Source organism: Desulfovibrio oxyclinae DSM 11498, from assembly GCF_000375485.1.
In the GTDB taxonomy this organism is placed as follows: Bacteria; Desulfobacterota; Desulfovibrionia; order Desulfovibrionales; family Desulfovibrionaceae; genus Pseudodesulfovibrio; species Pseudodesulfovibrio oxyclinae.
Genome location: NZ_AQXE01000016.1, coordinates 1 through 57,671 on the forward strand (window position 1 = coordinate 1; position 57,671 = coordinate 57,671).

At 58.4% G+C, this 57,671-nt stretch carries 50 protein-coding genes and 1 riboswitch (1 of these 51 running past the window's edge); of the genes, 29 read left to right on the forward strand and 21 right to left on the reverse strand.

Going from position 1 to position 57,671, the window contains the following annotated elements; genetic code table 11:
• The first annotated feature begins 60 nt into the window (after positions 1 to 60).
• On the forward strand, positions 61 to 141 hold the full coding sequence (locus B149_RS18885) for an SHOCT domain-containing protein (RefSeq protein ID WP_281109921.1): 81 nt from the start codon (positions 61 to 63) through the stop codon (positions 139 to 141).
• Between the two features lie 27 nt (positions 142 to 168).
• Here B149_RS18885 and B149_RS0114645 read toward each other — a convergent pair whose 3' ends face one another.
• Complete coding sequence (locus tag B149_RS0114645; RefSeq protein ID WP_015413927.1) at positions 169 to 795, reverse strand: recombinase family protein; 627 nt, start codon at positions 793 to 795, stop codon at positions 169 to 171.
• Positions 796 to 931: 136 nt separating this feature from the next.
• On the opposite strand from B149_RS0114645, the gene B149_RS0114650 reads away from it, so the two are divergent.
• On the forward strand, positions 932 to 3,856 hold the full coding sequence (locus B149_RS0114650; protein ID WP_026167645.1) for a Tn3 family transposase: 2,925 nt from the start codon (positions 932 to 934) through the stop codon (positions 3,854 to 3,856).
• 179 nt (positions 3,857 to 4,035) lie between these two features.
• Here B149_RS0114650 and B149_RS19005 read toward each other — a convergent pair whose 3' ends face one another.
• The 5 genes from B149_RS19005 to B149_RS0114675 form a co-directional block, all read right to left on the reverse strand.
• Positions 4,036 to 4,395, reverse strand: a complete 360-nt coding sequence (locus tag B149_RS19005; protein WP_018125920.1) for a DndE family protein — start codon at positions 4,393 to 4,395, stop codon at positions 4,036 to 4,038.
• A 9-nt stretch (positions 4,396 to 4,404) separates the two neighbouring features.
• Positions 4,405 to 6,351, reverse strand: coding sequence for a DNA sulfur modification protein DndD (gene dndD / locus B149_RS0114660; protein ID WP_018125921.1), 1,947 nt, complete (start codon positions 6,349 to 6,351; stop codon positions 4,405 to 4,407).
• On the reverse strand, positions 6,348 to 7,757 hold the full coding sequence (gene dndC, locus B149_RS17465; RefSeq protein ID WP_018125922.1) for a DNA phosphorothioation system sulfurtransferase DndC: 1,410 nt from the start codon (positions 7,755 to 7,757) through the stop codon (positions 6,348 to 6,350). The genes dndD and dndC overlap by 4 nt, the downstream gene beginning before the upstream one ends.
• Position 7,758: 1 nt before the next feature.
• Entirely contained in the window at positions 7,759 to 8,859 is a 1,101-nt protein-coding gene (dndB, locus tag B149_RS0114670) for a DNA sulfur modification protein DndB (protein ID WP_083909252.1), read from the reverse strand.
• Positions 8,860 to 9,578: 719 nt separating this feature from the next.
• Positions 9,579 to 10,265, reverse strand: a complete 687-nt coding sequence (locus B149_RS0114675; protein ID WP_018125924.1) for a response regulator — start codon at positions 10,263 to 10,265, stop codon at positions 9,579 to 9,581.
• Positions 10,266 to 10,494: 229 nt separating this feature from the next.
• Between B149_RS0114675 and B149_RS0114680 the strand changes: the two genes are divergently transcribed.
• Positions 10,495 to 10,701, forward strand: coding sequence for a hypothetical protein (locus tag B149_RS0114680; protein ID WP_018125925.1), 207 nt, complete (start codon positions 10,495 to 10,497; stop codon positions 10,699 to 10,701).
• A 151-nt stretch (positions 10,702 to 10,852) separates the two neighbouring features.
• Here B149_RS0114680 and B149_RS17470 read toward each other — a convergent pair whose 3' ends face one another.
• A complete protein-coding gene (locus tag B149_RS17470; RefSeq protein WP_018125926.1) occupies positions 10,853 to 11,758 on the reverse strand; it encodes a DMT family transporter in 906 nt (301 codons plus the stop codon).
• A 200-nt stretch (positions 11,759 to 11,958) separates the two neighbouring features.
• Between B149_RS17470 and B149_RS0114690 the strand changes: the two genes are divergently transcribed.
• Both B149_RS0114690 and B149_RS0114695 read left to right on the forward strand, forming a co-directional pair.
• Positions 11,959 to 14,103 carry a methyl-accepting chemotaxis protein gene (locus tag B149_RS0114690; protein WP_040373002.1) on the forward strand — a complete coding sequence of 715 codons (2,145 nt, stop codon included), beginning with the start codon at positions 11,959 to 11,961 and terminating at the stop codon, positions 14,101 to 14,103.
• A 115-nt stretch (positions 14,104 to 14,218) separates the two neighbouring features.
• Positions 14,219 to 14,293: riboswitch (cyclic di-GMP riboswitch) on the forward strand.
• 71 nt (positions 14,294 to 14,364) lie between these two features.
• Positions 14,365 to 15,375, forward strand: coding sequence for an HD-GYP domain-containing protein (locus tag B149_RS0114695; protein WP_018125928.1), 1,011 nt, complete (start codon positions 14,365 to 14,367; stop codon positions 15,373 to 15,375).
• Between the two features lie 32 nt (positions 15,376 to 15,407).
• Here B149_RS0114695 and B149_RS17475 read toward each other — a convergent pair whose 3' ends face one another.
• From B149_RS17475 to B149_RS0114710, 3 genes are all read right to left on the reverse strand, one after another.
• Positions 15,408 to 17,399, reverse strand: coding sequence for a methyl-accepting chemotaxis protein (locus B149_RS17475; RefSeq protein WP_018125929.1), 1,992 nt, complete (start codon positions 17,397 to 17,399; stop codon positions 15,408 to 15,410).
• A 64-nt stretch (positions 17,400 to 17,463) separates the two neighbouring features.
• A complete protein-coding gene (locus B149_RS17480) occupies positions 17,464 to 18,216 on the reverse strand; it encodes a M48 family metallopeptidase (protein ID WP_018125930.1) in 753 nt (250 codons plus the stop codon).
• Position 18,217: 1 nt separating this feature from the next.
• Complete coding sequence (locus B149_RS0114710; protein WP_018125931.1) at positions 18,218 to 18,646, reverse strand: 2-thiouracil desulfurase family protein; 429 nt, start codon at positions 18,644 to 18,646, stop codon at positions 18,218 to 18,220.
• 119 nt (positions 18,647 to 18,765) lie between these two features.
• On the opposite strand from B149_RS0114710, the gene B149_RS0114715 reads away from it, so the two are divergent.
• The 13 genes from B149_RS0114715 to B149_RS0114775 all read left to right on the forward strand — a co-directional run bounded on the left by B149_RS0114715 (position 18,766) and on the right by B149_RS0114775 (position 31,443).
• Complete coding sequence (locus B149_RS0114715; protein ID WP_018125932.1) at positions 18,766 to 19,920, forward strand: MFS transporter; 1,155 nt, start codon at positions 18,766 to 18,768, stop codon at positions 19,918 to 19,920.
• A 71-nt stretch (positions 19,921 to 19,991) separates the two neighbouring features.
• Positions 19,992 to 20,516, forward strand: a complete 525-nt coding sequence (locus B149_RS17485; RefSeq protein WP_018125933.1) for a chemotaxis protein CheD — start codon at positions 19,992 to 19,994, stop codon at positions 20,514 to 20,516.
• Positions 20,517 to 20,544: 28 nt separating this feature from the next.
• A complete protein-coding gene (gene budA, locus B149_RS0114725; RefSeq protein ID WP_018125934.1) occupies positions 20,545 to 21,309 on the forward strand; it encodes an acetolactate decarboxylase in 765 nt (254 codons plus the stop codon).
• Positions 21,306 to 21,641 (forward strand): Hpt domain-containing protein, encoded by a 336-nt coding sequence (locus tag B149_RS17490; protein ID WP_018125935.1) that lies wholly within the window; start codon positions 21,306 to 21,308, stop codon positions 21,639 to 21,641. The genes budA and B149_RS17490 overlap by 4 nt, the downstream gene beginning before the upstream one ends.
• A complete protein-coding gene (locus tag B149_RS0114735; protein ID WP_018125936.1) occupies positions 21,638 to 22,594 on the forward strand; it encodes a glycosyltransferase family protein in 957 nt (318 codons plus the stop codon). Before B149_RS17490 ends, B149_RS0114735 begins: the two co-directional genes overlap by 4 nt.
• A 56-nt stretch (positions 22,595 to 22,650) precedes the next feature.
• Positions 22,651 to 23,331 (forward strand): AMIN domain-containing protein, encoded by a 681-nt coding sequence (locus B149_RS0114740; protein WP_018125937.1) that lies wholly within the window; start codon positions 22,651 to 22,653, stop codon positions 23,329 to 23,331.
• 137 nt (positions 23,332 to 23,468) lie between these two features.
• Entirely contained in the window at positions 23,469 to 24,227 is a 759-nt protein-coding gene (gene pstB / locus B149_RS0114745) for a phosphate ABC transporter ATP-binding protein PstB (RefSeq protein ID WP_018125938.1), read from the forward strand.
• Between the two features lie 21 nt (positions 24,228 to 24,248).
• The gene (gene phoU, locus B149_RS0114750) at positions 24,249 to 24,914 is read left to right on the forward strand and encodes a phosphate signaling complex protein PhoU (RefSeq protein ID WP_018125939.1); all 666 of its coding nucleotides are present in this window, start codon (positions 24,249 to 24,251) and stop codon (positions 24,912 to 24,914) included.
• Positions 24,915 to 25,245: 331 nt separating this feature from the next.
• Positions 25,246 to 26,985 (forward strand): 30S ribosomal protein S1, encoded by a 1,740-nt coding sequence (locus B149_RS0114755; RefSeq protein ID WP_018125940.1) that lies wholly within the window; start codon positions 25,246 to 25,248, stop codon positions 26,983 to 26,985.
• Between the two features lie 6 nt (positions 26,986 to 26,991).
• Positions 26,992 to 27,864, forward strand: a complete 873-nt coding sequence (sppA, locus tag B149_RS0114760) for a signal peptide peptidase SppA (protein ID WP_018125941.1) — start codon at positions 26,992 to 26,994, stop codon at positions 27,862 to 27,864.
• Positions 27,865 to 27,945: 81 nt separating this feature from the next.
• Positions 27,946 to 28,695, forward strand: a complete 750-nt coding sequence (locus tag B149_RS0114765; protein WP_018125942.1) for an MBL fold metallo-hydrolase — start codon at positions 27,946 to 27,948, stop codon at positions 28,693 to 28,695.
• A gap of 20 nt (positions 28,696 to 28,715) precedes the next feature.
• Positions 28,716 to 30,053: a tetratricopeptide repeat protein gene (locus B149_RS0114770; RefSeq protein ID WP_018125943.1), complete on the forward strand. Its 1,338-nt coding sequence runs from the start codon at positions 28,716 to 28,718 to the stop codon at positions 30,051 to 30,053.
• 43 nt (positions 30,054 to 30,096) lie between these two features.
• Positions 30,097 to 31,443: a tetratricopeptide repeat protein gene (locus tag B149_RS0114775; protein WP_018125944.1), complete on the forward strand. Its 1,347-nt coding sequence runs from the start codon at positions 30,097 to 30,099 to the stop codon at positions 31,441 to 31,443.
• Between the two features lie 23 nt (positions 31,444 to 31,466).
• On the opposite strand, the gene phrB is transcribed toward B149_RS0114775, so the two are convergent.
• Positions 31,467 to 32,819 carry a deoxyribodipyrimidine photo-lyase gene (gene phrB / locus B149_RS0114780; protein ID WP_026167649.1) on the reverse strand — a complete coding sequence of 451 codons (1,353 nt, stop codon included), beginning with the start codon at positions 32,817 to 32,819 and terminating at the stop codon, positions 31,467 to 31,469.
• 72 nt (positions 32,820 to 32,891) lie between these two features.
• On the opposite strand from phrB, the gene ahbB reads away from it, so the two are divergent.
• The 4 genes from ahbB to B149_RS0114800 all read left to right on the forward strand — a co-directional run bounded on the left by ahbB (position 32,892) and on the right by B149_RS0114800 (position 37,744).
• The gene (gene ahbB, locus B149_RS0114785; protein ID WP_040373022.1) at positions 32,892 to 33,380 is read left to right on the forward strand and encodes a siroheme decarboxylase subunit beta; all 489 of its coding nucleotides are present in this window, start codon (positions 32,892 to 32,894) and stop codon (positions 33,378 to 33,380) included.
• Positions 33,380 to 34,642: a glutamate-1-semialdehyde 2,1-aminomutase gene (hemL, locus tag B149_RS0114790; RefSeq protein ID WP_018125947.1), complete on the forward strand. Its 1,263-nt coding sequence runs from the start codon at positions 33,380 to 33,382 to the stop codon at positions 34,640 to 34,642. The genes ahbB and hemL overlap by 1 nt, the downstream gene beginning before the upstream one ends.
• Positions 34,643 to 34,763: 121 nt before the next feature.
• Positions 34,764 to 36,038, forward strand: coding sequence for a serine--tRNA ligase (gene serS / locus B149_RS0114795; protein ID WP_018125948.1), 1,275 nt, complete (start codon positions 34,764 to 34,766; stop codon positions 36,036 to 36,038).
• Between the two features lie 944 nt (positions 36,039 to 36,982).
• Positions 36,983 to 37,744, forward strand: coding sequence for a transporter substrate-binding domain-containing protein (locus B149_RS0114800; protein WP_018125949.1), 762 nt, complete (start codon positions 36,983 to 36,985; stop codon positions 37,742 to 37,744).
• A 77-nt stretch (positions 37,745 to 37,821) separates the two neighbouring features.
• Here B149_RS0114800 and B149_RS0114805 read toward each other — a convergent pair whose 3' ends face one another.
• From B149_RS0114805 to B149_RS0114830, 6 genes are all read right to left on the reverse strand, one after another.
• On the reverse strand, positions 37,822 to 39,822 hold the full coding sequence (locus tag B149_RS0114805; RefSeq protein WP_018125950.1) for a DUF6785 family protein: 2,001 nt from the start codon (positions 39,820 to 39,822) through the stop codon (positions 37,822 to 37,824).
• Positions 39,819 to 44,687, reverse strand: a complete 4,869-nt coding sequence (locus B149_RS0114810) for an FtsX-like permease family protein (RefSeq protein ID WP_018125951.1) — start codon at positions 44,685 to 44,687, stop codon at positions 39,819 to 39,821. Before B149_RS0114810 ends, B149_RS0114805 begins: the two co-directional genes overlap by 4 nt.
• A 3-nt stretch (positions 44,688 to 44,690) precedes the next feature.
• Positions 44,691 to 45,440 (reverse strand): ABC transporter ATP-binding protein, encoded by a 750-nt coding sequence (locus tag B149_RS0114815; protein ID WP_018125952.1) that lies wholly within the window; start codon positions 45,438 to 45,440, stop codon positions 44,691 to 44,693.
• Between the two features lie 9 nt (positions 45,441 to 45,449).
• Complete coding sequence (locus B149_RS0114820; RefSeq protein WP_018125953.1) at positions 45,450 to 46,139, reverse strand: ABC transporter permease; 690 nt, start codon at positions 46,137 to 46,139, stop codon at positions 45,450 to 45,452.
• Between the two features lie 461 nt (positions 46,140 to 46,600).
• Entirely contained in the window at positions 46,601 to 47,425 is an 825-nt protein-coding gene (locus B149_RS0114825) for a TatD family hydrolase (RefSeq protein ID WP_018125954.1), read from the reverse strand.
• Positions 47,426 to 47,472: 47 nt separating this feature from the next.
• A complete protein-coding gene (locus B149_RS0114830) occupies positions 47,473 to 48,453 on the reverse strand; it encodes a glycosyltransferase family protein (RefSeq protein ID WP_018125955.1) in 981 nt (326 codons plus the stop codon).
• 184 nt (positions 48,454 to 48,637) lie between these two features.
• On the opposite strand from B149_RS0114830, the gene B149_RS17495 reads away from it, so the two are divergent.
• The 5 genes from B149_RS17495 (at position 48,638) to leuS (ending at position 54,354) form a co-directional block, all read left to right on the forward strand.
• The gene (locus B149_RS17495) at positions 48,638 to 49,363 is read left to right on the forward strand and encodes a hypothetical protein (protein WP_018125956.1); all 726 of its coding nucleotides are present in this window, start codon (positions 48,638 to 48,640) and stop codon (positions 49,361 to 49,363) included.
• A 310-nt stretch (positions 49,364 to 49,673) separates the two neighbouring features.
• Positions 49,674 to 50,888, forward strand: a complete 1,215-nt coding sequence (locus B149_RS0114840; protein ID WP_018125957.1) for a bifunctional 3,4-dihydroxy-2-butanone-4-phosphate synthase/GTP cyclohydrolase II — start codon at positions 49,674 to 49,676, stop codon at positions 50,886 to 50,888.
• Between the two features lie 30 nt (positions 50,889 to 50,918).
• Positions 50,919 to 51,386 carry a 6,7-dimethyl-8-ribityllumazine synthase gene (ribH, locus tag B149_RS0114845; RefSeq protein WP_018125958.1) on the forward strand — a complete coding sequence of 156 codons (468 nt, stop codon included), beginning with the start codon at positions 50,919 to 50,921 and terminating at the stop codon, positions 51,384 to 51,386.
• Positions 51,387 to 51,392: 6 nt separating this feature from the next.
• Positions 51,393 to 51,839 carry a transcription antitermination factor NusB gene (gene nusB, locus B149_RS0114850; protein ID WP_018125959.1) on the forward strand — a complete coding sequence of 149 codons (447 nt, stop codon included), beginning with the start codon at positions 51,393 to 51,395 and terminating at the stop codon, positions 51,837 to 51,839.
• Between the two features lie 13 nt (positions 51,840 to 51,852).
• Positions 51,853 to 54,354 (forward strand): leucine--tRNA ligase, encoded by a 2,502-nt coding sequence (leuS, locus tag B149_RS0114855; RefSeq protein ID WP_018125960.1) that lies wholly within the window; start codon positions 51,853 to 51,855, stop codon positions 54,352 to 54,354.
• 75 nt (positions 54,355 to 54,429) lie between these two features.
• Here leuS and B149_RS0114860 read toward each other — a convergent pair whose 3' ends face one another.
• The 3 genes from B149_RS0114860 to B149_RS0114870 are packed head-to-tail and all read right to left on the reverse strand — an operon-like array spanning position 54,430 to position 55,927.
• A complete protein-coding gene (locus B149_RS0114860; RefSeq protein WP_018125961.1) occupies positions 54,430 to 54,717 on the reverse strand; it encodes a helix-hairpin-helix domain-containing protein in 288 nt (95 codons plus the stop codon).
• Between the two features lie 10 nt (positions 54,718 to 54,727).
• Positions 54,728 to 55,657 carry a hydroxymethylbilane synthase gene (gene hemC / locus B149_RS0114865; RefSeq protein ID WP_018125962.1) on the reverse strand — a complete coding sequence of 310 codons (930 nt, stop codon included), beginning with the start codon at positions 55,655 to 55,657 and terminating at the stop codon, positions 54,728 to 54,730.
• Between the two features lie 21 nt (positions 55,658 to 55,678).
• The gene (locus B149_RS0114870; protein WP_018125963.1) at positions 55,679 to 55,927 is read right to left on the reverse strand and encodes an FmdB family zinc ribbon protein; all 249 of its coding nucleotides are present in this window, start codon (positions 55,925 to 55,927) and stop codon (positions 55,679 to 55,681) included.
• Between the two features lie 194 nt (positions 55,928 to 56,121).
• Here B149_RS0114870 and B149_RS17500 point away from each other — a divergent pair, with 194 nt between their 5' ends.
• Both B149_RS17500 and B149_RS0114880 read left to right on the forward strand, forming a co-directional pair.
• Complete coding sequence (locus B149_RS17500; RefSeq protein ID WP_018125964.1) at positions 56,122 to 57,003, forward strand: tetratricopeptide repeat protein; 882 nt, start codon at positions 56,122 to 56,124, stop codon at positions 57,001 to 57,003.
• 2 nt (positions 57,004 to 57,005) lie between these two features.
• Entirely contained in the window at positions 57,006 to 57,590 is a 585-nt protein-coding gene (locus B149_RS0114880; protein WP_018125965.1) for a hypothetical protein, read from the forward strand.
• Here the strand turns inward: B149_RS0114880 and B149_RS0114885 are convergent.
• Positions 57,575 to 57,671 carry the 3' portion of a YheT family hydrolase gene (locus tag B149_RS0114885; RefSeq protein ID WP_040373028.1) on the reverse strand. 899 nt of this gene lie beyond the right edge of the window, so 97 of the gene's 996 nt are visible here — the last part of the coding sequence; its start codon lies off the right edge, out of view; it ends in the stop codon at positions 57,575 to 57,577. The two genes, B149_RS0114880 and B149_RS0114885, sit on opposite strands and share 16 nt — an antisense overlap.

The window sequence follows — 57,671 nt, forward strand, 5'->3', positions numbered from 1 at the left end:
CTCTTTCAAGCCTTCACCTCCCGACAAGGTGGACGACCGGACAGAGATGACTCCCTGAACATCATCAAGGAAAAATTCGCAAAGGGAGAACTCACTGCGGATGAATACCAACGAATGAAGGAAGTGCTGACAAGACAATAAGATATCGCAATAAATGAAGTTGACGACTTATGCATGTGGGGCATGTGGATTTAAAACCTGTATGCCATGCCCCCTTAACGCACCACTTGGACTTACATACCTATAAAGGGTGACCCGTGTTACCCCAAGCTCTTTACAGAGATTCCTCACGCTAGTTGTCTTGTTTTTCATTGCAGCTTGCGCCATTTGTACTTGGGTCTTGTTTAGAGCGAATCGCCGTCCTCCCTTGCGACCGCGAGCGCGGGCGGCTTCAAGCCCTGCCATGGTTCGCTCTCTGATCAATTCACGCTCGAACTCGGCAAGGGCTGCGAAGATGCCAAAAATCAGCTTGCCACTTGCAGAGGTTGTGTCGATATCTGCCCCACGCCCTGTGAGGACTTTAAAGCCAATATCCTTCTCAGCAAGTTCTTGCACCACGCATACAAGGTGCTTGAGATCTCGCCCTAGGCGATCAAGCTTCCAAATCAACAGAATGTCTCCTTGGCGTAGAGCTTTTAGGCAAGCGTCCAAACCTGGACGTTTGCCTTTCTTGCCGGAAGCCATGTCTTCATAAATGCGCTTAGCAGGAACTCCTGCCTTCAGCAAAGCATCTCGTTGGAGATCTAAATTTTGTGAGCCATCAGCTTTTGACACTCGTGCGTAACCAATTTTCATAGGCTGTTCACAAACCCTCGTTTGAGTTACATGTCCAATATAGTTCAGGTAGGTACGATATCCTGTACCTTATTCCGTATCACAAACTATGTTAACAATACGTTATTGATTCTAGAAAAGATACAAGTGGGTTCAAATGCCTCGCAGAACAGTCCTTTCCTCTTCCCAGAGAACCGTTTTTGAAGTCTTACCAAGCGTTCCGGATTTACTCACACGGTACTACGTTTTGGACGAAGACGAACTTGCACTTATTTCCAAATGTAGACGGCCACGCAATCGGCTCGGATTTGCTTTACAACTCTGTCTCATCAAATTCCCTGGAAGGGCCTTACGACCCGATGATGAAATTCCCGATTCCTTGGTCGAATTCATTGCAGAGCAAATAGGAGAAGAGTCGGAAGTCTTCTGTGGCTACGCGGACAGAGACCAGACGCGCAGAGAGCATTTTAAGACCTTGATAGAGTTTTTCCGGCTTTCAAGATTTGGAGATAGTCACTATCAAGAGATGGTGCGCTGGCTGACGCCAATTGCTGTAGACAATCCAAAGAGTACTTTCCTTGTAGGTGCAACCCTAAATGAATTGAGACGTCGCAAAATTCTGCATCCTGCTTTGACAGTTGTGGAACGCCTCGTTGCCCAGGTGAAGATCCAAGCAGATCGCAGAGTCTACAATGAAGTGACCGGCCTGTTGTCCGACAGGCACCAGGCTGATCTTAAATTTTGGCTTAATCCACGAGGCGAGAAATCACAGAGTAGACTTTCATGGATTCGTCAACCTGCTGGCCGTCCTTCTCCTATAAATGTGATTTTGATAATGGAAAAGTTGGCCGCTATCCGGTTGCTTGGTCTTCCTTCCGAGGTCTTGGACGCAGTACCGACAATTCGCCGCAAGCAACTTGCCCAAGAAGGTAATCGAATTGCTGTGCATAATCTGCGAATGTTGAATGAACAAAGACGGTATACGATCATGACCGTATGCTTGCTTGAAATTCAACGCTCCTTAATGGATGAGGTCGTCAACATGCATGACCGCATCATTGGCTCCCTAATGCGGCGTAGCCAACGAAAACAGGCTACTCAGCTACAAGATGATGCAAAGAACATCAAAACAACCGTCAACGTTTTCTCAAAGCTTGGCCAAGCCTTAATCAAAGCGCGTGAGGAGCATTTAGACCCTTGGGAGCTAATCGAGGCTGAACTGTCCTGGGATGATTTTCNTGCAACGGTTGAAGCTGCTGAAAACCTGTCTCAACCTCAGCGGTTCGATTATCTCCATTATGTTGACACGAGTTTCAATCAGATTCGGCGGTATGCTCCAACCATGTTGGAGCATTTTGACTTCCGTGCAAGCTCTGGTGGACGGGATGTTCTTACAGCTATTGATATCATCCGTGACATGAACAAAACGGGCAAACGCAAATTGCCCGACCAAGTTCCTACTTCATTTATCCCAAAACGCTGGCAACCATTTATTTTCGAAACTGATGGCCTGAACCGTAGGTACTATGAACTGTGCGCTTTAAGCGAACTCCGTAACCGACTCCGTTCTGGCGATGTATGGGTACCAGGCAGCCGTCAATTCGAAGATTTCAACGAATACCTCATGGGCCCTTCCGCTTTTCGTCAGCTTCAGGAGTCTCGTGAAATACCTGTAGCGGTCGAAACGGATTGCACAAGATACATCTCAGAGCGGAAAGAACTCCTTGAAAGTCAGTTGGAAGAATTCCAAAGGCTTCTCAGAAGCAATGATTTGGATACGGTTTGTCTCAAGAATGGTAGGCTTTCAATGCAACCATATAGGGGTAACTCTGTTCCCGATGAAGCCAAGCAATTCAGCCGGCGCGTATATGCAGAGCTTCCTCGCATTAAAATTACCGATCTCCTCATTGAAGTAGATCAATGGACAGGTTTCACCGAACAATTCACTCATTTGAGAACTGGCCAACCATCTCAAGACAAGGAATCTCTTTTGTCAGTGATTCTCTCAGATGGGATTAATCTTGGACTGACAAGGATGGCAGAGGCTAGTTCCGGGGCCTCGTATAAACAGTTGTCTTGGGTTTCGGATTGGTATGTCAGAAGCGAATGCTATTCCAGAGGGTTGGCTGAGATAACCAATTACCACCACATAATTCCACTTGCAGGACAGTGGGGCGATGGCTCCACCTCGTCTTCAGACGGGCAGCACTTTCCTCTTGGCAGTGTTGGTCGAGGCCTCGGAGATGTAAATGCCCGATATGGGCGAGATCCCGGTGTGATTTTCTACACCCACATCTCGGATCAATACACCCCATTTCACAGCCAGCTCATCAACGCAACAGCACGCGATGCAACCTATGTCCTGGACGGCTTGCTTTACCATGAAAGCAATCTCAATATTGAAGAACACTACACTGACACCGCAGGTTTTACGGACCATGTGTTTGCTCTTTGCCATTTGCTCGGATTTCGTTTTGCTCCCCGAATTCGCAACATAGGTGACGTAAAACTATACACCTTTGGCAGCGCAAAACGCTGGGCTGACCTGGAGCCGTTGATAGGATCAAAGATCAAGCAAAAGGACATTGAGAACCAATGGGAAGAGATATTGAGGCTGGCAAGCTCAATTCGATTGGGAACCGTTACGGCATCCCTCATAATTCGTAAGTTGGCCTCCTATCCACGGCAAAACAAATTGGCTTTGGCCATACGCGAGCTTGGGCGTTTGGAAAGGACTCTTTTCCTATTGGATTGGGTCAAAAAGCCAGAACTCCGTTCTCGTGTTCAAGCCGGTCTGAACAAAGGGGAGTCCAGAAACGCACTTGCTCGTGCAGTGTTTTTCAATCGACTCGGAGAAGTCCGAGATCGTTCTTTTGAAAGCCAGTGCTATAGGACTTCTGGTCTAAACCTTGTCGTAGCTACGATAATCCTCTGGAACACGGTCTATCTGGAAAAGGCCGTGAAAAAAGTACGAGAGGAAATGGATGTTCCGGAGGAGTTTCAGAGCTACCTTTCTCCGCTTGGATGGGAGCACATCAATCTCACAGGAGATTATATCTGGAATCTTGGCCAAACGCCTTAACGTGCAACTTTGTCCGCTCTATGGAGTGCCCCCGTGTACCTTGATTTCTTCACGACGAAATCCTCCTACTGTCTGATAGTCGATTTCGCCGGAAAACTCACATTCCCGGTGGACCTATTTCGCGGGAGCAGGTCACCCATACGGTACAAGTTTAAGCAGCATGCTTTAACTTGATGATTTTAAGTGTTGTCCACCAGAACTCCTAAATCCCCAAGCCCCTTGACCTTGGCAAACAATATATCCACACCGCGATACAGGTGTGCTTTAAAGCAAGTGAACGGGTCTGGATATTGGGGGGTCTTTGAAAATCGTTGTATGACCAATGCACTAATGATCTGGTCCAAATCACCTAGGAGCACATGTCTGTGAAGCTCCATGCCGTCACAGGCTTGATCTTCATAGATTGGGTCAGATATCTCCTTTAAAGATAAAAGAACACCGTACCTCATCAACACGTTCGGATTGAGTCCGGTCTTGCCTTTTAAGTTCGTCAGTCTATTAGTTGTTTGCTTCGGGAGTCTGATTCGTGAAAATTTCATAGCTACTGCCTAGGCTTCGCTGAGCGCTTTGTCTGTTTCAATCCGAACTATTTCCGTACAACCATACTTTTGGTCGTGTTGAAGAGCGTAGACATCTGACACTTTGTGTCTAATATCCGCCAGCAACTCCGAGTCTATCTCTTCATCAGTTGAAAGCAGTATCAGTTGCTCAATTGCAGGGTAATAGTTTTGGACAAGACTTCGACGATGATGGCTATCAAGGCGAGCCAAGGGTGTGTCGATAATTGTTGGTATATTACCGCTTGCAACCGAAGCTAAAGCCCACTGTATTGCGGTGGCCAATATCTGCTGTTCTCCTGCGGAGAGTCGCTTCAAGTCAATACTTGATCCAGCAGGCCCGAAAAGTTCAACCGAAAAGTCGTTCGAAATATTCACATCATGAATAAGCAGATCCTTCCTAAATAGCCTTCTGATATTGTGCAAAATCAGTCGCTGGAGGCTTTTCAACCTACGTTCAAAAAAATCATCTTTTATTCTAGCCAACACCCGTGGGAACTGCTTTGCAAGTTCCTCTGATTTGCTTTCAGAGCTTCCCTTTTCAAGCTGTTTAGCCAACTGCAGTAATTTGTTGTCGATTGCGTTTATCTCACCTTCTACACGCTTTTTTTTCTGAACAACCTCTTCAAGCTGAGCTTCTTGAACCGAAAGCTTGGTGTTTAGTTTTCGCATTTCCGACAACGTGTCAGATAGTGCGTACTTATCGGGCACCTTTTCAAGTGCAGAATCAATAGCTGACAACTCTTTCTGAGCATTATTTATTGAGGAGAATACGCCCAGAGCTTGAGGTCGAATAACATCTTGAACCATTCCAATTGCCGAGAGGACCTCATCAGTCTGAGTGGCTGATATATTATGAATTGGTTTTGATGTTGGTTCCTCAGGCACTTCAAGAGCATTTAGTGCGATTTGTCGAATCCTGTCAGGCACCCCTTCTTCTGCTAATGCGCTATCGACCAGCAAGGCACGCTCTTTTGCGAATTCCTGAACAATCTGCGTCGCCTCACCCTTTCTTTCCAATACCAACTGTTCAGCTAATTCGTCTAACTCATCCGACAACACACAAAGAGGCAGATAGCTCTGAGACAACTCTTTGATTTTGGCGCTATCTTCTTCCAACTGTTTTTCAAGTTGAGTTTTACGAGCCTGCAAGGCACCGTGTGAAGATGCTAAATTGCCTCCCATTTCATAAAAAGCCGTCTCTGTATCCCCAAGCTTTTTTTTTCCCTTTTTTATTGCCTCATTCAATTCGGCGAACCTGAGATGGAGCGCCTCTCCTTCTTTATGAAATGCGGCCTTCTCATTTTTCAAAGACTGTTGGGCTTTAAGAATTGCCTGATAATCTTTTTTGTGTTTTAGGCTATCGCTCTGATACTTACTTACTGCTTCTTCTAATCCACTTACCGCACTCAGTCCGATCAGTTTTTTTACAGCGCTGCTGATTTCCCCAGAACGCAATGACTCTCCAAGATTATTAATCTTTTCACCATCAAAGAAGAACAATTCCATCATGCCCAACGGGATGATACTAAAAATGAACTCTTGAAAAAACTTGGGGGTCACTTCCTGATACTGTTCGTTATTCTTCAGGATTATCAAAGTCTCTTTGATCTTTCCGTCATTCCTCTGCCAGCTTCTCTTAACCGTAAAATCCTCGATGCCAGAAAGAGTGCGCTGCCGAAAATCCAACTCGATAGAAGCGGAGGATTCACCACTTCTAATAAAACCATCAATGTAATCTAAGTATTTATTCTTGTTGTTATTGAACAAGAATTGGCCATATAAGCCGACTTTCATTGCTTGAAGAAGACTTGTCTTACCCGCCCCATTGTCCCCACTGATGATTGAAACAGATCGTTGTGGGGTGTGTTCAAAACTGAGAACGTGCTCGCCTTTGAAAGATGTAATATTCGTAATTAAAATTTTATTAAGTATCATGCGAGATCCCGATAGATTTCAAACTCAGTGCGCCATTCTTTCTTGAAGGACTTTGCCACTTTATTCTTGAGTCGAACTTTGGACCGAAGGCCTTGGTGGTATTGAGCTGTGGTTAATAGTTCCATTGCCAACTCTGCTGGGAAGCTCTCCTCTTCGCAAATCTGCTGAACAGCAACCTTGTCTTCTTGGGTGAGAAAGCCGATCTCATCAATGCCGTTGTCGATCGTTTTTCCATTCACCTCTTCATAAATAGCGTAGACGCTGCTCTCCCAATCATTTTTTTCTTCTTTCCACAAACGCTGGATTTCATGGAGCTCTCTTTCTTCGATTAGATATATGTATTCTGAATCTGGATACGGATTATTCTCATTCAGACGCCTTTCGGTCTGCAGAAGAGATCGCAAGAAATCTTTTCTGAAATCCATTGTGTATGGGCCACGTGCAAGCTCTTTGATTCCCTCTTCTTCCAACTTGCCTCGAATGAAGAGTGACTGGCCGTTACGTTTAACATGCTCCCTAAACTGCTTTTTATTATCTGGAATCTGCGTGAAGAGTAGGGTCTCTCTGAGGTCCTGAAGCGGAGCAAGCCATTCTTCTCCGTGTTTAATTAGAGAGGACAGGGCTTTCTCTTTTTTTACCACTGTACAACACCAACAACCAAAACGACTTTTGCCACAACTCGGAGCTTTGATGTCTAAAATGAGTGGGCACTCTCCATCGCTCGCATTTTTGTACATGTAGACGAGCTCTTTGTTGTCCGCACCCCAGGGGGAGGGATGGTCAAGTAAGTACTCCCAGATTTCTTCTGTTTCCCAATCCTCAATCAAAGTATAGACATGGGCTGTTGGAATTTCTGGGTGGGGATTGTACATCTTCCCTGAGATTTTATGGCTTTCAATCCGTTTTTTCCTGGCAGCACTTTCGCTTTTACGAGACCCAAGCAGTAGTATTGCACCTGATGACTCAAAAGCCTGGGAACGAATAAACTCTGACGTGGGATCAATCTTGAGCCGGTCAGTGCACCATCTAAAGTTGTTTGTAGGAGCAGGATAGCCTTTCCCTAACAGGTTAACCCAAAAGGTATCACTGACAGCTGGAAACACCTTGATCGGGTTGAAGGGAAGACTCTGCTTGGCCGCTGCCTCTAACATCTTACTGATGTTTAAGTCTATGTGGTTTATGACTTTAGGAATTTCAACCAAAGTGTCTGACGACAAAATGTATACTGGCTTGAACAGCTCATCAGCACATAGTTCTGACAATGCGCTCCACACCAGTTGAACAAGTACGGTAGAATCCTTTCCGCCGCTATATCCAAGTATCCAGGGCCAACTATCCGCTTTATATCGCTCTTGGATTTCGGCGTAGATGTCTGCCAGAGGGCGACCTGCGTAGATATTATCCATGTTATCCTAACTGCATTTGTTTGCGATTGAACTCTTCTTCGGCAGCATTTTCTTTATCATTCAGCTCAACGCCTAACTGCGCTTTCAGTACGTTAGTAGTAAGGATGAAGCTGATGTTTGATTTTGTGATCTTACCATTGTGCAACGCTCGTCCTTCCCAAAGACGATTGTTCCGTTTCCAATTCGCATTTCCTATGACGGAAATGGCGTCATCTAGCCTCTTACCAGCACTAAAAGCAGAGTTTGTAACGGCCGCGGCCGCATTCAAGAAAAGATTGTGCCCGCTCAGATATTCTTGTCTCAAAGCACTTGAAGCCAATTCCCCTTTTAGGAATTGCTTCCACTCATCTAGGTTGTTGCCGAGCTTTTCCCAAAATTCGCATGCATATTGGGTGCTTTCAACAACATCATCAAGATCTTTCCCCAATAGTATTTTTGTCGCGTTGTAGATGCCGTTCAATGTGAACAGATTTACCGATCGATTGGAAATCGTCGTTTTTTCAAACTCAGTGTAATTTTTAAAGAAAGAAACGCTCACAGCAACCGACCTAACTATCTCTGCGTAAGGATCGCGGGTGTCATAAAGTATGCTCAGAGACTGAGCTGGCTTGAGCGTGTAGCGGTTCAAGTCAGTAAAAATCTGCTGGCTCATTTTTAGCCCTGGATCATTGAAAAAAATTATCGGCAGGAGTTCATATTCGTTGCTTCGCTGCTCCTTTAAAGACTCAATGATCGCAGAAATCCTATGTTGGCCATCATTGATAAGATACCTTGCACGATCCCTGATCAGCAGTGATCCAACATTAGGTGACCCCTCTGCCTTTTCGAAGGTCACATCGCCATCAATCGATACAGTGACAGCAGAAAAAACATAACTATCAGTGTTTGATAGAAGGTATTGTTTAATTGATTTAACACGTGTTTTGTTTAGAACTCGTTGAGCTCTCTCCACTGGAGGGATGTCATAGTTGTCTATCTCATTAAAGATTTCAGGCAAAAGGTAAAATGGACAATTGGCAAGGTAATACTCTCGTCCAGCCTGAACCCCTTTCACCGCAGCGAAACGACGTTCGTACAAGTCTCTTGGATGATTGGAAGACACAAAAACCTCACTTCATTGGAATTTGTAAAAACTGCGGTGGAAGTTGTTTTTTTCACTTCCACTTTAAGTACATTAAGCCCTCAAAACCGTCAAGAAACACGGGCGGAATAAGAGCGCTGAAATCATTTTTTTAAGTAGGATACCTGCATCCAATTGCACATCAAAACACCGAGTCTGGGTTCTACTTAAGCAATGACCCAGGCATATTGGCCTCCTTTCCATTTAAATACTTTATTACACACGGGAGTGGATCATTTTCACTTCATTTAAAAACTTTATTACTTACCTCATGCCGGAGATCGTCGGTTATCAAGGGTTGCTGCCCATAAAATTTAAAAACTTTATTACTCACCCACATAGCTTTTACTCCCGTACATTACACAATAGGGCCCGCCGGAGGATAAGCCTCCGGCGGGCCTTTCAGGCAGACCAAAGGGGCGGGCCCCCTTTGGAATCCCTGGGTTGTCAGCGGGGTTGCAGCTGCCGGGTTCATGCGGCCGCATATCTCGCGTCCCAGCTGCAACCCCGCTGACGGGGATTTGGATTCTGTGCGTCTTGGCTGACGAGTTTCTGTAGCAGAATTCAGTCAAGCGGGACTTGCCCTGCTCACATATTCCGCCGCAGAATTCCTAACAAGGCATCTTTTCCCGACAACCAAGTACCGAGCAATGCCTTCATCAGAATGGCCCGCCGGAGGCGGCCTTAAAAAAAGCTTCGGATCAGGCTTTGAATCGGTACCCTACGCCTCTTACGGTTTCTACCCAATCTGCGTAGGGGCCGAGTTTTTGGCGCAGCCGTCGCACGTGAGTATCGACGGTTCTGGAGTAACCTTCGAAGTGGGTATCCCAGACGGTGTCGAGCAGATGGTCGCGGGTTTGCACTTTGCCTTTTCCGAGGACAAGTTCGGTAAGCAGTTTGAACTCTGTGGCGGTCAGCGGTGTGGGTTCGTCGTCCACTTTGAGTTCGTGTGCTTCAAAGTCGATGTGGAGGCCGTCTCGTTCCCATGTGTTGGGAGCCTGCTTCACCGGCTCGTTGCTTCTGCGCAGGATGGCCTTGATGCGCAGGATGAGTTCCCGCGGGGAGAACGGTTTGACGACGTAATCGTCTGCGCCGAGTTCCAGACCGACGATACGGTCGATTTCTTCGCCTTTTGCGGTGAGCATCACTACGGGGATGTGCGAAAGCGCCGAGTCCTGCTTGACTCTTCTGCATACTTCGAGACCGTCGAGGCCGGGAAGCATGAGGTCGAGCAGGATCATGTCGGGCAGGAAGGTGGCGGCCCGTTCAAGGCCGGCGGCGCCGTCTGATTCTGCTGCCACTTCGAATCCGGCCTGTGCGAGATTGTATTTGAGCAGCTCCCGCGTGTCCTTGTGGTCCTCTACGACGAGGATCTTCTTGTCTGCCACGGTGGACTCCTTTGGTTTGCGTGCGTTGTCTCACTAATACAGGTATGTCACCGCTTCGTGACGAGACATTGACGATCGAATGGCAGCGGCCGAATTTCGGTCATTATCGCGCCCTCTTCCGCATACTGCCATGGGCAAGGGAAATATTCCAGCTTTCGAGCGTAAAGTGTTTCGGAAAGCGACCGATTAATCATGCAGCATTGCATGAACCTTTCAAGGCGGACCGCTTATGTATTATCATGGATTCGATCGAAAATTCCCTTCGGGGCAGAAATACTGGAGCATGTACGACGACCAGCTCATCGGCATGCTGTTTTCCAAGATCGTCAACAAGACGCTGACCGTTTCGGAGCAGGAGGAGGACATGGTGGACGACATGGTCAACAACCTGTTCGACCTCTGCTTCTACATCAACAAGGACTTCCATGAGTGCTGATGCGCTCGGTTGTTGCCATCGCAAATCCATATTGCGAAGAGGCGGTTCGGAGGCGGTCTCCGAGCCGCCTTTTCGTGTCCGCCGTGGCAGCAGCTCAGGTCAATAATGGACCGTTGGATTCGAGACGCATACCTTTTCGGATCAGCTCCCGTCATTTCGGTGGTGGGAGCTTGCCGGGACGGATTGTCGGGATCGGCTTTGCCTCGCTTCTGGCAAGGGCCACCGAGCCGCCGATTATCAGCAGCGATCCGGCCAGCGTCATGGGGCCGGGGATCGCTCCGAAGACGGCCCAACCGAGGAGCGCGGCCATCACGATTTCCAGATAGCCGATGGCGGAGACCGGCCCGGCCTTGTCCTTCTGGTAGCCCTGCGTCATGAGGTGCTGCCCCATGTTGGTGAACAGGCCCACGCCAGCCAGCAGGAGCCACTGTGTCCCGTCGGGCAAGGCCCAGTTCCAGCCGTCGAGCAACGGCGCGCCGAAGAGAATCACCATGGGCGGATAGATGATGACGGAGAGCGGATGCTCGTGCTGGGCGAGCCGGCGCACGGAAATGATGGCGAAGCTGGAGAGCAGCGCGCCGAGGATGGCCACGGAAACGGCGAGCGGCGGCAGCGGCATGGGCGTGCCGAACAGGAACGACGGCTGCGTCACGAGAACGATCCCGCTCAAACTGACCAGCACTGAAAGCACGCCGCGGGCGGTCATGCGCTCGCCAAGCACCGGCACGGCCAGCAGGGCCACGAAAACCGGATGCAGGAAGAGCAGCACGGTGGCGTCTGCCAAGGGTAGATGGATGAACGAGTAGAAATTGCAGCCCATGGCGGCAAAGCCGAGAACGCCGCGCAGAAGCAGCAGCCCCTTTCGGTTGCCGAGAATCGGCGCCCCGGTGCCGCGGATCAGGGCCACACTGTAGACGATGCCGACCACCGCACGCGCAAAAAGCACCTGAAGCGGCGGAAGTCCCTGACCGGCGAGTTTGACCAGCATCGACCCGACGGCAAAGAAGACGGTCCCTGCAAGCATGCAGCGAACGCCGGATGCGTTGAAGAATGGCATGACGTGGACACCGTAGAAAGAAGAAGCCATTGTTGCAATAAAATTGGGCACTTTTTCAGGCACTTTCAGAGTATGGAAATTTATGCTATTTCATTCTCCGAATGGGCCCCTCGCGATGCAGGACAAGGCTGCGCGAGAGGCCTTTTGGCATATAGCATCAGTCTTAATTCGGGAGGACGACCTTGTTTAAGAATATGAGTATGCGGAGCAAGATACTTGTTCCTATCTGTACTGCGGTGGTGATCGTATTCATCGCCACCATGACCATTACCGGCATGCGCATGAGCAAACTGCTCAAACGCGATGCCGAAAAGCTGGCCACGGCGGTCTCCAAGGACTACGGCAGCGAGATCGGGGCATCCGTGGAGAAGGGCATGGAGAGCGCGCGTACCATCGCGTCGTTCATGGGCGGCGCCAAAGAAGTTCGCGGGGTTTTCGGGCGGAAGAAGGCCATAGCCATGCTGCGCTCCGTGCTTGAGGAAAGCCCGCACCTCGACGGCATCTGGACCGTGTGGAAGGAAGACGGGTTCGACGGCGTTGACGGTGCATTCGGCAGCACCGAAATGCACGACGAAACCGGCCGCTTCATTCCGCGCTGGTACCGCAACGCCAAGGGCGAGATCGTCGGCGAAGCGATGAAGAACTACACGGCCGAGGGTGAAAAAGGATATTTCTACAGCAAGCCCTTCAAGACCAAGAAGCCCTACGTGGGCTCGCCCGTTACCGTAAAATGGGGCGGCGAAAAGGTCATGAAGGTCACCGCCAGTGTTCCCGTCATGGTCAAGGACGAGGTCTACGGCGTGGCCGGGGCGGACATCATCCTCAACCGGATGCAGGATATCGTCAAAGACATTTCCCTGTTCGGCTCCGGGTACGGGTTCGTCATCAGCGACGAGGGCAAACTCATCGCCCACCCCAAGAAAGACATCATCGGCACAGACGTATTGAACTATTTTGACGGACAGGACGCCGAACAGCTCGCAAAAGCCGTGGAAAACGGCACGCCGCTGGAACTGCGGTCCAAGTCCGAGGTGACCAAAAAGGAAACCTACTACGTCTTCGTGCCCTTCGAACTCGCCGGAACCGGCGTAAAGTGGCTCTTCGGCGTCAACGTGCCCATGGACAGCGTCATGGCCGAATCGCGGGAGCTCATGCTCATCAACGCTGGCATGGGCGCCGTGGCTCTGGTGGTCATCGGCCTCATCATCTTCTTCGTTGCCGGAACCATCGTCCGCCCCCTCAAACGGATTGTCGGTGCCGCCGAGGAAGTTGCCGCAGGCAATCTGGACACCAAGGTGGACATCCATCAGAAAGACGAGATCGGCGTGCTGGCCGACGTGCTGCGCAAGATGGTCTCCAATCTGGTGGAGATGATCGACACCGCTGAACAGAAATCCGCCGAAGCGGAAGAACAGACCAAGGCTGCCCGCGTGGCCACCGAAGAAGCCGAAGAAGCGCGCCAACAGGCGGAGATCGCCAAGAAGCAGGGTGCGCTTCAGGCTGCCGAGGCCCTTGAGGGCATTGTGCGCCGCATCACCGCATCCTCCGAGGAACTCACCGGTCAGGTGCGACAGGCCAGCAGCGGCGCCGAATCCCAGAGCTCCATGGCTTCCGAAGCGGCCACCGCCATGGAACAGATGAACGCCTCCGTCCTCGAAGTCGCGCGCAACGCCTCCCTTGCCGCGGAGAGTGCCGACGGCGCGAGCGGTCAGGCCCGCAACGGCTCCGAAGTGGTCTCCACGCTGGTGCAGGCCATCGGCGAAGTGAGCAGCCGCTCTCAGGAAATGAAGGAGCAGCTCTCCGGACTCGGCAAGAAGGCCGAAGGCATCGGCGAGATCATGAACGTCATCACCGACATCGCCGACCAGACCAACCTGCTGGCGCTGAACGCGGCCATCGAGGCGGCCCGGGCAGGCGAGGCCGGACGCGGATTCGCCGTTGTCGCGGATGAGGTCCGCAAGCTGGCGGAAAAGACCATGAACGCCACCAAGGACGTGGAGGATTCGGTCGGCCAGATCCAGCAGGGCACGCGCGACAGCATCGAGAGCATGGACATCGCCGCGGACGCGGTCACCCGCAGCACCTCCCTCGCGGGCGACGCGGGCAACTCCCTTGAAGAGATCGTGACCATCGTGCGCGAAACCGCCGACCAGGTTCGCAACATCGCAACGGCGTCCGAAGAGCAGTCTTCGGCAAGCGAGCAGATCAGCCGCTCCGTGGACGAGGTCAACCGCATCTCCGACCAGACCGCCGAAGCCATGCAGCACTCCAGCGACGCCATCGGCGAACTGGCGAACATGGCCACCGAACTCAATGACCTCATCACGAGGCTCAAGAACGAATAACGGTCTTTGACGACCTTTTGCACGGGGGCTTGCGTCGATCGACGCAAGCCCCCGTTTTCTTGAATCGTGGATAGACTTTACAAATCAGGCCCATCGTTATAGAGAATTTTTTCGCGTCAGAAAATGCCAAACCCGCCGCGAGGCGGGGACGGAAAGCCACGGGTCTCAAGCAGACGGCCGGGTTGCCGGGACGCCTTTCGGTCCGACTCGGACCTCTTCATCTCCGGCACAGGTCCGTCTGGCGCCCTTCAGGGAACAGCCATGAGCGGAAGCAGGGACACATCCATACAGGACGGCAGGCCATCCTTTCCAAACGGAAAGGGGCTGGTGCCCATCTCTGCGCACGTGCTTTCCCCCTCCACGGTGGGCGCTTTTTCCGTCTACCTCGTTCAGGACGACAAGCCGGTGCTCTACGCCACCAAAGGCGAAAGCTTCACGCCGCGCCACCGCCAGCGCCTTGCCGAACTTGACGTCAACCAGCTCTACATCGTCCCGTCCGAGCGCAAGGCATACGTAAATTTCGTCAGGGACAACCTGACCACCCTGCTCGACGACGAGAGCATCCCCTGCAGCGAACGGGCGCGCTTTTTCTGCGAAGCCACCACCGCACTGGCCCGGGACGCTTTTGACCGCTCCCTGCCCAACCCCGGCGGCGTGGTCCGCTTTCGCAGAATCCAGACGCTCATCCGCGACGGCTCCAACTTCTTCACCGGCCCGGAAGGCGTACGAGAGATTTTCCGGCTGGTATCGGAAAACGAGGACCTGTACGCTCACGGCGTGGGGTGCATGGTGCTTTCGGCAAGCCTGCTGTCGCGATTCGCCCCGGACGACAGGGAACTGCTCACCGCCTGCTCCATGGGAGCGCTCATGCACGACGTGGGAAAGCTGGAACTGCCGGAGCACATCCTGAACGCCGCCCCGGACGCGCTGGAGCACCACGACATGGAACAGCTGCATTCCCATCCGGCCCTCGGGGTGAGCGTCTGCTCCATTCTTCCCCTGCCGCAGGAGAGCCTGCACTGCATCCTCTTCCATCACGAGTTGGAAGACGGCTCGGGATACCCCACGCGCGCCAGCGGGGACATGATCCCTTTCTATGCCCGCATCGTCTCGCTGTGCAATTTTTATGAGGGTTTGATTCGCGAGCGGCCGTGGCGCAGGGCGCTGTCCCCGCGTGAAGCACTGTGCCGAATCCGCGATCATGGCGGGAAGTTCGACCGGACGATGGTCGAGCTGCTTGAAGGAGTGGTCACTCGCTCCGGCATGGTTTGAAGGCGGCGCCCCTCGGGGCGCCGCCACTTTTTTCAGAACCGCTCGAATTCGCCTTCATCCACGGAAGGAAGCGCCGTACGCGCGGGTTTCCCCATTCCACGAGCCGAACGGCTACGCCCTTCGATTCGGAAGAAGGACATGGTCTGCTCAAGAGACGCCGCCAGATCGGCCAGCTGTTTTGCCGATGCGGCCACATCTTCGGCATTGGCGGCGTTGGTCTGCAACAGGGTATCCATCTGGGTGATGGCTCCGGCTATCTCCCGGGAGCCTATGCTCTGCTCTTCGCTCGACTCGGTTATCTCGCTCACGAGCTTGGCGGTCTGCTGCACTTCCGGCACGATGTCCTGAATGATGCGCCCCGCCTTTTCCGCCACACCGAGGCTCTCCGAAGACTTGGTGGCGATCTCCGCCGCGGCCTGCCCACTGCGTTCCGCCAGTTTGCGAACCTCTCCGGCCACCACCGCAAACCCTTTGCCGTGTTCTCCGGCCCGCGCTGCCTCGATGGCCGCGTTCAGTGCCAGCAGGTTGGTCTGTCTGGCTATTTCTTCGATGATGGAAATGCGTTCGGCAATGTCCTTCATGGCCGCCACGGTTTCGGCCACCGCCTCTCCGCCTTCCAGTGCGGATTCGGCCGTCTTCTCGGCAATCTCGCGTGTCCGCCGGGCATTTTCGGTATTTGCGGCAATGCCCGCAGAGACCTCTTCCACCGATGACGACACTTCTTCCATGGTACTCGCCTGCTGCTCCACGCTGTCGGAAAGACTGGATGAAGACTCATTCAGCACCCGGCTGCCTTCGGCTACGGACTGGCCGCTCTCAAGCACGCGGGAAACGATCTCGCGCAACTTGCTGATCATGGCTGTCAGTGCGCCGGCAAGATCGCCCACTTCGTCATTGTGCGGGTAGCTGATGCTTGCGCCGAGGTCGCCTTTCGCCAGTTGCCCGGCAAAGTCCGCGCTCTCGGCCAGCGGACGGGATATCACCCTTTTGAGGCCGTAGTAAGCCCCGAGGAAGGACATGATCACGAAGACCGCCACCAAGACGCCGATGATCCAGTTCAGGTCGGCGATCAGGGCCAGCGGTCCGGAGATGTCCATGCCGATGACGATAACGCCCACCTGACGCCCCTTGTAGTCCCGCACGGGGAAGGCAGTGAGCGCCTTGTTGCCCACCAGCTTGACGCTTCGTCCGTCGGTGCCGCTCTGCACGAACTCCGAGGACACCAGATCGCGCGTGGTCTGATCGTCCTTTCCGGAGGTGAGCACGAACCTGCCGTCCAGCAGCGGGTACTTGGCAGCGTCCTGAAGCCTGGTGGTGACGGGAAGCAGGTCGGCGTTCATGTATACGAGCATGGACGAGGATTCGTCGCTTGCCAGCGGCTTGAGGGCGTCGGAAAACCCTACCAGCACCTCGCATGATCCGAGCGTTTCCCCCTCCTCGCCCTTCACCGGGACAAGGCCGCGAATGGAAAAACCGCCGCGCCCGGGCTCGATGCCTTTCACGGGACTGCCGGAAGCATTGACGTCCAGCACGGTCTTGCGAAACGAGGAAATATCGTCAGAGATATCGACCCATTGCCCGTTGCGCTTGGCCTGCTTGCCACGCCAGAGACGCACGAGGCTTCGGCCGTTCGGAAGATGGAAGTGCAGCCGGAACTTGGAGCCGGTCACCGACTGGTATCCTTCGAGGTTCGGTTGCATCACGCTACGGATTCGTTCGCGTGCGGCCTGCGCCTGTTGAGAGCGCGGATCATCCATATCGCCCGAGCGCGCCGTGCGGAAGGCGTCGCGAATGGCGGGATCGGCGCTGAACAGAGCCGCCATGGCCTGTGCGCCGTCCTCGGCGGACGATATGGCCTGCTCGACCTGACTCGTCTTGGAATCCACGAGCATCTCGACGAACGAGTGCTCAAGTTTACCGAAGTTGGAAGAGATGATGTACCAGCCCACGCCGACCAGAATGATCGCCAGCACCGTGAACGGGATCATCATTTTGGCCAGAACGGGAACTCTTCTGGATTGCATTGGGGCCCCCTTGGAACAACTGTATTGTTTTCCGGATAGGCCTCGTGGGGAAATCCCGTATACCTTAGAGTCGTTTTATTGAAAAGAATCCATTTGGGACTTTTGCCGACGGGGAATCGTTCATCCAGCCCGGCACGAATCCCATGCCGTGGCTCAAGTGGGACTCCAGCTCGCGGTAGCCCGGCTGAAACCGCTCCACCAGTCGCCAGTAGGATTTGGAATGGTTGGGATGCCTCAGGTGGCAGAGTTCATGGATCATCAGGTGCCGCAACAACTCCGGGGACAGGAACAGGGCCTTGCAGTTGAGGCTGATGCGCCCGCGCGATGAACAGCTGCCCCAGCGTCGGCTCTGGCTGCGGATGGTCACGGAGTCGAAGGTAAGACCAAGCTCATCGGCCACGTTGCGCAACATGGGTGGCAGATGCTCCCGCGCCGTTCGCCTGACAAAATCCCTGAGACGTTCGAACATCGCGTCTTCGGCCCCTGTAGGACCGGAAAGCATGATCGAAGCGGCGTTTCCGCGCAGACGGACCACTCCTGCGCGCTCCACGCGGCGGACCTCGAACCCCAGCCCAACGCCCGGGAAATCCACTCGCGACGGCAGCTCATGCGCTTCAGGCCACGGCGGACGTCCCTGCTCCACCATGGAGCGGGCGGTGTATTCGATCCACGCACGCTTCTCGCGCAACACATCTGACACCATGGACTCCGGTGCCTCCGGCGGCAACACCAACTGAAGACCGGTGCCGGGAAGCAGCTTGACGATAACCCGCTTGGCACGGGGATTCCTGCGAACGTAATACGGAAGCGAGGCCATCTCAGTCCCGGTCCTCCGCCGCCACGGGCTCGATCCCTGCCCGGCGCAAAGCCCTTGCGAGGAACCCGTCACCGGGAATCAACCGCCTTTGAAAGGTACCGTCATAGATCATCCCGCAGCCGCAGGAAGGGGACCTCGGCTGCAACAGGGCGGTTCGGCATCCGGCACAGACGGCCAGCTTCACGGCCTCCCGTGCCCCGCGCCGGAAATGCTCGGTGAAGTCGGTGCCGCTCTCGTCCACCACCCTGTCGTCCCGAATCTCCACGGGATTGCGCGGCGTGGGCAAACCGCCAAGCTGCTCGGGACACACGGGAATCGCCCGTCCCTGCTCCACCAGCCGCACTGCGTCCGGATGCTCGTTGTCGCCGCCGTCGTAACGGCACTTCACACCCGCAAGACAGGCGCTGACCAATATCATATCATCGCGCATGAGAACTCCTTGCCCGGCCGTTTTCGGGGCTGCATAACCGGCCATGGACGGGCGGCGGAAGCTTACCCTTGATCAATGAGGGAATAAAGGCATATGTTCGGCACCCCCGAGGAGACCCCATGATTTCGGATCGCAGCAAACGAATGTACATATTTCTGCTGGTGCTGACGCTTGGCGCGCACGCAGCGTTTCAAGGCTGGCGGACGCTTCTGAACAACTTCGCCGTGGAAGTCGGCGGGCTTGGCGGTTTCGACATGGGCATCGTCCAGTCGCTTCGGGAAGTGCCCGGGTTCCTCGCGCTGCTGGCCGTTTACGTGCTGCTGATTGTTCGCGAACACCGGCTCGCCGCGCTCTCCGTCGGGGTGCTGGGCATCGGCGTGGCCATGACCGGTTTCATGCCCTCCACTGGAGGCATCATCTTTGCAACCCTCGTCATGAGTTTCGGCTTTCATTATTACGAAACCATGAACCAGTCCCTGACGCTGCAATACTTCGGACATACCGAAGCCCCGCTGGTGCTCGGCAAACTGCGTAGCTTCGCGGCCCTGACCAACATCCTTGTGGGCGGCATCATCTTCGCCGCGGCATCCTTTACCGAATACACCACCATGTTCGTCTGCGCCGGAGCCGTGGCCGTGCTCACCGGCATCTGGGCCTTCATGCAGGACCCGACTCATAAGGAAATAGCCCCGCAGCAAAAAAAGCTGTTTTTGCGCAAGCGCTACTGGCTCTTTTACGCGCTGACGTTCCTTTCAGGGGGACGCAGACAGATATTCGTGGCCTTTGCCGTGTTCCTGCTGGTGGAGAAGTTCGGCTATTCCGTGCAGGAAGTGACGATCCTGTTCGTGCTCAACAACGTCATCAACTGGTACGTGAACCCCATCATCGGCCGTGCGGTGAACCGCTTCGGCGAGCGCAAGGTGCTCAGCCTCGAATACGGCGCGCTCGTGCTGGTGTTCACGGCCTACGCGCTGACCGACAGCCCGCTGGTGGCCGGGGCCCTTTACGTGCTGGACAACATCTTCTTCAACTTCGCCATCGCGGTGCGCACCTTCTACCAAAAGATCGCCGACCCCGGCGACATCGCCTCCGGCATGGCCATGGGGTTCACCATCAACCATATCGCGGCGGTGTTCATCCCGGCCATGGGCGGTCTGGCCTGGCTGGCGGATTACAGGGCGGTCTTCGCGGCTGCCGCGGTGATGGCCGCCGTGTCCCTCGTTCTGGTCCAGAAGATAGACTCGCAAGTGGCCAAAAATGCGCACAGCGGTTGACTTGCGCTGGACGCCGTGCTTGATTTGAAGAACCCGTATCCGAATTTTTTCATGATTTCCGGGCGAGCGTGATGCAGAAAAAAGAAGAATTCCCCAGTGTCTTTCTCCAGACTGGCGACTGCTACCTCGCCGTTCAGCCCACCATGGTCACCACGGTGCTCGGATCCTGCGTGGCCGTGACCATGACGCATCCGGGCAAGGGGATAGGCGCCATCTGCCACGCCTTTCTGCCCGACTCGCTCGAAGGGCAGCGGCGGGGGGAACGTGATCCGCAGATATGCCGGTACGTGGACACCGCCATTTCCAACATGCTCCAGGGCATGAACAAGCTGCGCGTTCCCATTTCCGAGTTGCAGGTCAAGCTCTTCGGCGGCGCTTCCGGACTGGCGGTGCGGCATACCGAGCACAGCACCTACAACGTGGGACAGCGCAATGTGGATGCCGCCAAAAAAATGCTCTCCGACTGGGGCCTGCGCGTGGAAACCATGGACGTGGGCGGCAACCGGGGACGCAAGATCCACTACCTGACCCATTCGGGCGAAGTCTGGATGAAACGGCTCGCCGACCAGCCCCCGGCGCAACCCTCCGGCCGATAGCCGGCCCCGCACCAAGGAGATTCCTGTCATGAAGAAAATAGCAACGCTCGCGGCGCTTCTGATACTCATCGCGACATCCGCCCGCGCTGGCGGCATATATCAATACTCCACCATCGACGCCCTGCTCGCCGGCAGGTACGACGGCGACCTGAGCATGGAACAGTTGCTGAAACGCGGCGGGTTCGGCCTCGGCACCCTCAACGGCCTCGACGGCGAACTGGTGGTGCTCGACGGCAAAGCCTACCACGTACAAGCAGGCGGCGAGGTCGTCACGGCGGAGCCGTCCGACCGGACCCCGTTCGCCACGGTCACGACTTTCGAAGAAGACTCCATCGCCTCCCTCGACGCCGTAAGCGACCTCGACTCGCTCAACAAGGCCATGCTCGACCGGCTGGTCTCCGAAAATTTCTTTCACGCCGTGCGTATCGAAGGCCGTTTCGAGATGATCAAGACACGCGCGATACCTGCCCAGACCAAGCCCTACAGGCCGCTCGTCGAAGCCATGAAGGATCAGGTCATCGTGAAATTCACCGGCCTCGAAGGCACCCTCGTGGGCCTGTGGACGCCCGGCTTCATGAAAGGTGTCAATGTGCCGGGATTCCACTGGCACTTCATCTCAGACGACGGAACGCGCGGCGGGCACGTGCTCGACGTTTCCTTCGACAAGCTGGTGGCCCGCATCGACGTGGAGCGGGAGTTCTCCATGACGCTGCCGGAATTCCTCGGCGGCGTGGACCTGAGCCCCGATCGCAGCGAAGCGCTGCACAAGGTGGAAAAGGATCCTGCCGAATGAGCGGCGACGAAGAGCGAACCCCCATCCGGGTCCGCGTTGACCCCATGCTGGAACCGATCATGGACCGGTACCTCGAAATCCGGCGGCGCGAGCAGACGGACCTTGCGAACGCACTTGCGGCCGAAGATATGCCCCTGCTGGCCGAGATAGCACACCGCATCAAGGGCTCCGCCGCTGCCTACGGATTAAAGGAACTGGACCGTAAGGCCCGCGAACTGGAACAGGCCGCCGTGGCACAGGAAGTAAAGACTTGCGCCGAAATCATCGCCTTTCTCGATGACTACATGGACCGTCTTGAAGTGACCTTCGGCCACAAGCGGAGCAGCACATGAACATCCTCATGCTCGCCATCAACGACCCCGCAGGCACCGGCATCCAGTTCTGCCGGGCCGTGAACCGCCACACTGCACATACCTGCCGCATAGCCACGCTGGAAACCCGGTATACCCATTCGTGGGAAAAGGACCTGCACGTTCCTGATCTGGATGAAAACGGTCTCGCCGAGTTGGAAAGGCTCTTTCAGACCAGCGACATTCTGCATTTCCACATGACGGCGGACGAGTTCACCCGCTTCGGTCCCTTTCTGCCCGCCGACCACCTCGCGGGCAAGGCTATCGTGCATCATCATCACGGGCACCATGACTTTCGCTCCGCGCCGGAGACCTTTCGCGAAAAATACGCGCGGCTCGGACGCCGGAATCTGCTGGTAAGCACGCCGGACCTGCTGCGCCTGCTGCCCGAAGCCCGCTGGCAGCCCAACCTCGTGCCGCTGGATGACCCCGGCTTCACTCCTTCCGGTATCGACCCGCGTGAGGGACCGCTCAGGGTGGCGCACTCGCCGACCCGCAAGGACCTCAAGAACACGGACGACCTGCTGGCAGCCGTTGGCGAGCTTTCGGAACGAGGCATCGAAATCGAACTTGATCTCATCGACGACGTGCCCAACCGCGAATGTCTGGAGCGCAAACGCCGCTGCCATGTACTTTTCGACCATATGCAGGGCTACTACGGGGTAAGCAGTCTCGAAGGTCTGTCGCAGGGGCTTGCCGTCATCGCGGGACTTGATGAATGGAACATGGAACGCATTCACGAATTCACTGGCGCCCCCGAGCTGCCGTGGGTCATCGCAAGGGATCGCGACTCGCTTCGCGATGCGCTGACCGTTCTGGATGCGGACCGGGAGCTGTGCCAACAGACAGGCCTGCGTTCGAGGGCGTTCATGGAGCGCTTCTGGAGCGACGCGCGCGTGGCCGGGCATCTAGCGGAGTTCTGGGAAAACACCTGAGCCGGTTTGCCAACCGCGCCTCCTTGAGATAAGAACGGATACTGGAGACATACCCTATGGGCAACATCGGTCGCATACTCGCTTTCGTCATCACCGCCGCAGCCGCCGCGGGCGTCATCCTCGTGGGTTCGGAAAATCCCGGCGGAGCCGACAAACTGGCCGCGTCGGAAATCCGCCGAGCCGTGGATCCGAACGTGGTCGTCGTGGAAGACCCAGTCGCCCCCCGGGACTCGCAGAACGCATCCGCAGCAAAGGCAGGCGAAACGCCAACCGGGATGGAGCCGGCCCGGTCCGGAAAGGATGCTGCTGAGCGAACAGGAAATGACGACACCGACTCCGTAGCGGAAAAGCCCACGGTAAAAGAAGACGGTGCCGCGGAAGATGCCGGGAAGGCCGCAGGCGAAGCAGCCCAAGTGCCCAGAGAAATAACGGACTTCTCGCTGGTCCCCGAGGACGGCGGCTTCACGCTCAACGTGGTCGGGGCTTCGCCTTCCGATCCGGTGAAATGGTTCACGCTGCAGGCGCCCAAGCGGTTCGTGATCGACATCCCGGGCAGCTGGGACATTCGGGGTGAAAACGTCTTTCGCATCGATTCGGCGCCGGTGCGGCACGTGGTTGCCGGGGTACACTCCGACAAGGTGCGTTTCGTCATCCATTACAGGGAAGATGCCGTCCTGCCCGACGGGCCGCCGGTTGCCGACGGGCATAAAGGACTGCTCAGCCTGACGGTTCGCTGAGCGTCCGGGGGAAAAGCACCCTCGTCCGTCGCTCAAATGTAACAAACGGGTCATTGCCGTGTAACCGGGGAAGAGTAGCCGTACTGAGTTCCGGGACCTGCCGGAAAACAGACAACGAATCCGAACGGAGTGGCATTATGGGCAACGTGAAGGTGACTTCCACGAATCTGGATTTCTATTATTCCGACTTCAAGGCGTTGGAAGATATCACCATGGACTTTGAAGAGAACCGGGTCACGGCTCTCATCGGTCCCTCCGGCTGCGGCAAGAGTACCTTCCTGCGGTGCATCAACCGCATGAACGACCTCATCCCGGGCACCCGCGTCGAAGGCAAGATAACGCTCGACGGGGAAGACATCTACGCCCCGGGACTCGACGTGGTATCCCTGCGCAGACGCATCGGCATGGTCTTTCAGAAGCCAAACCCCTTTCCCAAGACCATTGCCGAAAACGTGGCCTACGGGCTGCGGGTCAACGGCATCAAGGACCGCGTCTTCATCGACGAACGCGTGGAGGAAAGCCTCAAAGGCGCCGCGCTGTGGGATGAAGTCAAGGATCGCCTGAACACCTCGGCGCTGGGGCTTTCCGGCGGACAGCAGCAGCGGCTTTGCATCGCGCGGGCTCTGGCCGTCGAACCCGAGGTGCTGCTGATGGACGAGCCGGCCTCCGCGCTCGACCCCATCGCCACGCAGAAGATCGAAGACCTGATCCACGAGCTGAAGAAGAACTTCACCATCATCATCGTGACGCACAGCATGCAGCAGGCCGCCCGCGTGTCGGACCGCACCGCCTTCTTCTACATGGGCAGGCTCATCGAGGTAGACAGCACCAAGCAGATGTTCACGAAACCAAAGAACAAGCAGACCGAAGACTACATCACCGGCCGGTTCGGTTAAGTCGTACAGCGGGAGAGCATTATGGAACAAAGAGCGCATTTCACCCAAAAGCTCGAAGAACTCAAACTCATGGTTCTTCGCATGGCCGCACTTGCGGAATCCGCAGTGCACAAGGCAACCAAGGCGTATCTTGAAGGCGACGCCGACCTTGCCGAGGAAGTCATCAAGGGCGACACCGCCATCAACGACCTTGAGGACGAAATCGACAAGTTCAACCTTGAACTGCTCGCGCTGGACCAACCCATGGCCGTGGACCTGCGGACCATCGTGGGCACCATGCGCATCACCGTGAACCTCGAACGGCTCGGAGACGAGGCCGTAAACCTCTCGCACCGCGCCATGTTCCTGAGTTCGCGCCCGCCGCTTCCCTTCAACACCAAGATGGAAAAGCTGGCCGATACCGCCAAGGGCATGCTCGCCGACTCGCTCAAGGCCTTCGTGGACAACGACGTACGCCTCGCCGAGCAGGTCTGCCGCACCGATGACAAGGCCGACGAACTCACCGTGCAACTGCTCAAGGAATTCATCAACGACATGGTCACCGAGTCGCGCATCGTAGAGCGCGGAGTGCACGCCATCATCGGCGCAAGGCACCTTGAACGCGTCGGCGACCTCGCCACCAACATCGCCGAGACCGTCGGCTTCATCGTGGAAGGCGACAGCATGAAGCACAATTGTCGCGGCTAACCCCGTACAATACGTGAAACCTTTTCTGGCCGGAGGCGCTCCATAGGAGCGGCTCCGGCCTCGTCTTACCCGGCATGGAAAACCCAACCGAAAATAGACTGCCAAAAGCTGTTTACAGGTGGTGCGATTTCCGTTAAGGGTGGTAGCTCTCATAAGCTTTTTTCAATGAGAAAGGCTTGTGAAACACACGGCATAACGGCCGTGGACTGGCTCCCGGAGCCAATCCAACAGAAACGGACCCGGCACCTCGGACCGGACGTCACGACTGGAGGAAGTCCCTGCCAAAAAATATATATGCGAAATTCGTCCGAGGCTGTTGTTGGAGGTAACAATGGAAAAGAACAATGAAATCGAATCCCCTGAAATGGAAATGAACTTTGAGGCCGCCCTCGAAGATTATCTCAATTCCGACTTTGGGGAACTTGACGAAGGCACCATCGTAAACGGTGAAGTCGTCAAGGTGGACAAAAACCACGTGCTCGTGGACGTGAACTTCAAGTCCGAGGGACAGATCCCCACAGCAGAGTTCACTGACGCCGAAGGCAACCTGACCGTCGAAGTCGGCGACAAGGTTGACGTATTCGTGGTTCACAAAGACGAAGGTGAAGGCTCCATCAACCTGTCCCGCGAGCGGGCCAAGCGGATGCAGCTTTTCGATAAACTGGAAGAACTCCAGGAGCAGGATGGCGTGGTCCCCGGCCGCATCATCCGTCGCATCAAGGGCGGTTACACTGTGGATCTCGGTGGCGTCGAGGCATTCCTGCCCGGCTCCCACGTGGACCTGCGCCCCGTTCCCGACATGGACGCCCTCGTCGATCAGAGCTTTGACTTCAAGATTCTCAAGATCAACCGTCGTCGCAGCAACGTCATCGTCTCCCGCCGCGTCCTGCTTGAAGAGCAGCGCGCCGAACAGCGTGAAAAGCTGCTCGAAACCCTCGAAGAGGGTCAGGTTGTGGAAGGCAAGGTCAAGAACATCACCGAATACGGTGTGTTCATCGACCTCGGCGGCCTCGACGGCCTGCTGCACATCACGGACATGTCCTGGAAGCGCATCAAGCATCCCAAGGAAATGGTCCAGCTGGGCGACGATCTCGAACTGAAGATCCTCAACTTCGACAAGGAAGGCCAGAAGGTCTCCCTCGGCCTCAAGCAGCTCGTTCCCGATCCGTGGGAAAACATCGCCGAGAAGTACCCCGAAGAAAGCAAGCACGTCGGTACGGTCACCAACCTGGCCGATTACGGCGCGTTCGTGGAACTCGAATCCGGCGTGGAAGGCCTCGTGCACATCTCCGAGATGAGCTGGACCCGCAAGCTGCGTCACCCCTCCCAGATGGTGAAGGTTGGCGACGAAGTGAACGTCATCGTTCTCGGCGTGGACCAGGACAAGAAGCGCATCTCTCTCGGCATGAAGCAGGTCAACCCGAACCCGTGGGACGTGGTGGCCGAGAAGTACCCCGAAGGTACCGTCCTCGAAGGCTCCATCAAGAACATCACCGAGTTCGGCGTGTTCATCGGCATCGAGGAAGGCATCGACGGCCTCATCCACGTTTCCGACATCTCCTGGACCAAGAAGATCCGCCACCCGTCGGAAGTCTACAAGACCGGTGACGTGGTGCAGGCCAAGGTCCTCACCGTCGACAAGGAAAACGAGAAGTTCACCCTCGGCGTCAAGCAGCTGGCCGAAGACCCCTGGACTCAGGTCCCGGGCAAGTACCCTGTCGGACAGCTGGTGAACGGTACCGTCACCAACATCACCGACTTCGGTCTGTTCGTGGAAGTCGAGGAAGGCATCGAAGGTCTGGTGCACGTCTCCGAGATCTCCCGCAAGAAGGTCAAGAGCCCGTCCGAGATCTACAAGGAAGGCGACACCATCGAGGCGAAGGTCATCCACGTCTCCGCTGATGAACGCCGCCTGGGCCTGTCCATCAAGCAGACCACCGAAGAAGAGCCCGCTCCCGCGCGCAAGCCCGCCAGCAAGACCTACGGCGGAACCACCGATTCCGGTGCTCCGACCCTGGGCGACCTGCTGCGCGAAAAGCTTGAAGAAGTCGCCGGAGAGGCTGACGAGTAAGACTGAATGGAAAAACGCCTGCGTTTCTCGCAGCGGCACCCCTTCCTTTTCGGGGTGATCCTGATCATAATGGCCGTGGCCCTCGTTACGGGGGCCATGGCCCTTTTCCGTAGTGCGGAATCCGGCGCTTTCGCCGGTGAACGCCTCGGGGAACTCCGCGTGGACGGCGTCATCATGGACTCCGCCGACATGGTCGAGTTCGCGCGCAAGCTCCGCGAGGACGACACCGTCAAGGGCGTCCTGCTTCGGGTCAACACTCCCGGTGGCGCCGTGGCTCCCTCCCAGGAGCTGTATCAGGCCGTCAGATCGCTGGCTGAAGTGAAACCGGTGGTCGCTTCCTTCTCCACTGTCGCCGCAAGCGGCGGCTACTATGCGTCCGCCCCTGCCACCAAGATTTACGCAAACCCCGGCTCCCTCACCGCCAGCATCGGCGTGAAGGTGGAATTCGTCACCCTGCGCGATGCGTTGGAAAAGCTCGGCATCACGCCCGAGGTTCTGACGACCGGTCGCTTCAAGGCATCCGGCACCCCCCTCAAGGAACTGGACCCTGCACAGCGCCAACAGCTGCAAAGCGTCATCGACGACCTGCACGACCAGTTCGTGGAAGACGTGGCCAGAGCCCGTGGCATGAAGCGCGAACAGGTGGCCTCCATCGCCGACGGCCGGGCCGTTACCGGACGTCAGGCCATGGCTTACGGGCTCGTGGATGCACTGGGCAGCCGCGAAAACGCCATCCGCGAACTCAAACGGCTTGCCGGGCTCGAAGGTCCGGTCCCGCTGGAGAGCGGTCCCAAGGTGGAAGAACCGCTGCTCAAGGAACTGCTCGGAGTCAATCTTTCATTCGATTCCCTCCTCTCCGGGTGGAAAATTTCATACTGATTCACAATATAACGGTGATGACTTGCCCACACCGTTAAGGTAGTCTCTTCAAGACCGTTCAAGATGAACCGGGGAGACCTCATGCGCTGCACTTTTGTCGGTGTCGGGGAAGCTTTTGACGAGACTTTTCCCAACACCTCGATCCTTTTGGAGTCCGAAGGTGCCTCCATACTGCTCGACTGCGGATTCACCGCAGCTCCCGCCTTCTGGCGACACTCCGAGACACCGCTGGATTTAAGCGCGGTATGGATCAGTCATTTTCACGCCGATCACTGGTTCGGACTGCCGTGGCTGGTGGCTCGAATGAACGAAGACGGCCGATCACAGCCGCTCACTCTCATGGGGCGTGAAGGCATTCACCGCCGCGTGGAATGGCTTTTGGACATGGCCTATCCCGGCCTGCGCGACAAACTGGGATTTGAACTGCGCTACAAGAACGCAGCCGCCGGTGGTTCCGATACGGTTCACGGCTTCAGGGTGCGTTTCGCTCACAGCGGGCACTCCATTGAGAGCCTCGCCATACGACTGGAAAGGGACGGCAAGTGCGTCTTCTATTCCGGCGACGGCGCTCCCACGGAAGAGAGCGTTGAACTTGCAAGAAATTGTGACCTTTTGATTCAGGAGTCGTATATCTTTTCTGGCCCAGTGGACGGACATGGATCAGTGGAAGAAGCGATTACGATGATGAAACGGGCACGGGCCGGGAAGCTCGCTCTCGTTCACCTCAACAGACGACTGGCCGCGGAGAGACTGCGCGACGTCGATTCAAAACTGTCCGAATCGGGCGTTGACGGCTTTGTGCCGCAACCCGGAGACAGCGTGGACGCCTGAGGCGTTCACTGGAGCAATGCATGGCTGACAAACGATATGATGCCGTTGTTTTCGACTACTTTGAGAAGGAAAACGGCAATATAGTCCTTCTGAGCGAAGACCCGCTCTTCTTCAAGACCCTTCGGTCCACCGTCGTCAAGACCATCGGAACCAAGCGGGACTGCCTCTATCATGTGCAGAACACCGGCCCCGCCGCCAAGGCCATCAAGGCGCTCATGGAGCGCAAGATGCCCGTCGTCGTCTGCGTGGAGCGTATGGTGCAGGGCAAGCCCAGCACCGACTTCATTCTGGCGCTCAAGAACATGTACCCGGACATCCGCATCATCGTGCTCATCGGTGAAACGCGGCGGGAGAACATCGCCTATTTCTACGAGATCGGCGTGAACAACGTCATCTCCAAGCCCGCTTCGGTGAACAACATCATCGAAAAGCTGGCCTTCACCATCAAGCCGCAGGGCAAGCTCTCGGAACTCATGCACACCGGCAAGCTCCTGCTGGATCAGGGCAAGCACAAGGAAGCGCTCGGCATCTGCGCCAAGATTCTCAAGCTCAAGCCAGGCAGCCCCGCGGCGCTGATGCTCACCGGGGACATCTACCTCGACGTGAACAAGCGCGACAAGGCGCAGGAAGCATACATGGCCGCGCACGAAAGCTCGCGACTGTATCTGGAGCCCATCAAGAAACTGGCAAACTTCTACAAGGGTCACGATCAGGAGCAGTACCTTTCCTACCTCAAGAAGCTCGACCGCCTGAGCCCGCTGAACACCGAACGCAAATGCGAAATCGGCGCGGTGCATGTGGAGCGTGACGAGCTGGAGCGCGCCGAGAAATACTTCGACCAGGCCATCGACACCGCCACCAAGGAAGCCATGAGTCTCGTGGCCGGAGTGGCCGACAGAGTGGCCTCCTCCGTTTCCAAGGTTTCGCCCCGCATGAGCGAGAAGTACCTCGTCAAGGTGCTGGACCTCAAGGGCGACAACCTCAGCAAGGACGACATCGGCACCTTCAACCGCCTGGGCATCGCCCTGCGCAGTCAGGGCAAATGGCGCGAGGCCATAGAGAACTATGAGCGCGCGCTCACCATCTCTCCCAATGACGAGGGCCTGTACTACAACATGGGCCTCGCCTACCACGACGGCGGACAGCGTCGCGAGGGAATCGACGCCATGGAAAAGGCGCTGAATATCAATCCGGACTTTTTCAAGGAAAAGGAAGGCGTCAGCCTGAACATCGGCAACATGTACGTGGAGCTTCGCCGCTATAACGATGCCCGGCCCTTCTTCGAGGAAGCGGCACGGATCAACCCCAAGGGGCGCGGCACGAAGAAGCTTCAGGCTCTCAAGAAGGTCCTGAGCTGATCCCGCGGCCGTAACGACGCCGAGCACAAACGGGGAGGGACGGATGGCCTCACCCGGCCTGAGTTCACTGGTAGATTTCGTCGAACATCGCAACGGCGTGGTGGTGGCCCTGTCGGACGACAAGGTCATCCACCGCACCCTGCGCTCCGCCATTCACCGCGTGGTGGATACCCGCAAGGACTGCCTCGTGAGCACCGCCAGCCGGAAAACGGCCATGGACACGCTCAAGGAGCTTGCGCAAGCCAAACGCCCGTCCCTGCTCCTGGTCGAGCACCGCTTCAACGGCCGCTCCGGGACCGACGTGATACTGACCGTGTCACAGCAGTATCCGGACACAAAGATCGTCCTCCTCACGGCCGAAGTTCAGGCCGGGAACATCGCCTACCTGTTCGAGCTGGGCATTGCCGGAGTAGTGGTCAAGCCTGTTTCGATCAACAACATGCTCGAAAAGATGTCCAACGCCATCAAGCCGCCGGACGACCTGCGAACACTCATGTCGGAAGGCCATCAACGGCTTGAGGACGGCGATTATGACGGCAGCGAAGCCGTGGCCCACCGCATTCTCGAAATCAAACCCGGCAGCCCGGCCGGTCTCATGCTGCTCGGCGACATCCACATGGCGCAGGATAACCGGGAAGCGGCCATCAGCTCCTACCTGCGTGCCCACACCGAGGCAGAGCTGTATCTGGAACCTTTGAAACGGCTCGTGACGGCCTTCAAAGGGCTCGACGACGACAAGGTGCTGGAATACCTCACCAAGCTGGACTGGATCAGCCCGTTCAACCCCACCCGCAAGCAGGAGATTGGTGAAGCCTACATGCGCCGGGACGATCAGGAGCGCGCCGAAGGGTACTTCGACCGCTGTCTGGAACTGGTGCAGGAAGAGCTGCCCTCGCTCTATTCCAGCGTGGCCTCAGGCATCGCCACTGCCGTGGAGAAGCAGGCTCCGGGCATGGCCGCGCGGTATCTCAAGGAGTCGCTGGACGCCAAAAAGGACAAGCTCGACGAAAGCGACATCGACACCTTCAACCGTCTGGGCATCGCCCTTCGGCGTCAGGGCAAATGGCGGGAGGCCGTGGAGGAATACGACCGCGCCCTCGGCATCGCACCCAAGGATGCAGGCCTGCATTACAACCTGGCCCTTGCATGGCACGACGGCAACCGCCGCGGCGAAGCGCTCTCCAGCATCCGAAAAGCCCTTGAGCTGGACCCGGCCCTGCCGAAATACGGCGACGGCGTGGCCGTGAACATCGCCAACGTGTTCCTGAACGCAGGCAGCCCGGAACGGGCGCGCCCGTTCTTTGAGACCGCGCTGGAACTCAACCCATCCAACTCCAGCGCCCGCAGGCAGCTCAAGCTGATGGACAAGACCGCATCAAAGGAATCCTGAGCCTTGATTGGGCGAACCGCTTCTTAAAGCAGCGCCGGCCGTGTCTGGGCGTCGATGTATTCCCGTATCCTGAATTTCGACTTGGCACCATTGTAGCTCATGTAACGAATCTTCCCGAAGATGGGCCGTTCAGTCCATCCCCTGTCGTGTACACCACCGATGGACCATGCCACGCCCGTATAGCCGTTGGAATCGCGCCCATCGAGCTGATAACGGTCATTAAGGTAAATGGCCCGCTCCATGGCCTCGGCATAATGCGGCGTCCACTCCAGAATCTTCTTGGCCCAGTACATGCGCATGTAGTTGTGCATGTGCCCGGTGCGCACCATCTCCAGCTGGGCCGCGTTCCACAGGTCATCGTGGGTGGCCGCCTTCTCAAGTTGCTCCAGCGAATAGACGTAGGGCCGGTCGTCAGCCAGATGGTCTTCAAGCGTTCCCACGGCCCAGTCCGCAAAACAGCCGGGGTTGTCGTAGTCCGGATCATGAAAGCAGAAGTTGTCGGAAAGCTCGCGACGCACAACAAGCTGCTCCACGTATGCGGCAACGGAGTCCCTGTCCCGTCCGCGCGCCGTGACCTCCCAGAGCACCCGCAGTGCGGATATCTGGCCGAAGTGCAGATACGGCGAAAGCCGGGACACGCCCGGATTGGTCGGCACGTTGCGGCCCTTGCCGTAACTGTCCAGCTCGCCGCCGATGAACGCCTCCAGCCGCTCGGCCGCGGCCTCCTCGCCCGGAACGAAATTGGTCTCCGGCAACGCCGGAGCCTGCCGCACGTACTGGAACGCCTCCTCAAAGCTCGCGGTCTCGGGGCGCTTTTTCAGCGAAAAGGGATGCTCCGGCAACTCCGGCGGCTCCACCAGAAACTCGGAGAGACGCTTGTGTATCTTGGGGCGGATCGTTCGTGCCGCGTATTCACGCTTGTCCGATGCAACCCTGCAAGGGACCGTGTTACGCGAGTCCACCTCCCAGACCTCGCCGTGCACCGAGTCGGCAACGGTCTTCATCCAGCCACGCTTGAGCCGCAGCACGTCAAAGTCCATGACCAGCGCGGAGACCTTCAGCTCACGCACCATCTCCGGCACCACCTCCTCCGGCGAGCCGAGGCGCATGAGGAACGGTATTCCCTTGGACTCCAGAATAGCCGAGGTCTCCCGCAATCCGCGCAGCAGAAAATCAAACTGCCGCGTCGCCGCCTCCAGAAACGCCGGGGCCAATCCATAGAGTACCACCAGCGGCACCTTGCGCCGCTCGGCGAGCGACTGCGCGAAGAGCAGCGCGTGGTTATCGCGCGCCCGGTGTTCGCGGTGCATCCAGAGGGCCACCGGCCCGTTTCCGCCGCTTTCCGACTTGACTGCGTATGCTCTTGGATCATCCATGCCCGACAGTTTACACCATTACGGCCAACTGGCAACTTGCAACCGCCACCGTGAGCGGTTAAGACCATGCGCATGGCTATGCAATTCACGGAAAAAGAAGAACGGATCCTCGCGCTGGCGGGCGGCGACATCCCTGACGGCCCCGAGCCGTTCAAGGCCATCGCAGAAGCCGCGGGAGCCGACGAGGCAGAGGTCATCAGCCTTCTCAAGACCCTCAAGGCGCGCGGCGTGATCCGTCGCTTCGGGGCCACCCTGCGGCACCAGAAGGCCGGTTACGGACACAACGCCATGGTCGCATGGAAAATCCCCGACGAACGCGTGGATGAAGCGGGCGAGATATTCTCATCCTGTCCCGCCATCAGCCACTGCTACGTGCGCCGCACCTATCCCGAGTGGCAGTACAACTTCTACACCATGATCCACGGCAAGCGCCCCGGCGAGACCGACGAGATCGTCGCGGATCTGGAAAAGAAGGTCGGCATCACTGACCACTGCACCCTCAGGAGCCTGCGCGAACTCAAAAAGACCTCCATGGTCTACTTCAAATACGACAAGGATTGATGATGGACTCCAAGACACTCTACGCCAAGGCCCAGACCCTCATGCCCGGCGGCGTCAACAGTCCCCTGCGCGCCTGCCGCTACGTCAAGAGCGAACCCGCCTTCATCGCCCGCGCCGAAGGCTCTCACGTATGGGACGTCGAAGGTCGCGAATACATCGACTACGTCCTGAGCTGGGGACCCCAGATTCTCGGACACTGCGACAAGACCGTGAATGACGCCGCCCACAAGGCCGTCGATCTCGGCTCCAGCTACGGCGCGCCCTGCGAAGGCGAAATTCTTCTGGCCGAAGAGATTTCCAAGCTCATCCCCTCCATGGAGATGATGCGCATGGTCTCCTCCGGCACCGAGGCCACCATGTCCGCCCTCAGGCTGGCGCGCGGCTACACCGGCCGCAGCAAGGTGGTCAAGTTCATCGGCAACTACCACGGTCACGCAGACTCGTTCCTCGCCGCCGCAGGCTCCGCCGCCGCCACCGTGCCCGGCACCCCCGGCGTTCCCGAGGACATCGTCAAGCACACCCTGCTTGCCCACTACAACGACCTCGAAGCCGTGGAAAAGCATTTCGCCGAAAACGGCGACGACATCGCCTGCATCATCGTGGAACCCGCGGCAGGCAACATGGGCCTCGTGCTGCCCGAACCCGGCTTCCTCGAAGGGCTGCGCGCCCTGTGCACCAAGTACGGCGCCCTGCTCATCTTCGACGAAGTCATCACAGGTTTCCGCTTCAGCATCGGCGGCGCCCAGCAGCGTTTCGGCATCGAGCCGGATCTCACCACGCTCGGCAAGATAATCGGCGGCGGCTTCCCCGTGGGCTGCTACGGCGGCAAGCGCGAGATCATGAACCACATGGCCCCGTGCGGCGGCGTCTTTCAGGCCGGAACCCTCTCCGGCAACCCCGTGGCCATGGCCGCAGGATACGCCACTCTCAAGCGCCTTCAGGAATGCGACTACGACGCCCTCGAACAGCGCACCACCAAGCTCGCCGAAGAGCTGACCGCAATCCTGCGCGAAAAGGGACAGCCCGCAACGCTGGTACGCATGGCCTCAGCCTTCACCATCTACTTCACGGATCAGCCGGTGGTGGACCAGCGCGGTTCCGCAGCCAGCAACGCCGACACCTACGCAACCTTCTGGCAGCAGATGCAGGCACAGGGCGTCAATCTGGCCCCTGCCGGTTTCGAGTGCACCTTCACCTCCTTCGCCCACACGGACGAAGATTTCGAAAAAACCCTCGAAGCGGCCCGGAACGTGAAGTTCTAATGTGAATCAACCACGGCCCTCCCCGCGGAGGGCCGATCTTTCGGCGGAACCTTCCACAAGACCCGCCGCTCCCGACCCGGCATCCGGCACGGGAGGCATACCCCATTTTTGGAGACGATCCATGCTTGATCTGAAACTGATGCAGAACGACCCGGACAAGGTTCGCGAAGCCCTCAAACGCCGAGGCGCCAACCTCGACGTGGACGAGTTCGCCGCCCTCGACGCCAACCGCAAGAAGCTCATCAACGAAGTCGAAGAACTCAAGGCCGAACGCAACAAGGCCGGTGCCGAAATCGGCAAGCTCAAGCGCGAAAAGCAGGACACCACCGAGATCATGGAACGCATGGGCAAGGTCTCGGCCCGCATCAAGGAGCTCGACGCCGAACTCTCCGAAGTCGAAACCGCCGAGAAGGAATGGCTCATGGCCGTTCCCAACATCCCGCACGAGAGCGTGCCCTTCGGCGAATCCGAAGACGACAACCCGGTCCTGCGCTACTGGGGAGAAAAGCCCGAAATGGACTTTACCCCGCGCGAACACTGGGACCTCGGCACCGAACTCGACGGCCTCGACTTCGAACGCGCCGCCAAGCTCACCGGCTCGCGCTTCTGCGTCCAGAAAGGTTGGGCCGCACGCCTCGAACGCGCCCTCGCCCAGTTTATGCTCGACACCCACGTCACCGAACACGACTATACCGAGATGGTCACCCCCACCATGGTCAACCGACAGACCATGACCGGCACCGGACAGCTCCCCAAATTCGAGGAAGACCTCTTCAAACTCGAAGGCTGGGACTACTACATGATCCCCACCGCCGAAGTGCCCCTGACCAACCTCTACTCCGGCGAAGTGCTCAGCGAAGATCAGCTGCCCATTCTCTTCTGCGCTCACACCCCCTGCTTCCGCTCCGAAGCAGGCAGCTACGGCAAGGATACCAAGGGACTCATTCGCCAGCACCAGTTCTACAAAGTGGAAATGGTCAACTTCGCCCACCCCGATAAATCCTACGAAGCCCTTGAAACCATGACCGCCCGGGCCGAGACCATTCTGCAGAAACTCGGCCTGCACTACCGCGTCATCGCCCTGTGCACCGGTGACATGGGCTTCTCCGCCGCCAAAACCTACGACCTCGAAGTCTGGCTGCCCGGACAGGACAAATACCGCGAGATCAGCTCCTGCTCCAACTGCGAAGACTTCCAGGCCAGACGAGCCAACATCAAGTTTCAGCCCAAGGACTCCAAAAAGAAAGAGTTCGTCCACACCCTCAACGGCTCAGGACTCGCCGTAGGCAGAACGCTCGTGGCAGTCATCGAAAACTACCAGCAGGCAGACGGCTCCATCATCGTGCCCGAAGCCCTGCGCCCCTACATGGGCGGCCTCGAAAAAATCGAAGCCTAAACCCATACGGTAACTCAATGAAGAAGGCCTTGCGCGGACCGCGCAAGGCCTTCTTTTTGTCTCCGACGGGCCCTTCGGGCGGACAAAAGGGGCGACCCCCCTTTGGAATCCCTGAGTTGTCAGCGGGATTGCAGCTGCCGGGTTCATGCGGTCGCCCTACTCGCGTCCAAGCTGCAACCCCGCTGACGGGGATTATAGTTCCGTGCGTCTTGGCTGACGGACTTCGTTAGCAGAGTTCAGCTTAATAGGGCTCTCTCAGCTCACACATTTCCCTTCGGAACTCCCATCAAACCATCCACTCCCGCCAACCAAGTACCGCAGCAATGCCGATCGAGGCATAGAGGCTCTTTTGACCGGTCACGCAGGTCCGGGTGGTGGTTGTATCCACAAACGTTTCACCCGGAGCAGTGACCGTGTCATAGAGCCTCTCGCCGAGAGCGGCGGCGCACCCCCAAAAGCGCAGTTTTTGCCTTCTTTTTTCTGCGCAAGCAAAAAAGAAGGTCGGCCGACAGGCCGAAACCTGCAACTCGTGCGGAACAGCAAGGCCTCCGGCGGGCCCTTCGGGCGGACCAAAGGGGCGGGCCCCCTTTGGAATCCCTGAGTTGTCATCGGGATTGCAGCTGCCGGGTTCATGCGCTCGCACTACTCGCGTCCAAGCTGCAACCCCGCTGACGGGGATTATAGTTCCGTACGTCTTGGCTGACGGACTTCCTTGACAAAGCAACATTCAAAGAACTTCAATGCGCACTCCCCCTCTGCGGAGACTTTAGCCAAATCAACCGGCAGGCCTTGAAGCTTCACAATTTTCCAAACCTTTAGTTGTTACTCTTTACGAAGTCTGATACGTGCTACCGATGCGATGGATGGTGCTCTGCATATTATTGTCGGTCCTTGTTCCGACCGAGTGTTTTTCCCGGACAAGCGCTGTTCCGGAGAGCATCATCGTGACCCATGCCAAGTCCATGCCGCCATTGTCTTTTTTGGATGATGAAGGCCGGCCTGCAGGGCTTATCATTGATCTCTGGCGCGAGTGGGAGGGTGCGACCGGCATTCCGGTCTGTTTTCGGCTCACAGAATGGCAAAACACTTTCACGCTGATCGAAAACGGCGGTGCTGATGTCATCGGGGGACTGTTCTACAGCCCGGAACGTGCCATGAAGCTGGCTTTTGCCGGTGCCTTCGTCGAATATTCCGGCAGCTACTTTGCATCCAGACACCTTGCTGTCAGAAAAGTGCGTTCGGAAATTGATGAACCGCTTGCCGTGGTGATGGGTGATTATGCTGTGGATTACCTTCGGGACAACGAGCGCGACGTCCGGGTGGATTACTATCCGAGTGCCGAGGCACTGTTTTATGCTCTGGAACGCGGCTCCGTGTCTTTTTTCCTGATGGATACTGCACTCGCGGAATGGAAGCTGGAGCAGATGGGTGAACGGAGTCGATTTCTCTGGATGGACCGCGCCTATGAGCGTGATTTGCAACCTGCGGTTCAACGTGGGCGCGATCAACTGGTTATGTTGATCAATGAAGGATTCCAGAACATCCCGGCCGAACGAAAAGAGGAAATCATCTCCAGTTGGATCCCTCAGGAAGGGGAAAGCAGCCTGAGGTTGTGGGACATACTTGGACTGGGCGCGGCCGCGCTGCTCGTGGGCTTCGCCATGTTCATCTTCACGCGCATGTCCCGCCGTCCCAAGCTTATCTGATTCCTTCTTTTCCGCCTCATCGCAAGCGCCTTGGCCTTTCTTGCGTCATGCCACGTATTCAGGTGACACCGCTGACATCAGAACGGGAACACGTTGTAAACGGTACGTGTCCACGCGCCGAGTGCGGCAAAGAATCCACCTGACAGAAAGTCTCCCAGAATCAGCCCCACAAACAGGAAACGCAGCTTGTTGTAGAGCTTGGTGCCTCCGTAATGCAGGCACAGGTGGTTGCAGAGCCAGCCGAGGAACATGCTGAACCACAGAATCTTGAGCGTGTCCGAGTAGCAGACGAGATACCCGATGGGATGCAGGGGCCACCACGGGAAACGGTAGTAGCAGAAGATAAGCAGCCCCATGACCACCGCGCCTGCGGACGAATAGATGATCATCCATTTGTTGGGCCCGGTGGGCACGTCCACGAGCCGCTGTGCGCTCTCGTAGTTGGCGATGACGGTCTGGGTGGCCCAGTCGAGATTCAGCTCTCGGATGCCGTATTTGTGGCAAAGCATGAGCATCACGGCAAAGCCGGCAGCAACCGCCAGCACAAGGGAAAGCCCCAGCGCGCCGATGACCATCCTGCGTTTGATGGAGCGCTCCGAAACCTTGCAGGAGTGGAACAGGGTCGGCATGACCGAGTCTTTCACGTCCAGAAACAGCACCTTCTGCATGACGGCGGTGGCGGCGATTCCGGCGGAGCCGAAGAAGCCCGAGCCAAACAGGCCGGTAAGGCCGTCGCTGGGCGCGGCGGTGAGCGTCAGGAACGGGATGCCTCCCTGACAGACGGCGCGGGCCGTCACCAGCATCACGATGAAGAACGCGCCGGGCAGCAGCAGGGCCGCCAGCGGCGGCAGGCCGAAGTACCAGCACCAGACAGCCAGAAAAAGCAGCCCGAAGACGGTTCCCCACAACGGCCAGATGGGCGGCGTCCATTCCTTGGGCGCTTCCGCACTTTCCGGCGCGCCGCTGATGAACGGAGCGCAGACCGGACGCACACTGCATATCCAGACTTCCTTGAGGTGATGGCGGGCGAGCCAGACAAGAAAGATGAAGAATATGACGTAGGCCCCTATGGTCTGGGCCGCTTCCGGACGCGCGAGGTCAGGACCGAAGGTGGTCCCGAGGGCGGCCTCGGGAAGCTGCCAACCGAGCACGTAGAGCAGGCCGAATAGCAGCCCCGCCAGTATGTGGAAACCCCACAGACTGAAACTGATCTGCCGCGTGGTCAGGAAAGCGAAACCGATGAAGGCGGGCACGATGGCCAGCTTGAGCTTGTGGAAGCCGGAGAACAGCCCGAACTTGGGGAAATATTTCCCTGCCAGAATCAGCGTCGGGATTTCCGGAATGACCGGATAGTATTTGCTCAGACCGTTGACCGCGTGCAGACACAGGGCCAGCGCAAGGCCCCAGAGCAGGAAGCGGTTGGTCCAGAGTTGGCCGGACTGTCCGTCGTCCAGCGCCTTTCCCATTATCTGCGGGGTGCGCAGCATGGGAAACGTCACGCGCTCATTGACCACCCACTGGCGACCGAAGAGCCGCATCAGGCAGATCATCACGAAATAGGACGCAAGGATGAACACGGACCAGACGCCGAGCACCGGCAGCCACGAGATCCACGGGATGCCCGCCGCGATTTCGCCGTAGTTCATCTCGCGGGCGTCGGGAAGTCCGTCGTAGAGCAGCTTCACAGTGTCCGGATCCGAGGGGTACCACGCGTCGGGCAGGAATGGTTGAAGCGCCTCGGCCCAGCGGTATCCTTCCGAGGCGAAGCGTTCCGGAGCCGTGATGTTCACGAAGAAGCTCTCGGCCAGCCCGCCGTAGGAAATGGTGGCAAACAATGCGGTCATGGCCCAGATGACGAGTATTTCCGAGCCGCGCAGCCACGGCCTGCCGCCGCCGACAGAGGACTGCACCGCGCAGATCACGTAAAGCCATGCCGCGATGAAGAACGGTGCCAGCGGGAACGAGCCGGACCCTACCGGCGTGTTGCCGAGCACCGCGCTGTTGTAGGGGGTCACCGCACTCATGACGATGCCGAAGATCAGGCCGAGGACCATCGAGCGGATTCGTATTCCGTTCATGCCAGATCCTCCTTCACGCCGCCGAGTTTGCGGTCGATGTGGCTGCGCAGGTCTTTCGCGAAGCTCTCGTTGGCTTCCTCGTCGAGGGAGCGCCAGGCCAGAAGCTGCTTTCTGAGATCATTGATGAAGGTTCGGTTGAGGTTCTGCCAGGCCTTGGCTTCTCCTGCCTCACGCGTGATGCTCACACGCACCTGTCTGAATCCCTTGTAGATTTCCGAAGGGCAGAAGATGATATGCACCTTCTGTCTCACGCCAAAATCAAAGGGTGCCAGCCATGCGCGCAGGTTCATATCGAAGCAGAAGTCGTCGTGATCCAGCTGTTCGCCGGTGAGTCCGGAAAGGATGGACTGGTCACGGAAGGCGGACTGGTCCCGGTCCACGAAGGTGCACTCCACCTCATCCGTACAGAACGCGCCGTGGGAAACGTCGTGATGCGCCATGTAGTAATCGCGCAGGAACCCACCCGCACTGAACTGCTCGGAAAGCTTGATGAGGAACGGCAACTCCACCGTCAGCGTGTCGCCCTTGGGTTCGGGCATGGTCCATGAACGGTTCACGTCCGGGATGGCGATGCGCGCCGCCACCTTGGCCGGATATATGGATGAGACCAGCGCCACGGCGATGACCAGCAGCATGGCGGCCACGCCCGCAGTGGAGGAATAGTTGGCGGTCATGCCCGCCCACAGCGGCGTACCGGCAAGGAACGCGGCCGCCCCTTGTGCCAAGAGATAACCGAAGACCACCGAGATGACCGCAAATGCCAGCGCCTCGGCGATGAACAGGAAAGCCACGTGCTGCGGCGCGAGGCCGATGGAGGTGTAGACCGCGATCTCGCCCTTGCGCTCGTACACGCTGCCGATCATGGTGTTGAGCACGATCAGGATGGAGATGAGCACCGGGATAAGAATGTTGGCCGCACCCGCATAGCTCACGGTATTGGCCGTGTAGTAAAGCGAGGTGCCGTCCGGGCCGCCCCGGAAGATCATCATGCCGAAGCGATCGCCTAGGTCGCCGCCGGGCTGCTCCGACGTGAGCGGCTTGACCNCGATGCCCTTGAGCTTGCCCGCGCCGCCGCCCAAGGAGAGCAGCACGTGGGCCGGGATGATCACGGTTTCGTAGCCTGGGATGTGACGATAGCGAGACTGGTACGAGACCACTTCCTCACCTTCGTCGATGGCCTCGGCCTCCACGTCGGAGAGTCTCGACGCCGCCTCGTTGGGGTACACGATGGGCGTGATCGGCTCGCCGTCAAGGTCAGGATTGTCCCGCAGGCCCGTGTCCGAAAAGACGCCCACCACCTTCAGGTCGAATCCCCAGATGTCCACCATGTTTCGTGTCGGGTCTTCCGGGTCCACGTTCAGCTGCTTGGCGATGCGCTCGGGCAGCATGACCACGGCGCGTTCGCCGGTCTTGAACCAGCGTCCGCTGGTAAGGATCGAATCCAGCCCGGAGACCATGGGTTCGAGATGCGAGAGGCCGACCACGCCGCGCGCGGCCGCTTCCTTGTCCCCCTTATTCACGGGAATGAGCGCCGCCCGGGACATGTCGTGCGGAGCGTACCATGCGCGCGGAGTGACAATGCCTTCCTTGCCCCACGCGGAGCGGGCCACGGAGAGCGACTCCAGCGGCATGTCCTGCCAATTAAAATATTTAAGCAGCAGCCCCTCGTACGTGGCGGTATCGCTGAAGCGCGACCAGCCCTTCTCGCGCACCGACTTCACGGTGGTGAAATTCATGATGGTAAACGTCAGGATGATCAGCGTGATCAGGGTCAGGGCCGTCCGGATGGGTCGCCTGCGCAGGTTGCCGACCCCGAGGGAGAAGGCCGCCCCGAAGGCCGCGGTGGCGCTCAGGTTGGATATGCGGATGTGCTTGGAACGTTGCTGAAGCTCCACCATCTCCCGTTCGAAACGGAAAAAGATGATGAGCCCGACAATGAGCGAAAGCCCGAGGATGAAGAACGCCAGCACCACCACAAGGGGGCTGTAGGTCAGATCAAAGGCCGGATGCACCGCATAGATGGCGCCGATGACCAGCCCGAGCATCCCCAGAAAGGCCACGATTCGCTTCTTGATGTCCGCGTAGCCGAAGACCAGTCGCTCCATGCAGTAGGCGAACGGGATGAACAACGCCACATAGAACAACACGCCGATCAGCACATCCTGCTGGGTCTTGTCCACGTCGTTGTACACCCGCGAGGCCTTTGAGAGCGAAGCGCGGGCGGACTCCACGAAGCTGCGCCAATTGCGGTCTTCGCGCAGCTCCTCGGCCCGCTGGAGATCGTCGAGACCACGTTGCCAGAGGCCGCGGATGCGGTCATTGACGATGCCCCGGCTCTCCAGCGCGCGGATACGAGGGGCCAGAAGCCGCCACATGTCCCGCGCGGCGCGGTATTCGGTCAGGGGGATGACCGGCCAGTTCTTGGCGAGGTAGCCCTTGCCCATGGGGTGCTTTTTGTCGGCATTGAGCAGGAGCACCTTCTTGTCGATGACCGTATCGGAAAGCGTCAGCTTGATGGGCGTATCCGGCTCCAGAAAGAGCGTTCCCAGCGTGGACCAGCGCGTGTCGAGGCGGCTGTACCAGTAGTTGAGCGGCGGCGCTTCGGTGCGCGCATCGATGAGCTTCGGCCGGTACAGGTACTTGAACGTGCGCGGGTCGAACATGTCGTAGAGCGTGGTCTGCGTGCAGTTGAAGAGGGTCAGCCCCGTCTCCATCTGCGAACGGCTCATCTTCACGCGGTAGTTGGCCTTGCCGGTCTTGGGCTTGTTGATGGCCCACTCGGCGAGTCCGGTATCAGGATCAAAGCCGAACCCTTCGATGACAGCCTTGTGATAGCTGATCTTCTTGCTCGCCAGCCCCGGAACGCGGAAGATGCCTTCGGAGTCCACCATGGAATACATGCGCGTGGTCCACTGGAAGGCCAGCATGACCCCGCCGGTACCGGGCTTGTCCGGGAATATCTCGCCCTTGCGAAGCAGGTTGGCCCGCCCGGTCAGGACACAGTACCGGTTCTTCTTGAGTTCCCCGGGATTCTGCATGGGCGTGCGCGCAAGAGCGTCCACAAGGGCCGTCACCGTGCGGGACTGCCGATCGAGAAAGTCTCTGTCGATGGCGTCGGGCGTGTCGAACGGCGTATGCCACTTGGCACGCGCGTCGTGCAGCGTGGCCAACGTGAAACCGCGACGTCCCGCAATGGCCATGGGTTCGCCGCCCATCTCGGGGTTGTCCGGAAGATAGCTCTGCCACGAGCGCACCGCGCTGGGCCTGAGCGTTCCCTGATACAGCGAACTCAGTTCCCGGGGAAGCTTGGCCGCGGCCTCGTTCATGATGTCGTGAATGACTGAGAAAAAGCGGGTGCGGTTCACGTGCGGCTTGAGGTGATAGAGCCAGCCCTTGTCAAATCCGCCTACCCCGTTGCCGTGACTGGAAAGATGCAGTCCCACATGGGCCGCCACCGGCCTGTCCCCCACGAGATCGCGCACTTCGAACAGGCTCTTCATATCCTCAAGCTGCTGCCGCGCGTCCTCGACAATGCGGCGCTCCTGCCTGCGTGCCTCCCTCAGAAAAGTCCCGAGCAGCGCCCGCTCGTTTTCCTTGAGACTGACGTCGCCGCCCGTGGCCTGCACCCACTGCAAGCGTTTGAGCTCCATGCGCTGTTTGGCAAGCCGGTCTATCTCGTTCTGATCGGCGGCCTTGCCGAGCAGTCGCAACCGCATGAGGTCCGTGGTGAGCACGTCCTCCCGGTCGCGCACCACGCGCCGAAAAGCCGTGCGCAACAGCTCCTCGTCCGTATCGGACTCAAGCATCTCCAGATCGAGAGGGTTGTCACGTTCCAAGAGCCAAAGAGTCTTCTCGGCATCGGAAAGTCGTTTCTCAAGGTGCTGGCGACGTTCCCGCAACGCGTCGTCGTCCACGGCAATTGCCTGCGTGAACTCGCGCATCCCGAGCTGCGATTGCGCCGAAGCCCCCGCAGAGAGCAGAAGAACACTCCGGTCAGGAGGGTTGTCGGCAAACTTCGCCGCGACATCGGCCAGCGCCGCAGCGGACGCGGCCTGATCGGCCCCCGGAGAAGCACCGGCAGCCCAGCTCCCGGCGTCATGGAATGCCTGAACAATCAGCAACTCGTCGGCAAGCTCTGGATCGGCGCCCGGAATGTGGACCCAGACGTTTTCCCCTTGCTCGCGCGTCCAGCGTGCATCGGCGGTAAGCGTGCATTTCCCCAGATCACGGGGACCGCGTTGACGGAAATCCGCACCCAGAAGCGCCTCGGCCTGATCCTCCGGAAGCCAGAGGAAAGGCAGGTCCACCGGGGTAGGCTCGTACTTGATGGAAAAAAGGCTGCGGGCATTCTGGATATCCCTGCCCGGCCCCACGAAGATGATGGCCCGTGCCCCCAGCATGGCCGCATTGTTCCAGTTCTTGCCCGAGGCAAGCTCCATGACGACCACCGCGCCCTCGGCGTCGAGCCCGGTGAACTCCGAAAGCGTCCCCATGCCCGCATACAGCGCCGGTCCGGAATACCCCGGCGGCGGGATGGCACCCGGAGCTAGCGCGTTGGAAGTCAGCTGTTTCGGACGGTATACCGCCTCGGACCCTTCCAGCGAAATGGTCGCGCCGCCACGGTGTACCCGCCCCACACGAAACGTCTGCCTGCCGGATTTGGTGCCCGGAAGCTGAGAGGTAATATCCTCAAGCCGCTTCAGGACGATCGAAGCCGCCTCGCGCGCCCCTTCGCTGCCCGGCGTGCGATCCGGTATCGAAGACAGCTCCTCGATGACCGCATCTCCCTGCGGTCCGGCAAACGCCGGAACCGAGACGAGCAGGCACAGCAGGCTGAGAATCGCAAGAAGAGCGGCGCGGCGCATGCGTCAGCTCCCTTTTCCGGGCTGCTGGATGCCGCCCACGGAAATATCCAGTTCTTCACGGTTTTCCACGCGGTCCACCATGCCGTCGCGAATCCAGACCACCCGATCGGAAACATTGAGCATCTTGTAGTCGTGCGTGGCGGAAATAATGGTCACGCCGCGATCAGCCGAGAGCGACCGCAGAATCTCGATGGCCTCCTCGCCCGTGGTCAGGTCGAGGTTGCCGGTGGGCTCGTCCGCCAGAATGATGGAAGGATCGTTCGCCAGTGCACGGGCAATGGCCACGCGCTGCTGCTGCCCGCCCGAAAGCTCCAGCGGTTTGTGGTCGTGCCGCTTCTGCAACCCCACAAGCTCCAGCAGCTCCATGCCTTTGTCCCGCGCATCATCCTCGTTCATGCCCGCAAAGGTCATGGGCAAGGTGACGTTCTCCAACGCACTCATGACGGGAATCAGGTTGAACGTCTGAAATATGTAGCCGATCTTGCGGTTTCGCAGCCACGCCAGCTCGTAGGCGTCAAGCTGCGAGATGTCCACCTCGTCGATGAACACCTTGCCGTCCGAAGGTTTGTCCAGCCCGCCGATCATGTTGAACAGCGTGGACTTCCCCGAACCCGAAGGCCCCATGATGGAGATGTACTCCCCGGAATAGATTTCAAGGTCCACGCCCTTGAGTGCCTCGACCTCCACCTTGCCCATGGTGAACGTCTTCCTGACCTTGACGACGCGGACGATGACGTGCTTGTCCTGATTCATCGCTCTCCCTTAATGTTCCGCCCGGATGGCATTCACCGGCCGCATTCGGGCGGCCACCACCGCGGGATACAGCACTCCCGCCACACTGAGCAGCAAACCGCCGAGCAAGGCGGCTCCCAACGACAACCCAAGGCTCCCCAACGGTATCGACGTCACCGCATCGAACCCGAAGCGAATCCACCCCGTCAGCCAGGCAAAAAGCCCGCCGGCAAGCGCCCCTGCCAGCGAACCGGAAATCCCCTGCATGGCGGCCTCCAAAAGAAAAAGCCGCAACACGATCGTATCCAGCGCACCAAGACATTTCATGACGCCGATCTCACGGAACCGCTCGGTCACCGACATGAGCTGCGCATTCACGATCCCCACCACGCAAACCAGCATGGAGAGAAACACGATCCACCGCTCCTTCGGCGTCATCGCCACCGTGCCCGACTCGGCCCGAACATCATACCCGGCATCCAGAAGCCTCTTCGCCGCTTCCTCGCCGCCGCTGACCAGAACGCCCTCGGCAACGTTGATACTTACCAGAACGAAAGCCAGAAACGCCACCGCCAACACCAAACTGCTCACCGTGATCATCGAACGGAAAAACCGCACGCGCAAACTCTTGAAGCTGATCTCAAACGATTTGCTCCAAGGCAACACAATGGCACGACGTATGCCCTTCCTGTCGTTCGAACCGAAAACTGTTTTTTCCATGTTCCTCGACACTAAGCGGTTATGCGCCTGAAAACAAGACCCGGATGCCCTTTTTCACTACACCTTCAATTAAGCCTTTGTGTCACCGGCGGGCCCTTCAGGCGGCCCAAAGGGGCGGGGCCCCCTTTGGAAACCCTGAGTTGTCAGCAGGGTTGCAACTGCTGGGGCCATGGGACCGCATACCCCGCGTTCAAGCTGCAACCCCGCTAACGGGAATTTATGGCTTTGTGGGTCTTGGCTGAACGACTTGGAATTGCTTGGGCTGTTACATTTTTCAAAGCATACGCCCACCGTCAGCCTCCGCCAAGCCGCTTACGAGCTTTGGCTTTCGAAAAGCATCAATGCGGCTTGGNAAGCCAAAACGTTTTGGAAGGAGGAGGGGAAGGAGTCCAGAGGAAGGGGAGGAGGGAACCTTTTGGAAAAGGTTCCCTCCTCCCCTTCCTCTGGCCGCCGGAGGCACACTATAACCCGAAAAACCGTGTTGCGGTCTTCCCGGTTTCTTCCCAGACGGTTTCGGCCGGGAGCCCTTTAAGTTCGGCAATGAAGGCGGCGGTGAAGCCGGTGAGCGCTGGATGATTGCGTTTGCCGCGCCAGGGCTCCGGGGAGAGGAACGGACAGTCGCTTTCCACGACCATACGGTCGAGGGGAATGATGGTCGCGGCTTCGCGCAGTTCGTCGTTCTTGCGATAGGTGACGGGACCGGGGATGGAGATGGTCCAGCCGAGGTCGAGCAGTTCGCGAGCGAAGTCTGGACCGGAGCCGAAACAGTGCCAGAGCACGGGCTTTCCTGCGAAGCCGCATTCCTTGAGCACGGCTACAGCATCGTCGTGCGCGTCCCGGGAATGGATGACCGGGGGCAGCTTCAGTTCTTTGGCGAGTTCGAGCTGTTCGGCGAAAGCGCGTTTCTGGACGTCGTGCGGAACGCGTTCCCAGTAATAGTCGAGGCCGATTTCACCGACTGCCTTGAGACGCGGCTCCGAGCGGAACAGGTCGCGCATCCGTTCGATCTGGGACGGCACGTAGCTGGCGGAATCGTTGGGATGAACGCCGAGCAGGAAGAATATTTCCGGATGGTTATCGAAAAGTGAGCGATTGGCCTCGTAAGCATCGGGGCCAAGGAAGACGTTTCCAATATGCTTGATGCCGCAGGCACGGGCGCGGTCGAGAATGGCCTCGCGGTCCTCGTCGAACTCCTCAAGATCCATATGGGCGTGGGATTCGACGCCGACGGCGGGCAGGCCGAGGGTTTCCGGTTCGGGTCTGTTCTTCTTTTTCTTTTTTGCCATGACGGGACGGTCATACTCCCAAGCGGACCGGGAATCAACGCCCGTTTCTAGCTAAGCAGACGCAGGACGGCTTCGCGTTGTGCCTGCGGGGAATAGGCGGCTGCGGTGAGTCGGGCATTTTCCAGGGTCTCGGCCAGTTCCGGCGTCTGCCCTTCCCACCACTTTACGGCGGTTTCGAGACACAGGGCCGCGTCGAGCACGTCGCCGTCGGCGCTCCAGATGCCGTTGCCGCCCCAGGAAACATCGCGCAGCGGCCACCATGGAATGAAGCGCGGCGCGGCTTCGGCCTGACGCATGTAGTCCCAGCCGCCATAACCGGAAAAACCGGTGCAGAGGCAGCCGCAGGCCATGGCTTCCAGCGGCGGCAGTGGGCAGCCTTCGGGGAATCCGGTCATGAGAAAGATATGGCTGTTGCGCAGCGTGTCGGCCACGCCGAAGGCGTCCATGCCCTGCACGGGCACCCAGCGGACGCGTTCCCTGCCGCATCGGGCCTCGAAGGCGGCGATGATCTGTGCGGCAAGCGACTTGTTCTTGCGGGGCATGTAGGCCACTCGGATTTTTCCGTTCCGGGCGGCGGCGCCTTGGTGGAAGATTTCGGGGTCGATGCCGGGGCGCAGCTCGGGGGCGTTGCGGCCCACGGTTTCGGCTATGAATTGGCGAACCGGGTCGGAAACGGAGAAGAAACGCACGGGAAGCCGATCCCATGTCACGCCCTGCGGCAGCGAGGAGAAGAGATAGGCCCAGTTCTGAACATAGCTGATGCAGTCCGCCCCCGAGTCAAGCCCCGGAGCGAGGGCGTTGACCCAGCCTTCGGGCACGAGCCAGCGGTCGCCTGGGGCAAGTTGCAGGTCATCCCATTCCAGCACCGGTGCTTCATCCTTCAGCCCGCCGGGACGCCAGCCGCCCCTGTCCCGCGCAACAAGGTATGTTTCGCGACCTGCCGCGTGCAGGATGTCGGCGATCTGCCTGAGCACGGTGATGCCGCCCGTGGGCTTGCTGACCGGCGGCAGGAATATGCATGTCTTCATGTGCGATTCTCCTCCGATCCAGAGAGCATACTCCACGCTTTTTGGCAAGGTTAGGCGTTTTTTCCCAAAACAGGAAAAGCCCCCTAAAGATAGCGGGCAAACGGTCCGATACAACGTCTGACCCGAACTGTCTCAAACAAAGACGAACCCTTTCGCAAGGATGCGAAGGGAGGGGAGCACGGCCATGGACGGCAATGTACTCTTCAGTATCATCACACCGAGCACAGGACGGCGGCCCCGCGCGCTGCAAATGGCGGTGAAGAGCGTCGAGCGTGCGGTTCTGCACTCCGGACTTCCACCTGAATCGGTGGAAATGCTCATCGGCTATGACGGCATCAAAGGACAGCGCCTTTCGGCGTCCTTTCCCATGCGCTGTATCAATTTTCCGCCCGACAACGACTGGGGCAACGGCATCCGTCAGTTGCTCCTGAAGATTTCGCGTGGGCGCAAGATCATTTTCCTCGACGACGACAATCAACTGAAGCCCCGTTCGCTTCAGGTTTACCTCATGCACATGGACGCGGAGATGATCATCGGACGCATCGACACCCAGCTGGCCTTCGACAAGCCGCACATTCCGGTGCGCGACGGCGGCTCGGTGGTGCGTCAGGGCAACATCGACCCGCTGTGCCTGTGCCTGTCGCGCGAGCTTGTGCTGGACCGCTGCGGTGGCTGGCGGCACCAGGGGCTTTACGAGGCCGACTACATGAACATGCTCGACTGGCACCGGCGGGCAAGGAGCGTCACCGTCATCGACGAGGTGGTGGGCATCTATGACGCGGGCCGCAGCCTCGACGGCGGCGCGCTCTCGCGCAGACAGATGAACATGCTCGACCGCATGGCCCGCGAGCGCGGTGTGACTCTCTCCGGCGGCGCGGACGAAGCCCACGCCATCGCAAGCGGCATCTGACCCGTCAGGACATCCCGACTGACCGCCCGGTTCCGCAGCATTGCGGAGCCGGGCTTTTTATTGCCCGGACGCCCGCCCGCACGGGTTTTTCTCGCGCCTGACGCCCTACCAGCATAACAAGAAAATCCGCAGCCTTTTGAAACAGCGTCCATTTTACGAGTTATCTCATTGCAAAAATTCACTTTTCAACCCTGCATTTTTCCATTTCCTTATCGAACCCTTTTAATGTAAGTAGAGGGGTTCCAAAATCACGACCGAAGCGCCGGTTTCCCGGCCCGTGAAATACGTTCTTTCAACGAGGTAAAGCTATATGCCGCTGTGCACCATCGAAGAAGCCATTGAAGACATCCGGCAAGGCAAAATGGTCATCATGGTGGATGACGAAGATCGCGAGAACGAAGGCGATCTCGTCTGCGCCGCCGAGAAGACCACTCCGGAGATGATCAACTTCATGGCCACCCACGGCAGGGGCCTCATCTGCCTGGCCATGGACGGATACATGGTCGACCGCCTCCAGCTGCCGCTCATGGCCCAGTCCAACAAATCCCAGTTCGGCACCAATTTCACCGTCAGCATCGAGGCCCGCGAGGGCGTCACCACCGGTATCTCGGCCTTCGACCGAGCCACCACCATCCTCACCGCCGTCGCCGACGACGTGGTCCCCGAGGACATCGTGACCCCCGGGCACATCTTCCCGCTGCGGGCCAAGGAAGGTGGCGTGCTGGTGCGCGCCGGCCAGACCGAAGGCTCCGTGGACCTGTGCCGCCTTGCAGGACTCAAACCCGCCGGCGTGATCTGCGAGATCATGCGCGAGGACGGAAACATGGCCCGTATGCCGGACCTGATTCCCTTCGCCAAGGAGCACGGGCTCAAGATCTGCTCGGTGGAAGACCTCATCGCCTACCGCATGAAGTTCGGCAACTACTCCGTCACCAAGGAGGCCGAAGCCGAACTGCCCACGCGCTGGGGCCACTTCAAGAGCGCCGCGTTCAAGTCCAGCACCGACGACAAGACTCACATCGCCCTGTACATGGGCGACATCAAGCCCGACGAGCCTGTGCTGGTGCGCGTGCACTCCGAGTGCCTCACCGGCGACGTGTTCGGCTCCCTGCGCTGCGACTGCGGCAACCAGCTCGCGGACGCCATGTGCATGATCCGCAACGAGGGCAAGGGCGTGCTGCTGTACATGCGGCAGGAAGGCCGGGGAATCGGCCTTGGCAACAAGATCCGCGCCTACCATCTGCAGGATCAGGGCTACGATACCGTGGAAGCCAACATGAAGCTCGGCTTCCCGCCGGACCTGCGCGATTACGGCGTGGGCGCCCAGATTCTGGTGGAACTCGGCATCTCCAAGATGCGCCTGATGACCAACAACCCCAAGAAGATGGTCGGCCTCGAAGGCTACGGGCTGGAGATCGTCGAGCGCGTCGCCATCGAAGCGGGCGCGTGCGAGATCAACCACAAGTATCTCATGACCAAGAAATCCAAGATGGGCCACATGCTGACCCTTGAGGATGAAGAATAGAACCGTCTTTCAGACGCGGAGGATATTCCAATGAACATCAAGACCATCGAAGGCAAGCTGCAGGCTCAGGGGCTCAAGATCGCCATCGTGTCCGCCCGTTTCAACGACTTCATCGTGGATCGCCTCACCGGCGGTGCGGTGGACTATCTCGTGCGCCACGGCGCCGATGAAGGCGACCTCACCCTCATCCGCGTGCCCGGCGCGTATGAAATGCCGCTGGTGGCGCGCAAGCTCGCACGCTCCGGCAAGTACGACGGCGTGATCTGCCTCGGCACCGTGATCCGCGGCGCCACCCCGCATTTCGATTTCGTGTCAAACGAGTGCGCCAAGGGCGTGGCTCAGGCCAGTTTCGAGACAGACCTGCCCATCAGCTTCGGCGTCCTTACCTGCGACACGCTGGAGCAGGCCATCGAACGCGCCGGATCCAAGGCCGGCAACAAAGGCGTGGAAGCGGCTTCCGCTCTGCTGGAAACCGTCCGCGTCATGGAGCAGCTGTAACATCCGATGAGCAAGAAGAAAGGCAACAGACCGGGCGTGCGCCGCATGGGCCGCACGCTCGCATTTCAGGTTCTCTACGGCGTATCCATGGTCCCGGAAACGGGTATGGAAGGCATGAAGGCCGCGTTCGAACGCAACCCGCAGGTGGAGAGCGAAGAAAACGATTTCGTCCGCGACTTCGGCAGATCGCTCTATCTCGGCGTGATGGAGCACCTGGCCCGTCTCGACGAGCTGGTGCGCACCCACTCGCAGCACTGGAAGATCGAGCGCATCGCCAAGGTCGAACTGGCGATTCTGAGGCTCGCCCTCTACGAAATGGCCTTCACCGACATCCCGGAAAGGGCGGCCATCAACGAAGCCGTTGAACTTGCCAAACGCTTTGGCGACGGCAACTCCAAGAGCTTCATCAACGGCATCCTCGACGGCGCGGCCAAGGAACTGAAAGCGAAATAAAGGAATTCGAGCAATGGCCATCGGAAAATACCATCCGGAAAAAATCGAGGGCAAATGGCAGGAGATCTGGAAAAAGTCCGGATGCTTCGAGGTCGAGGCCGACCCCGCCAAGCCCAAATACTACGTGCTGGAGATGTTCCCCTACCCCTCCGGGAAGATCCACATGGGCCACGTGCGCAACTACTCCATCGGCGACGTGGTGGCGCGGTTCATGTCCATGCGCGGCTATAACGTCATGCACCCCATGGGCTGGGACGCCTTCGGCCTGCCTGCGGAAAACGCCGCCATCAAGAACAATTCCCACCCCGCGGAATGGACCTACGCCAACATCGACGAGATGCGCGAACAGCTCCAGCGGCTGGGATACTCCTACGACTGGCGGCGCGAAGTGGCCTCCTGCCGTCCCGAATACTACAAGTGGGAACAGCTCTTCTTCTTGAAATTCCTCGAAAAAGGGCTCGTCTACCGCAAGAATTCCCCGGTAAACTGGTGCCCGGGCTGCAACACCGTGCTCGCCAACGAGCAGGTGGAGGAAGGCCTGTGCTGGCGCTGTGACGCCGAGGTGGAACAGAAGGACATGGAGCAGTGGTTCCTGCGCATCACCGATTACGCGGATGAACTGCTGGCCGATCTGAACAAGCTCGACAAGGGCTGGCCCGAGCGCGTGCTGACCATGCAGCGCAACTGGATCGGCAAGAGCTACGGCGCGGAACTGACCTTCTCCGTCAAAGGCTCCGACCGCAAGATCGACGTGTTCACCACCCGGCCCGACACCATTTACGGCGCGACTTTCATGTCCGTGGCCGCCGAGCATCCCATGGTGGAAGAGCTCATCGAAGGCTACGAGAAGGCCGACGAGGTCCGCGAATTCGTCAGCAAGGTCCGCAATATGGACCGCATCAAGCGCGGCGCCGACGACCTCGAAAAAGAAGGCATCTTCACGGGCGCTTACTGCGTCAACCCGGTCACCGGCCGGGAGATGCCCATCTACGTGGCAAACTTCGTGCTCATGGCCTACGGCACCGGCGCGGTCATGGCGGTGCCCGCTCACGACCAGCGCGACTTCGAATTCGCCACCAAGTACGAACTTCCGGTTCAGGTGGTCATCAATCCGCCCGAACTGCACGAAAAGGGCGATGTCCTTGATGTCGCGGACATGAGCGAGGCTTACGCCGACCCCGGCATCCTCGTGAACTCCGGCGACTTCGACGGCATGGAGAACGAGGCTGCCAAGAAGGCCATCGTGGAACACCTCGACGGCTCGGGCCTCGGCCGCATGACCGTGAACTACCGCCTGCGCGACTGGAACGTCTCCCGCCAGCGGTTCTGGGGCGCCCCCATTCCCGTGATTTACTGCGACGCCTGCGGCGCGGTGCCGGTCCCCGAGGACCAGCTGCCGATCAAGCTGCCGGAAGACGCGCAAGCCCGCAGCGACGGCAAGTCCCCGCTTCCGGGCATGGACTCCTTCGTCAACTGCGACTGCCCACAGTGCGGCGGCAAGGCACGCAGGGAAACCGACACCCTGGACACCTTCTTCGAGTCCAGCTGGTATTTCCTGCGCTACTGCGATGCCCGCAACGATGACGCCCCGTGGGACAAGGAAAAGATCGACTACTGGCTGCCCGTGGACCAGTACATCGGGGGCATCGAGCACGCCATTTTGCATCTGCTCTACGCCCGCTTCTTCACCAAGGCCCTGCGCGACACCGGTTTCATCAACAACGACGAACCGTTCGAGCATCTGCTCACGCAGGGCATGGTCCTCAAGGACGGCGGCAAGATGTCCAAGTCCAAGGGCAACGTGGTGGACCCCAACGCCATGATCAACCACTACGGCGCGGACGCCACGCGTCTGTTCATCCTCTTCGCCGCCCCGCCGGTGAAGGAGCTTGAGTGGTCCGATCAAGGCATCGAGGGCGCCTACCGCTTCCTCAACCGCCTGTGGCGGCTGGTGGAAGACCTGCAGGACGTGCTGCAGCAGGCAAAGCCCGCAAGCTTCACCGACCCGGCCTCCGAAGCCGCCAAGTCTTTGCGCCGCAAGGAACACGAGACCATCAAGCGCGTCACGCACGACATCGAGAACCACTTCCAGTTCAACACCGCCATCGCCGCGGTCATGGAACTGGTCAACGAGCTGTACGGCGTCAAGGACGAACTGCGAGAGTCCGCTCCGCAGGCCCTGTCCTCGGCCATCGCCACGGCCCTGACCGTGCTCTCCCCGGTGGCCCCGCACATCTGCGAGGAACTCTGGGAGACCCTCGGACACGATACCCGTCTGGCCGAGCAGGCATGGCCCGCTCACGACGAATCCGCGCTGGTCCTCGACGAGGTCACGGTGGTGGTGCAGGTCAACGGCAAGGTTCGCGGCAAGCTGAACGTGCCGAACAACGCGCCCAAGGATGACGTGGAAAAGATCGCCATGGAGCAGGAGAACGTGATCAAGCACATCGAAGGCAAGACCGTTCGCAAGGTCATCGTCGTTCCCAACAAACTGGTGAACATCGTGGCCAACTAGCTCCCCGACATATCCGACAGAAAAGGCCCCGCTCCGGAATTCCGAAGCGGGGCCTTCTTGCGTGTGATTTCCAGGCTACGGAGTCTCGATGATCTCCGGATCCTTCCAGTTCCACCACTTGAGCTTGTCCGGGTCGTGGAAGGTGGTGGACGCGTAGTACACGGCGCAACGGAACACATAAAGCACGCAGCGGTCCACGTGCTGGTCGGCCAGCGCCATGAGGCTTCTGTAAATGGCCTCGGGGTCCTGATCCTTCAGGTCCTCGACCTTGCGGAAGCCCAGCTCGTACAGGTCCTGCGCGATGCTGGATCCCACGCCGGGGATGGAACTCAGTTCCCGGATGGCCTGATCGTGCTCGTCCATGTCCGCTCCGCTAGATGCGTCCGTAGACCTTGTCGAGAATTTCCTTGCCGCCTGCGGCGAGAACGCGGTCGGCCAATTCGGTGCCGATCTGCCAGGCGGAATCGCGGTGTCCTTCCTGCTCCATGCGGATGGGACGGCTACCGTCCTCGTCGGCCACGAAGCCGGTCAGGAGAATCTTCTCGCCCTCAAGGCGGGACCATGCCGCGATGGGCACCTGACAGCCGCCGTCGAGGCCGGTGAGGAAGCCGCGTTCGGCCAGCACCTGATATTTGCTTTCCCTGTGGTCGAGGAACTCGATCATGCCGCGCACTTCGGCGTCGTCCTTGCGGTACTCGATGCCCAGCGCTCCCTGCGCCACTGCGGGCAAAAAGTCCGGCGGACCGAGAATCTCCGACTTGGGAGCGGAGAGGCCGAGGCGCACCAGACCGGCGGTGGCCACCACGATGGCGTCGTATTCGCCGTTCATGAGCTTGCCCACGCGGGTGTCGAGGTTGCCGCGCAGCCACTTGATTTCGAGGTCCGGGCGCAACAGCAGGAGCTGGGACTGGCGGCGCAGGCTGCTGGTGCCGACCACCGCCCCTTCGGGCAGTTCGGCAAGACCGCGATAGTTTACGGACAGCAGCGTGTCTGTGGCCGCCTCGCGCTCGGGGTTGATACCCACTTCAAGGCCCTCGGGCAACTCGGTGGGCACGTCCTTCATGGAGTGCACCGCGATGTCGGCGCGGCCGTCCAGCAGGGCTTCCTCAATTTCCTTGACGAAAAGGCCCTTGCCGCCGACTTTCGCCAGCGGCACGTCGAGGATCTTGTCGCCCTTGGTTTTGATTTTGAGCAGCTCCACTTCGAGGCCGGGGTGTTCTTCGCGAAGCAGTGCGGAAATGTGATTGGCCTGCCACAGGGCGAGCTTGGAGCCCCGGGTGGCGATGGTGATTTTCTGTTTCATGAGAAGCGGTGTGGTTGGGCGCTAGCCGCAGGAGGAACAGTTGCCGCCCACGCATCCTGCGCAGCCGGAAGGGGCGCTTGCCGCAGCGGGGGCGGATTCGGTCTCGCCGCCGAAGTCTTCCCCGGAACCCATGCGGGTCCTGCATGCGGAGATGAGCTTTTCGGTCGCCCCGGATTTGCAGGCCGGGCACGGCGGACATTCGTCATGGCTGAAGACCAGTTCCTCGAACTCGTTTTCGCAATCCTTGCACTTGTATTCGTAGATGGGCATAGGCTTCCCCCCTGATGGTTATCCATTCGCGCCTCGGCGCGGCATACCTGATTATCGGAAAAGGTGGCGACTGGCAATCACCGCCGCGTCATACGTAAGTCCGCGTGAGCGTTTGTCCACCTGAAAATAATATCATCATCTGGCGTTCCCGAGCCAAAAAAGCTACCTTCCGCCGGAAACACCCAAAGGACTCCATGAGCACGCACCAAAAGGATATGCGCCTTCCTCCCGAACCGGACTTCGGGCACAGTGGCATCGATGATGCCAATGAGATGGTGCGGTGCGTGTTCTCCACCCAGCGGGAGATAACCATCGGCACCGGCACCACCAAGCGCAGGCAGAAAAGCCGCATCATGTGGCTGGTGGAGCAGCGCGACGACGATACCTACGCCGTTCGCAAGATCAACGCCAACTTCGTGCCGGTGGGCAAGGAAACCACCATCACCGGAGAGCAGCTCTTCTCCGAGTTCACCCCGGAAGTGGAAATCCATCTGACCAAGGTGGAGCCCGCCATGCTCAACCTGCACCGCACACTGGAACGCGGCGACCTGCACCGCCTTGTGGGCGAAAGCGGCGAGGCCGAAATGGAGTACAGCGAGGCGTTGCAGATAGACGAACTCAACGTGCGCGCCATCTTCGGCCTCGGCATCGTTCTGGCCCAACGCGGCGCCGTGCAACGCGCCCGCTCCGTCTTCCACGACATCGTCAACCTCGATGCCGCTTTCGAGGAAGAACACAAGCACCTGTTCAATGAATTCGGCATCAGCCTCAGGAAGGCGGCCCTGTTCGAGGAAGCGGTGCAGTATTACACCCGGGCCATGGAGCTCACCCAGAGCGATGACCACCTGCACTACAACATCGCCCGCGCCCATTTCGAGCTGGCGCAGTGGGGAGAGTGCTTTGAGCATTTGCACAAAAGCCTGTCGATTAACGGCAATCTCAACGAGTCCCTGAACCTGCTCAGACTCATAAAGGCCATCCACGGCGATCAGAAGCTGCTGGAAAGGTACGGCAAGAAGCCCGTTCCGCAAACCGTTGGGGAACAGGCCGAACAACTGTTGAAGGAAACGGAATAACCATGAAGCTCGACATCACGCTCGTAGGCAACTACCACGCTCTGGGCCTGCTGCGCCTCAACCGCTACACCATCAAGCAGGGCGTGCAATCCTTCGGCAGCCGCCGCTGGACCGAAATCCTCAACGGAATAGCCTACGGCCCGCAGCCGGAAAATCTTCAGCAGGCAGTGGAGGCCGCGCTGGGCAAACGGGTGGAAGTGCCCTACTCCGGCGGCGGCGTGCTGCTGGACGACCAGTTCGGCATGGAAGTCTTTCTGGACAACGAGGAATACCCCTGCGGCAACGTGGACGGCACATCCAGACTGATCCGGCCGGAAAAATTCATGACCGGCTTTCGCAAGAACGACATGCTTTGCGAATGCAAGGCTTCGGGCATCGGTGCCCTCAAGTGCCGCTGGGAATTCGACGAAGAGTTCGACGAACGCAAGATCCGGCTCGAATACGATGACTTGCGCGAGGTGCTGAACAAGCCCAAGGCCTTTGAAGTGGTGACCATGGTCACCTACGACGGCAAACAGCCGGATCGTCTCGTGCGTGACGGCGGCGAAGGGCTCACCCCCTCGGCGCCGGTCTACCGCATTTCCTGAACCGTCCCGTCATCCAGCCGCGCAAAGAACTCGCGCATTCTCTTTTCCGACCAATACTCGCCGTTACCGTTGAGACTCACG

What these genes read in the sequence shown, in the direction of transcription:
- B149_RS0114830 (WP_018125955.1), bottom strand. Translation starts at nt 48,453, where the DNA reads ATGAAGACATGCATATTCCTGCCGCCGGTCAGCAAGCCCACGGGCGGC.
- B149_RS0114755 (WP_018125940.1), top strand. Translation starts at nt 25,246, where the DNA reads ATGGAAAAGAACAATGAAATCGAATCCCCTGAAATGGAAATGAACTTT.
- hemC (WP_018125962.1), bottom strand. Translation starts at nt 55,657, where the DNA reads ATGAAACAGAAAATCACCATCGCCACCCGGGGCTCCAAGCTCGCCCTG.
- B149_RS17480 (WP_018125930.1), bottom strand. Translation starts at nt 18,216, where the DNA reads ATGGCCTCGCTTCCGTATTACGTTCGCAGGAATCCCCGTGCCAAGCGG.
- B149_RS0114770 (WP_018125943.1), top strand. Translation starts at nt 28,716, where the DNA reads ATGGCTGACAAACGATATGATGCCGTTGTTTTCGACTACTTTGAGAAG.
- B149_RS17470 (WP_018125926.1), bottom strand. Translation starts at nt 11,758, where the DNA reads ATGCCATTCTTCAACGCATCCGGCGTTCGCTGCATGCTTGCAGGGACC.
- phoU (WP_018125939.1), top strand. Translation starts at nt 24,249, where the DNA reads ATGGAACAAAGAGCGCATTTCACCCAAAAGCTCGAAGAACTCAAACTC.
- B149_RS0114815 (WP_018125952.1), bottom strand. Translation starts at nt 45,440, where the DNA reads ATGAATCAGGACAAGCACGTCATCGTCCGCGTCGTCAAGGTCAGGAAG.
- B149_RS0114735 (WP_018125936.1), top strand. Translation starts at nt 21,638, where the DNA reads ATGAACATCCTCATGCTCGCCATCAACGACCCCGCAGGCACCGGCATC.
- B149_RS0114715 (WP_018125932.1), top strand. Translation starts at nt 18,766, where the DNA reads ATGATTTCGGATCGCAGCAAACGAATGTACATATTTCTGCTGGTGCTG.
- B149_RS0114765 (WP_018125942.1), top strand. Translation starts at nt 27,946, where the DNA reads ATGCGCTGCACTTTTGTCGGTGTCGGGGAAGCTTTTGACGAGACTTTT.
- B149_RS17485 (WP_018125933.1), top strand. Translation starts at nt 19,992, where the DNA reads ATGCAGAAAAAAGAAGAATTCCCCAGTGTCTTTCTCCAGACTGGCGAC.
- B149_RS0114710 (WP_018125931.1), bottom strand. Translation starts at nt 18,646, where the DNA reads ATGCGCGATGATATGATATTGGTCAGCGCCTGTCTTGCGGGTGTGAAG.
- leuS (WP_018125960.1), top strand. Translation starts at nt 51,853, where the DNA reads ATGGCCATCGGAAAATACCATCCGGAAAAAATCGAGGGCAAATGGCAG.
- hemL (WP_018125947.1), top strand. Translation starts at nt 33,380, where the DNA reads ATGATGGACTCCAAGACACTCTACGCCAAGGCCCAGACCCTCATGCCC.
- B149_RS0114860 (WP_018125961.1), bottom strand. Translation starts at nt 54,717, where the DNA reads ATGGACGAGCACGATCAGGCCATCCGGGAACTGAGTTCCATCCCCGGC.
- dndD (WP_018125921.1), bottom strand. Translation starts at nt 6,351, where the DNA reads ATGATACTTAATAAAATTTTAATTACGAATATTACATCTTTCAAAGGC.
- serS (WP_018125948.1), top strand. Translation starts at nt 34,764, where the DNA reads ATGCTTGATCTGAAACTGATGCAGAACGACCCGGACAAGGTTCGCGAA.
- B149_RS0114740 (WP_018125937.1), top strand. Translation starts at nt 22,651, where the DNA reads ATGGGCAACATCGGTCGCATACTCGCTTTCGTCATCACCGCCGCAGCC.
- dndC (WP_018125922.1), bottom strand. Translation starts at nt 7,757, where the DNA reads ATGGATAATATCTACGCAGGTCGCCCTCTGGCAGACATCTACGCCGAA.
- B149_RS0114680 (WP_018125925.1), top strand. Translation starts at nt 10,495, where the DNA reads ATGTATTATCATGGATTCGATCGAAAATTCCCTTCGGGGCAGAAATAC.
- B149_RS0114775 (WP_018125944.1), top strand. Translation starts at nt 30,097, where the DNA reads ATGGCCTCACCCGGCCTGAGTTCACTGGTAGATTTCGTCGAACATCGC.
- B149_RS0114840 (WP_018125957.1), top strand. Translation starts at nt 49,674, where the DNA reads ATGCCGCTGTGCACCATCGAAGAAGCCATTGAAGACATCCGGCAAGGC.
- B149_RS0114825 (WP_018125954.1), bottom strand. Translation starts at nt 47,425, where the DNA reads ATGGCAAAAAAGAAAAAGAAGAACAGACCCGAACCGGAAACCCTCGGC.
- B149_RS0114695 (WP_018125928.1), top strand. Translation starts at nt 14,365, where the DNA reads ATGAGCGGAAGCAGGGACACATCCATACAGGACGGCAGGCCATCCTTT.
- B149_RS0114805 (WP_018125950.1), bottom strand. Translation starts at nt 39,822, where the DNA reads ATGAACGGAATACGAATCCGCTCGATGGTCCTCGGCCTGATCTTCGGC.
- B149_RS17495 (WP_018125956.1), top strand. Translation starts at nt 48,638, where the DNA reads ATGGACGGCAATGTACTCTTCAGTATCATCACACCGAGCACAGGACGG.
- pstB (WP_018125938.1), top strand. Translation starts at nt 23,469, where the DNA reads ATGGGCAACGTGAAGGTGACTTCCACGAATCTGGATTTCTATTATTCC.
- B149_RS0114645 (WP_015413927.1), bottom strand. Translation starts at nt 795, where the DNA reads ATGAAAATTGGTTACGCACGAGTGTCAAAAGCTGATGGCTCACAAAAT.
- B149_RS17500 (WP_018125964.1), top strand. Translation starts at nt 56,122, where the DNA reads ATGAGCACGCACCAAAAGGATATGCGCCTTCCTCCCGAACCGGACTTC.
- ahbB (WP_040373022.1), top strand. Translation starts at nt 32,892, where the DNA reads ATGGCTATGCAATTCACGGAAAAAGAAGAACGGATCCTCGCGCTGGCG.
- B149_RS0114870 (WP_018125963.1), bottom strand. Translation starts at nt 55,927, where the DNA reads ATGCCCATCTACGAATACAAGTGCAAGGATTGCGAAAACGAGTTCGAG.
- B149_RS0114820 (WP_018125953.1), bottom strand. Translation starts at nt 46,139, where the DNA reads ATGGAAAAAACAGTTTTCGGTTCGAACGACAGGAAGGGCATACGTCGT.
- budA (WP_018125934.1), top strand. Translation starts at nt 20,545, where the DNA reads ATGAAGAAAATAGCAACGCTCGCGGCGCTTCTGATACTCATCGCGACA.
- B149_RS19005 (WP_018125920.1), bottom strand. Translation starts at nt 4,395, where the DNA reads ATGAAATTTTCACGAATCAGACTCCCGAAGCAAACAACTAATAGACTG.
- B149_RS17490 (WP_018125935.1), top strand. Translation starts at nt 21,306, where the DNA reads ATGAGCGGCGACGAAGAGCGAACCCCCATCCGGGTCCGCGTTGACCCC.
- ribH (WP_018125958.1), top strand. Translation starts at nt 50,919, where the DNA reads ATGAACATCAAGACCATCGAAGGCAAGCTGCAGGCTCAGGGGCTCAAG.
- B149_RS0114690 (WP_040373002.1), top strand. Translation starts at nt 11,959, where the DNA reads ATGCGGAGCAAGATACTTGTTCCTATCTGTACTGCGGTGGTGATCGTA.
- B149_RS17475 (WP_018125929.1), bottom strand. Translation starts at nt 17,399, where the DNA reads ATGCAATCCAGAAGAGTTCCCGTTCTGGCCAAAATGATGATCCCGTTC.
- phrB (WP_026167649.1), bottom strand. Translation starts at nt 32,819, where the DNA reads ATGGATGATCCAAGAGCATACGCAGTCAAGTCGGAAAGCGGCGGAAAC.
- B149_RS0114880 (WP_018125965.1), top strand. Translation starts at nt 57,006, where the DNA reads ATGAAGCTCGACATCACGCTCGTAGGCAACTACCACGCTCTGGGCCTG.
- nusB (WP_018125959.1), top strand. Translation starts at nt 51,393, where the DNA reads ATGAGCAAGAAGAAAGGCAACAGACCGGGCGTGCGCCGCATGGGCCGC.
- sppA (WP_018125941.1), top strand. Translation starts at nt 26,992, where the DNA reads ATGGAAAAACGCCTGCGTTTCTCGCAGCGGCACCCCTTCCTTTTCGGG.